The sequence below is a fragment of the Acidithiobacillus marinus genome, from assembly GCF_002847505.1.
GTDB classification, from domain to species: Bacteria; Pseudomonadota; Gammaproteobacteria; order Acidithiobacillales; family Acidithiobacillaceae; genus Acidithiobacillus; species Acidithiobacillus marinus.
Genome location: NZ_MXAV01000017.1, coordinates 1 through 57,671 on the forward strand (window position 1 = coordinate 1; position 57,671 = coordinate 57,671).

Annotated in this window: 52 protein-coding genes, 4 tRNA genes and 1 pseudogene (1 of these 57 running past the window's edge); 35 read left to right on the forward strand and 22 right to left on the reverse strand. The window is 53.4% G+C overall.

Annotation, left to right across the window (positions count from 1 at the left end):
- The 8 genes and pseudogenes from B1757_RS04830 to B1757_RS04865 all read left to right on the forward strand — a co-directional run.
- Window positions 1-507 (forward strand): cytochrome b/b6 domain-containing protein (locus tag B1757_RS04830; protein ID WP_101537244.1); only part of this gene is annotated, 507 nt, incomplete at its 5' end.
- An 89-nt stretch (window positions 508-596) separates the two neighbouring features.
- Window positions 597-908, forward strand: coding sequence for a PepSY domain-containing protein (locus tag B1757_RS04835; protein WP_101537245.1), 312 nt, complete (start codon window positions 597-599; stop codon window positions 906-908).
- A gap of 80 nt (window positions 909-988) precedes the next feature.
- Entirely contained in the window at window positions 989-1,651 is a 663-nt protein-coding gene (locus B1757_RS04840; RefSeq protein WP_101537246.1) for a response regulator transcription factor, read from the forward strand.
- Entirely contained in the window at window positions 1,648-2,976 is a 1,329-nt protein-coding gene (locus B1757_RS04845; protein ID WP_101537247.1) for a sensor histidine kinase, read from the forward strand. Before B1757_RS04840 ends, B1757_RS04845 begins: the two co-directional genes overlap by 4 nt.
- Before the next feature lie 99 nt (window positions 2,977-3,075).
- Window positions 3,076-4,425, forward strand: coding sequence for a TolC family protein (locus tag B1757_RS04850; protein WP_101537248.1), 1,350 nt, complete (start codon window positions 3,076-3,078; stop codon window positions 4,423-4,425).
- Window positions 4,422-5,459, forward strand: a complete 1,038-nt coding sequence (locus tag B1757_RS04855) for an efflux RND transporter periplasmic adaptor subunit (RefSeq protein WP_101537249.1) — start codon at window positions 4,422-4,424, stop codon at window positions 5,457-5,459. The genes B1757_RS04850 and B1757_RS04855 overlap by 4 nt, the downstream gene beginning before the upstream one ends.
- Entirely contained in the window at window positions 5,459-8,518 is a 3,060-nt protein-coding gene (locus B1757_RS04860) for an efflux RND transporter permease subunit (protein WP_101537250.1), read from the forward strand. Before B1757_RS04855 ends, B1757_RS04860 begins: the two co-directional genes overlap by 1 nt.
- Window positions 8,519-8,532: 14 nt before the next feature.
- Window positions 8,533-8,829 (forward strand): annotated as a pseudogene (locus B1757_RS04865) (integrase core domain-containing protein); the annotation flags it as partial.
- 10 nt (window positions 8,830-8,839) lie between these two features.
- On the opposite strand, the gene B1757_RS04870 reads toward B1757_RS04865, so the two are convergent.
- The 3 genes from B1757_RS04870 to B1757_RS04880 form a co-directional block, all read right to left on the reverse strand.
- Window positions 8,840-9,268 (reverse strand): LexA family protein, encoded by a 429-nt coding sequence (locus B1757_RS04870; RefSeq protein WP_101537251.1) that lies wholly within the window; start codon window positions 9,266-9,268, stop codon window positions 8,840-8,842.
- Window positions 9,269-9,581: 313 nt separating this feature from the next.
- Window positions 9,582-10,661 (reverse strand): site-specific integrase, encoded by a 1,080-nt coding sequence (locus B1757_RS04875; RefSeq protein ID WP_253253711.1) that lies wholly within the window; start codon window positions 10,659-10,661, stop codon window positions 9,582-9,584.
- 110 nt (window positions 10,662-10,771) lie between these two features.
- Window positions 10,772-10,848, reverse strand: a tRNA-Arg gene (locus tag B1757_RS04880).
- Between the two features lie 300 nt (window positions 10,849-11,148).
- Between B1757_RS04880 and B1757_RS04885 the strand changes: the two genes are divergently transcribed.
- Complete coding sequence (locus tag B1757_RS04885) at window positions 11,149-11,304, forward strand: DUF4926 domain-containing protein (RefSeq protein WP_253253712.1); 156 nt, start codon at window positions 11,149-11,151, stop codon at window positions 11,302-11,304.
- A 79-nt stretch (window positions 11,305-11,383) separates the two neighbouring features.
- Here the strand turns inward: B1757_RS04885 and B1757_RS04890 are convergent, their stop codons facing one another.
- Both B1757_RS04890 and B1757_RS04895 read right to left on the reverse strand, forming a co-directional pair.
- The gene (locus B1757_RS04890) at window positions 11,384-12,577 is read right to left on the reverse strand and encodes a WD40/YVTN/BNR-like repeat-containing protein (protein ID WP_101537253.1); all 1,194 of its coding nucleotides are present in this window, start codon (window positions 12,575-12,577) and stop codon (window positions 11,384-11,386) included.
- Window positions 12,578-12,686: 109 nt separating this feature from the next.
- Window positions 12,687-12,762, reverse strand: a tRNA-Thr gene (locus tag B1757_RS04895).
- 161 nt (window positions 12,763-12,923) lie between these two features.
- Between B1757_RS04895 and B1757_RS04900 the strand changes: the two genes are divergently transcribed.
- Both B1757_RS04900 and B1757_RS15040 read left to right on the forward strand, forming a co-directional pair.
- Window positions 12,924-13,496, forward strand: a complete 573-nt coding sequence (locus tag B1757_RS04900; RefSeq protein ID WP_101537254.1) for a hypothetical protein — start codon at window positions 12,924-12,926, stop codon at window positions 13,494-13,496.
- A 154-nt stretch (window positions 13,497-13,650) separates the two neighbouring features.
- Complete coding sequence (locus B1757_RS15040) at window positions 13,651-14,124, forward strand: hypothetical protein (protein ID WP_143484223.1); 474 nt, start codon at window positions 13,651-13,653, stop codon at window positions 14,122-14,124.
- A gap of 32 nt (window positions 14,125-14,156) precedes the next feature.
- On the opposite strand, the gene B1757_RS04910 is transcribed toward B1757_RS15040, so the two are convergent.
- Complete coding sequence (locus tag B1757_RS04910; protein WP_101537256.1) at window positions 14,157-15,371, reverse strand: class I SAM-dependent rRNA methyltransferase; 1,215 nt, start codon at window positions 15,369-15,371, stop codon at window positions 14,157-14,159.
- 159 nt (window positions 15,372-15,530) lie between these two features.
- Here B1757_RS04910 and mtnA point away from each other — a divergent pair, with 159 nt between their 5' ends.
- From mtnA to B1757_RS05020, 22 genes are all read left to right on the forward strand, one after another.
- Entirely contained in the window at window positions 15,531-16,571 is a 1,041-nt protein-coding gene (mtnA, locus tag B1757_RS04915; RefSeq protein ID WP_101537257.1) for an S-methyl-5-thioribose-1-phosphate isomerase, read from the forward strand.
- 68 nt (window positions 16,572-16,639) lie between these two features.
- Window positions 16,640-19,177 (forward strand): DNA gyrase subunit A, encoded by a 2,538-nt coding sequence (gene gyrA / locus B1757_RS04920; protein WP_101537258.1) that lies wholly within the window; start codon window positions 16,640-16,642, stop codon window positions 19,175-19,177.
- Between the two features lie 3 nt (window positions 19,178-19,180).
- The gene (serC, locus tag B1757_RS04925; protein ID WP_101537259.1) at window positions 19,181-20,269 is read left to right on the forward strand and encodes a 3-phosphoserine/phosphohydroxythreonine transaminase; all 1,089 of its coding nucleotides are present in this window, start codon (window positions 19,181-19,183) and stop codon (window positions 20,267-20,269) included.
- Between the two features lie 11 nt (window positions 20,270-20,280).
- Window positions 20,281-21,363, forward strand: coding sequence for a prephenate dehydratase (gene pheA / locus B1757_RS04930; RefSeq protein WP_101537260.1), 1,083 nt, complete (start codon window positions 20,281-20,283; stop codon window positions 21,361-21,363).
- A complete protein-coding gene (gene hisC / locus B1757_RS04935) occupies window positions 21,363-22,460 on the forward strand; it encodes a histidinol-phosphate transaminase (RefSeq protein ID WP_101537261.1) in 1,098 nt (365 codons plus the stop codon). The genes pheA and hisC overlap by 1 nt, the downstream gene beginning before the upstream one ends.
- A 4-nt stretch (window positions 22,461-22,464) precedes the next feature.
- Entirely contained in the window at window positions 22,465-23,481 is a 1,017-nt protein-coding gene (gene aroF, locus B1757_RS04940) for a 3-deoxy-7-phosphoheptulonate synthase (RefSeq protein WP_101537262.1), read from the forward strand.
- A gap of 1 nt (window position 23,482) precedes the next feature.
- Window positions 23,483-24,361, forward strand: coding sequence for a prephenate dehydrogenase (locus B1757_RS04945; RefSeq protein ID WP_101537263.1), 879 nt, complete (start codon window positions 23,483-23,485; stop codon window positions 24,359-24,361).
- Window positions 24,362-25,666 (forward strand): 3-phosphoshikimate 1-carboxyvinyltransferase, encoded by a 1,305-nt coding sequence (aroA, locus tag B1757_RS04950; RefSeq protein WP_101537264.1) that lies wholly within the window; start codon window positions 24,362-24,364, stop codon window positions 25,664-25,666.
- Window positions 25,663-26,343 (forward strand): (d)CMP kinase, encoded by a 681-nt coding sequence (gene cmk / locus B1757_RS04955; protein WP_101537265.1) that lies wholly within the window; start codon window positions 25,663-25,665, stop codon window positions 26,341-26,343. Before aroA ends, cmk begins: the two co-directional genes overlap by 4 nt.
- A 78-nt stretch (window positions 26,344-26,421) precedes the next feature.
- A complete protein-coding gene (gene rpsA / locus B1757_RS04960) occupies window positions 26,422-28,134 on the forward strand; it encodes a 30S ribosomal protein S1 (protein ID WP_101537266.1) in 1,713 nt (570 codons plus the stop codon).
- Between the two features lie 107 nt (window positions 28,135-28,241).
- Window positions 28,242-28,544: an integration host factor subunit beta gene (locus tag B1757_RS04965; protein ID WP_101537267.1), complete on the forward strand. Its 303-nt coding sequence runs from the start codon at window positions 28,242-28,244 to the stop codon at window positions 28,542-28,544.
- Entirely contained in the window at window positions 28,545-29,708 is a 1,164-nt protein-coding gene (locus B1757_RS04970; protein WP_101537268.1) for a tetratricopeptide repeat protein, read from the forward strand.
- Window positions 29,705-30,394 carry an orotidine-5'-phosphate decarboxylase gene (gene pyrF, locus B1757_RS04975; RefSeq protein ID WP_101537269.1) on the forward strand — a complete coding sequence of 230 codons (690 nt, stop codon included), beginning with the start codon at window positions 29,705-29,707 and terminating at the stop codon, window positions 30,392-30,394. Before B1757_RS04970 ends, pyrF begins: the two co-directional genes overlap by 4 nt.
- Before the next feature lie 185 nt (window positions 30,395-30,579).
- The gene (gene pyrE, locus B1757_RS04980) at window positions 30,580-31,167 is read left to right on the forward strand and encodes an orotate phosphoribosyltransferase (protein WP_172437608.1); all 588 of its coding nucleotides are present in this window, start codon (window positions 30,580-30,582) and stop codon (window positions 31,165-31,167) included.
- 73 nt (window positions 31,168-31,240) lie between these two features.
- Complete coding sequence (gene tig / locus B1757_RS04985) at window positions 31,241-32,524, forward strand: trigger factor (RefSeq protein WP_253253713.1); 1,284 nt, start codon at window positions 31,241-31,243, stop codon at window positions 32,522-32,524.
- 47 nt (window positions 32,525-32,571) lie between these two features.
- Complete coding sequence (gene clpP / locus B1757_RS04990; RefSeq protein ID WP_438263616.1) at window positions 32,572-33,219, forward strand: ATP-dependent Clp endopeptidase proteolytic subunit ClpP; 648 nt, start codon at window positions 32,572-32,574, stop codon at window positions 33,217-33,219.
- 19 nt (window positions 33,220-33,238) lie between these two features.
- The gene (gene clpX, locus B1757_RS04995; RefSeq protein WP_101537273.1) at window positions 33,239-34,513 is read left to right on the forward strand and encodes an ATP-dependent Clp protease ATP-binding subunit ClpX; all 1,275 of its coding nucleotides are present in this window, start codon (window positions 33,239-33,241) and stop codon (window positions 34,511-34,513) included.
- A gap of 87 nt (window positions 34,514-34,600) precedes the next feature.
- Window positions 34,601-37,036, forward strand: coding sequence for an endopeptidase La (lon, locus tag B1757_RS05000; RefSeq protein ID WP_253253714.1), 2,436 nt, complete (start codon window positions 34,601-34,603; stop codon window positions 37,034-37,036).
- 236 nt (window positions 37,037-37,272) lie between these two features.
- A complete protein-coding gene (locus tag B1757_RS05005; protein ID WP_101537274.1) occupies window positions 37,273-37,545 on the forward strand; it encodes an HU family DNA-binding protein in 273 nt (90 codons plus the stop codon).
- Window positions 37,546-37,557: 12 nt separating this feature from the next.
- A tRNA-Val gene (locus B1757_RS05010) sits at window positions 37,558-37,633 on the forward strand.
- A 10-nt stretch (window positions 37,634-37,643) separates the two neighbouring features.
- Window positions 37,644-37,720, forward strand: a tRNA-Asp gene (locus tag B1757_RS05015).
- A 142-nt stretch (window positions 37,721-37,862) separates the two neighbouring features.
- Complete coding sequence (locus B1757_RS05020; RefSeq protein ID WP_101537275.1) at window positions 37,863-39,428, forward strand: peptidylprolyl isomerase; 1,566 nt, start codon at window positions 37,863-37,865, stop codon at window positions 39,426-39,428.
- Window positions 39,429-39,488: 60 nt separating this feature from the next.
- Here the strand turns inward: B1757_RS05020 and B1757_RS05025 are convergent, their stop codons facing one another.
- Window positions 39,489-40,487: a L,D-transpeptidase family protein gene (locus B1757_RS05025; protein WP_172437609.1), complete on the reverse strand. Its 999-nt coding sequence runs from the start codon at window positions 40,485-40,487 to the stop codon at window positions 39,489-39,491.
- A 722-nt stretch (window positions 40,488-41,209) separates the two neighbouring features.
- On the opposite strand from B1757_RS05025, the gene srmL reads away from it, so the two are divergent.
- Together srmL and B1757_RS05035 are read left to right on the forward strand one after the other, a co-directional pair.
- Complete coding sequence (gene srmL / locus B1757_RS05030; protein WP_054645043.1) at window positions 41,210-42,334, forward strand: PheS-related mystery ligase SrmL; 1,125 nt, start codon at window positions 41,210-41,212, stop codon at window positions 42,332-42,334.
- 178 nt (window positions 42,335-42,512) lie between these two features.
- Complete coding sequence (locus tag B1757_RS05035) at window positions 42,513-43,814, forward strand: ISL3 family transposase (protein ID WP_101537277.1); 1,302 nt, start codon at window positions 42,513-42,515, stop codon at window positions 43,812-43,814.
- Window positions 43,815-43,870: 56 nt separating this feature from the next.
- Here the strand turns inward: B1757_RS05035 and B1757_RS05040 are convergent, their stop codons facing one another.
- From B1757_RS05040 to B1757_RS05110, 15 genes are all read right to left on the reverse strand, one after another.
- Entirely contained in the window at window positions 43,871-44,827 is a 957-nt protein-coding gene (locus B1757_RS05040) for a sulfotransferase family protein (RefSeq protein WP_101537278.1), read from the reverse strand.
- Between the two features lie 11 nt (window positions 44,828-44,838).
- The gene (locus B1757_RS05045) at window positions 44,839-45,654 is read right to left on the reverse strand and encodes an SPOR domain-containing protein (RefSeq protein ID WP_101537279.1); all 816 of its coding nucleotides are present in this window, start codon (window positions 45,652-45,654) and stop codon (window positions 44,839-44,841) included.
- Entirely contained in the window at window positions 45,651-46,799 is a 1,149-nt protein-coding gene (dapE, locus tag B1757_RS05050) for a succinyl-diaminopimelate desuccinylase (protein ID WP_101537280.1), read from the reverse strand. The genes B1757_RS05045 and dapE overlap by 4 nt, the downstream gene beginning before the upstream one ends.
- A gap of 14 nt (window positions 46,800-46,813) precedes the next feature.
- Window positions 46,814-47,638, reverse strand: a complete 825-nt coding sequence (dapD, locus tag B1757_RS05055) for a 2,3,4,5-tetrahydropyridine-2,6-dicarboxylate N-succinyltransferase (RefSeq protein WP_101537281.1) — start codon at window positions 47,636-47,638, stop codon at window positions 46,814-46,816.
- A gap of 21 nt (window positions 47,639-47,659) precedes the next feature.
- On the reverse strand, window positions 47,660-48,877 hold the full coding sequence (gene dapC, locus B1757_RS05060) for a succinyldiaminopimelate transaminase (RefSeq protein WP_101537282.1): 1,218 nt from the start codon (window positions 48,875-48,877) through the stop codon (window positions 47,660-47,662).
- A gap of 48 nt (window positions 48,878-48,925) precedes the next feature.
- Window positions 48,926-49,408, reverse strand: a complete 483-nt coding sequence (locus B1757_RS05065) for a GNAT family N-acetyltransferase (RefSeq protein ID WP_101537283.1) — start codon at window positions 49,406-49,408, stop codon at window positions 48,926-48,928.
- A gap of 4 nt (window positions 49,409-49,412) precedes the next feature.
- The gene (locus tag B1757_RS05070; RefSeq protein WP_101537284.1) at window positions 49,413-50,396 is read right to left on the reverse strand and encodes an arginine N-succinyltransferase; all 984 of its coding nucleotides are present in this window, start codon (window positions 50,394-50,396) and stop codon (window positions 49,413-49,415) included.
- A gap of 26 nt (window positions 50,397-50,422) precedes the next feature.
- Entirely contained in the window at window positions 50,423-51,757 is a 1,335-nt protein-coding gene (gene astB, locus B1757_RS05075; protein WP_101537285.1) for an N-succinylarginine dihydrolase, read from the reverse strand.
- A 12-nt stretch (window positions 51,758-51,769) separates the two neighbouring features.
- A complete protein-coding gene (locus B1757_RS05080; protein WP_101537286.1) occupies window positions 51,770-52,168 on the reverse strand; it encodes an ExbD/TolR family protein in 399 nt (132 codons plus the stop codon).
- 30 nt (window positions 52,169-52,198) lie between these two features.
- Window positions 52,199-52,846, reverse strand: coding sequence for a MotA/TolQ/ExbB proton channel family protein (locus B1757_RS05085; protein ID WP_101537287.1), 648 nt, complete (start codon window positions 52,844-52,846; stop codon window positions 52,199-52,201).
- Window positions 52,847-52,882: 36 nt separating this feature from the next.
- The gene (locus B1757_RS16005; RefSeq protein WP_368233165.1) at window positions 52,883-53,467 is read right to left on the reverse strand and encodes an energy transducer TonB; all 585 of its coding nucleotides are present in this window, start codon (window positions 53,465-53,467) and stop codon (window positions 52,883-52,885) included.
- 185 nt (window positions 53,468-53,652) lie between these two features.
- Window positions 53,653-53,925 carry an ACT domain-containing protein gene (locus B1757_RS05095; RefSeq protein ID WP_101537288.1) on the reverse strand — a complete coding sequence of 91 codons (273 nt, stop codon included), beginning with the start codon at window positions 53,923-53,925 and terminating at the stop codon, window positions 53,653-53,655.
- Window positions 53,913-54,980 carry a malate dehydrogenase gene (locus B1757_RS05100; protein WP_101537289.1) on the reverse strand — a complete coding sequence of 356 codons (1,068 nt, stop codon included), beginning with the start codon at window positions 54,978-54,980 and terminating at the stop codon, window positions 53,913-53,915. The genes B1757_RS05095 and B1757_RS05100 overlap by 13 nt, the downstream gene beginning before the upstream one ends.
- A 19-nt stretch (window positions 54,981-54,999) precedes the next feature.
- Window positions 55,000-55,632, reverse strand: a complete 633-nt coding sequence (locus B1757_RS05105; protein ID WP_101537290.1) for a MarC family protein — start codon at window positions 55,630-55,632, stop codon at window positions 55,000-55,002.
- 77 nt (window positions 55,633-55,709) lie between these two features.
- A protein-coding gene (locus B1757_RS05110; protein WP_101537291.1) for a TonB-dependent receptor crosses the window boundary here: on the reverse strand, window positions 55,710-57,671 show its 3' portion. The gene runs 501 nt beyond the window's last position; 1,962 of the gene's 2,463 nt are visible here — the last part of the coding sequence; its start codon lies beyond the right edge, outside the window — the gene reads right to left on this strand; its stop codon occupies window positions 55,710-55,712.

Consider the following 57,671-nt stretch of genomic DNA (forward strand, 5'->3'; position numbering starts at 1 on the left):
CCCTGGTTGATGAGTGAACTGGACATGAAAGCCATCTGGAAACATGTGGGCATATCCGCATTTCGACACTTTCTGTTTGTATCCCATATGTGGTTGGGTATCGCCAGCACCATCGTGATTGTCCTGTTCTGGCTGATGGTGGCACAGAATGCCCAGTTGCGTGCTCATTTGTTTCCTTATCATGGTGTCTATTTTTCACGCATTGTGAAAGATATTCGGGGCGCCGCCCGGGGTATTTTCCCTCCCGCCGGTATGCGTGGAGGGTTGCCAGGCCTGGTACATGGCCTGGGCCTTTTGGCGATTTCGGCCATGGGCGTTTCAGGTGTGGTGATGTTTGTCATGATCTATGCAGCAGGGGGTGTTAAACCAGGCAGTGCTTACGCTATCCCTCATGCTGTTCATTCCCTGGTTGCCAATCTGGTATGGGCATACTGGTGGGGTCACATCGCCATGGCTTTGTTGCATGCCTTGCGTACCCCACGGATATTGCGGATATTCATTCCCTAATTCTGCGCTAACCCTGGGTAGATACCATGCATAAACGGATGGGGCAAAAGTTCCATTCGTTTCTCAACACATGCAACAGGAGTGATGTCATGAGCGTATCTAAAAGGATGGTCGGTGGAATTCTGGGAGGGGTTTTGTTTTTGTCTGCTTTCGGGGCTTACGCTTTTGCCGGTCAGCAGATGGCGGGCGAGGCAAAAATCAGTATCGAACAGGCGCGTTCAACGGTTTTGCGCGTTTATCCGGGAAAAATTACGGATCAGGAGTTGGAAAAAGAGAAAGGCGGCAGTGGGTTGCGCTATTCTTTTGTGATCAGAAACGGGCATGTCAGCCATGAAGTGGGCATAGATGCCCTAACCGGGGCCATCCTGGAGAACTCCCTGGAAGGCGACCATGCTGATTGATCAAGGGGTTACCCTGGTCTGATGAACCCGCTCCACGGAGCGGATAATTGTTTGCTTCGCAGGGAGTTTATCACTACACAATGCGTATTCTTCTGGTGGAAGATGATCAAATGATTGCTGAGGCCATTTCAGTCGCTCTCAAAGACGCCGCCTATGCGGTGGATTGGGTGGGTGATGGTGAAACAGCATTACGGGCTATCGCCAATCAGGAACACCAGGTCATTCTTCTGGATTTGGGATTGCCAAAAGTGGATGGTTGCACTGTGCTGCAACATGTCAGAGCCGCTGGGAACACCATACCTGCCATTATTATTTCTGCCAGGGATGGATTGTCGGATCGTATCGAGGGGCTGGATCTGGGAGCCGATGATTACCTGGTCAAGCCATTTGCCATGGATGAGTTGCTGGCTCGTCTGCGGGCTATTATTCGCCGTCAGTGCGGGCAGGGTTCCCCTATGCTGGAAAACGGTACTCTAAAGTTGGATTTAAGTACGCATATTGCACAGGTTGACGAAATATCTGTGCTATTGACCCATCGGGAATTTGCCTTGTTACAGGCTTTATTATTACGCCCCGGCGCAGTACTCAGTCGGGCCCAACTGGAAGAGCGTTTGTACGGCTGGAATGAGAGCATCGAAAGTAACAGCATTGATTTTCTGATCCATGGACTGCGCAAGAAACTGGGTGCTGAAATCATCAAGAATGTGCGTGGTGCTGGCTGGATGGTTCCGCGTCCATCATGAAGCATTCTTTGCAAAGGCGTTTGTATATTGGCTTGAGCGTGGCCATCGTCGGCATGGGGTTATTAGCCGGTCTTGCGTCCTTCTTTCTGGCCCTCAATGAAGCCCAGGTATATCAGGATGCTTCCTTACAGCAGATTGCGGCGCTGGTGCCTCCACATCTCTGGCAACGAGCGGATCACTATGACCAGAGTCCGGTGGATGAAGACCCGGATGCTCGAATCATCGTTGAGCTCTTATGTCCTTTGCATTGCCATGGGAGCGAAGCACCCTTGAAACTTCCCCCGCAGCTGTCAGCGGGTTTCCACACAGTGGTGGTGAATGGCCAGGATTGGCGCATTTTTGTAAGGCGGCAAGGGCCGGATAATGCCTTGGCGGTGGCGCAGTCCACCGATGTGCGTAGTGATGCCGCATTTGCCAGCGCCCGCTGGACTTTTTTACCTTTGTTGTTTCTGGTGCCTTTATTGATGTTTTTTTCGCGGATGATCGTCCGGCGGTCTCTGGCATCGATCCAGAATCTGGCTCTGGCCCTGGATCGGCAAAACTCTGACCGTCCTGAGTCACTCAGCATGGAAGATGTGCCGACAGAAATCGCACCCTTTATACAAGCCATCAATCGCCTACTGGAAAGGATTCGCGTGTTGCTGGAGCAGGAGCGTCGCTTTATCGCCGATGCTGCCCATGAATTGCGCACGCCGTTAACCGCTTTGTCGCTTCAGGTGCAGAATCTGGGTCGTGCCGATTCTCTCAGTGAATACCAACAACGCTTGCTCCCGCTGCAAAAAGGTCTGGAGCGCTTTGCCCATCTACTTGAACAATTGCTGGGCTTGGCCCGGCAGCAGGCGACTGTTACGAGTTCCGAGCGGGTAAATCTGGTGGATACTGCCCGGCAGGTACTGGAGGATCTGTATCCGCTGGCAGATCGCAAAAAAATCGATTTTGGCCTGGACGCCCCATCTCCAATATGGGTGCAGGGCAGTCCTGCCGCTTTTCACAGCTTGTTACGCAACGCCGTAGATAATGCCTTACGCTACAGTCCTGAGCACTCAGAAGTGACGATAAGTGTCCGGAGTGAGGGCAGTGATGCACTCCTGGAAGTGATGGACAGCGGTCCAGGTATTCCCATGGCGGAGTCAGAACGTATATGGGAGCCTTTTTACCGTATTCCCGGTACAGAAGAAGAGGGCAGTGGATTGGGTTTAAGTATTGTCCTCGCCATCGCCGATCAACTGGGTGGACAAGTTTCCCTGCGTCCTCGACCCGATCGCTCCGGGTTGCTTTTCAGTTATCGACAAAAACAAGTCAGCTCAGAGAATGATGGAGTCTGAGCCGCTAAGTCTCGCCTAATACAATCATGAGATACTGATAAACGAGGGGTTTGCTGAACCTCAACGTGGTTTATTCATTTTTCAGGGAGTACATGGTTCATGAGGTTCAGATGTTGGCAGATCATCATGGGTGGTGGGCTGTTGCTGCTGGCCGGTTGTGCGCAGTATCAGGCAGCCCCCTTGGCTGACCATCTTGCCTCTGTCCAGGAAGTAGATCGGGAAATGGCGGCGGCTTTGACGCGGCTCCATCCCCATGCCCAGGATGTGAATCTGCAAGGGCCTTTTTCCGGTAGGACCCTGGGGGTGATCACGGTCTTGCTCAACCCACATTTGCGGGCCATGCGCGCCCAGCTCGGGGTTGCCAAAGCCCAGGTGTTTGCGGCGGGCCTACTGCCGGACCCGCAGTTGTCCCTCAGTGCGGATTTCCCCAGTAATGTGGGAGCCGGGTATTACCAGGGCTATAGCATGGGGCTGAGCTGGAGTCTCGCCAGCCTCTTTACTCGTTCTGCTAATCTGGATATTGCCCGTGCCCAGGAAAAGTCGGTGCACTATCAGGTGGCCTGGCAGGAGTGGATGCAGGCCGGTAATACCCGGGTTCTTACCCGCCAGCTCTATTATTTGCAGGAACAGGAAGCTGTTGCGGCGGCGGCGGCGAAAACCGCCGGGAAATGGTATCAGGCCTCTGCCGAGAACCTGCGCTTGGGTGACAGCACCATTACCACCAGCACCTTGCGGCAAATTGCCTGGCTGGATAGTCAGGATCGGGCCCTGGCTTTACGTCGTCAGGTAACGGCCACCCGGCAGAAGCTCGATGCCTCCATCGGCTTGCCACCCGGGATGATGATTCAGGTCCGGCCGCCGCAACTCTGGAAGCAATTGCCCGATGCCGCACGCTTGCTGGCCTTGGCCGGGCGCCATCGGCTCGATCTGCTGGCGCTGCGGGCCGGTTATCAGGCCCAGGAGGCGCGGGTGCGGCGGGCCATTCTTGGTCAATATCCCGGTTTCACTATCGGTTTCGGCAAGGCCGCCGATACTTCCAATGTGCAAACATACAGCCCCAGTCTGACCCTGGATATTCCCCTCTGGAATCGCAATCGCGGGGCCATTGCCCAAGCCGAGGCTTCCCGCACCCATCTGCGGGAAGCCTACCGTGCCCGGCTCTTTCAAACCCGCGCCGATATTTTTCGCCTGGTGCAGGATCTCCGTCGCTTGTCGCAAGAAATCCAGCCACTTCGGCAACAGGTGCCAAAACTGGAGCAAGCCGAAAGCCGCTTGCGTAGGGCGGCCAGTGAACATGATGTGACCTTGCTGGATTACGAAACCGTACGTAGCCAGTCCCTGGCCAAGCGTTTGCAGTTGCTGGCTTTGCAGGAATCCTTTGCCACCCAACAGGCAGCACTGGAACTGGCCGTGGGTTTACCCGTTGCAGATTGGGGGAAGCAGAAATGAAAAAATGGTTTCCAGCTTGGCAGATGCTGGTTTGGGGATGTTTTCTGTATGGGTTATTCGGGGGAATGGCTATAGCCGAAGTTTCCGCTTTGGTGAAAACTACGCCGGTACGGATGATGTACATGGCGGATCAATTACGGGTCTATGGGACGGTGGAGTTTGCGCCGGAGGACGGCCGAACCATCGTGCTGCCCGCCGAAGCCCTGGTCAGTCAGGTACTGGTGGCTGCCGGACAGCGAGTCCGACAGGGACAGCCCTTGCTACAGGTGCAACCCTCGGTCAGCGATCAGCTGCAGCTCAAACAAGCGGAAATCGCGCTGAAATTCGCCCGGGCCGAGCAGCGGCGGGTGACCAGTCTGCGGCAGCGGCAGCTGGCGACCAATAGCCAGGTGCAAAGTGCCGATCAAGCCCTGGCCCAGGCCCATGCGGCACTGCAGGACATCCGGTTGCGCCTGCAGTCCTTAGAAAAAGGCCAGGTGAGCTCTCCCATCAGCGGGGTGGTAACCGTTGTGCATGTCCATCAAGGTGACCTGATCGCCGCTGGTCAGCCTTTGCTCAGCCTGAGTACGGGAAGCGGCCTGCGCGTCTTGTTGGGCGTGGAGCCCGGTGATCTGCCGCGCATTCGGGTAGGTGATTCAGTGCTGCTGCGCCCGGTATATGGGGGGACCGAGGTTCAGGGGAAAATCACTCAGATTTACAGCCAGATCGACCCACAAACCCGTCTTGCGCAAGTGGTGGTACCTTTGCCCGCCCGGCCGGATTTGTTGCCAGGAGCCATGCTCCGGGCGGAGATCGTCCTGCATCGTCAGGAGGTGTTGGCCGTCCCCGATTCGGCTGTCCTGCAGCAGAATGGTAAGTCCTACTGTTTTGTGGACGTGGCCGGTAAAGCCCAAAAACGCTGGGTGGAAACCGGCTGGCAACAGGGCGGCTGGATTGCGGTCAAGCAGGGATTGCAGGCCGGGGATGCGGTGATCAGCCTGGGTAACTACGAGCTGAAGCCCGGTATGGCTCTGCGGGTAGAGGGGCAGTCCTGATGGGGGCCTGGCTCTTGCAACATCGTCGCTCCCTGCTTTTTTTGCTCTTTGTGCTGGTGGTGGCCGGACTCCTCTCTGCCACGAAAATGCCGGTGGCGCTTTTCCCCAACGTGGTTTTCCCGCGCATCGTCGTGTCGGCCGACGCCGGCAATATGCCCATTCCCCAAACGGAAATTGCTGTGACCCGACCCTTGGAACAGGCCTTGCGGGCAGTCCCCGGTGTGCAGCACATTCGCGCGACCACAGCCCGTGGGGCCACCGAGGTTTCGGTACAGTTTGCCTGGGGCAGCAACATGACCGAAGCCCTCTTACAGGCGGAGTCCGCCGTCAACAAGGTCTTGCCCACCCTGCCACCCGGCACCCGCTTTAGGGCCCGGCGGATGGATCCGACGGTATTTCCGGTACTGGGGCTGTCTCTGACATCGGACCGCTTGGATGCGGTCGCCCTGCGTCGTTATGCCGAATATGACCTGCGTCCTCTGTTGCTGGCCATTCATGGGGTGGCGCAGGTGGATGTGCAGGGCGGGGCGCGTGAGGAATATCAGGTAGTTGTGGACCCCATGCGTCTGCAGAGTTATGGCTTGACCCTTGCTGCCGTGGAAAAAGCGTTGCGTAACGGGAATATCATTACTGCCGTGGGCCGCTTGCAGCGCCATTATCGGCTCTATCAGATTCTGAGTGAAAGCCCCCTGAAAAATATCCATGATATCAAGCATATAGTCCTCAAGACGGGGACGGCGGGGGTCGTGGACCTGGCCGACGTGGCCCAGATCCGGGTGGGAACCGCACCCCGATGGACCACGGTGACGGCCAATGGCAAAAACGCCGTGCTGGTGAATATCAAGCAGCAGATGGGGGCCAATACGGTGGCCATCGATCATGCCATCCGCAGCTTGCTACGCCAGGATGCCAGCCGTATTCCGCCGGGTGTCAAACTGAGCGTTTGGTATGATCAAAGTCAGTTGATTACGGCGGCAGCCGCCAGTGTGCGCGATGCGATTTTCATTGGCGCCGCTCTGGCGGCGCTGGTGCTCCTGGTATTTTTGCGCAATCTGCGGCTGACTTTCATCGTCGCGCTGGTCTTGCCCAGCGTGCTTTTAGCCAGTGTGCTGGTGCTCTATGTGTTGCATCAGAGCTTCAATATCATGACCCTGGGGGGAATGGCGGCGGCAGTGGGGCTGGTGGTGGATGATGCTGTGGTGATGCTCGAACACATCATGCGTCGTCTCACCCAAAAGCCCGATGAGCTTGCGCCGTTTGAGAGTGAGCCGAGCACGATTCTGCGTTCCGCCCTGGAAATGAGCAAACCCCTGGCTGGGTCATCGGCCGCCACCATCATCATTTTTCTGCCTCTGGCGTTTTTGTCGGGCGTGACCGGCGCTTTTTTTCAGGCCTTGGCCATTTCTATTGCTGCCGCACTTCTGGTGTCCTTTCTGGTGGCGTACCTGGCCGTCCCCCTGCTGGCCGATCTGTTTCTGCGCCCACAGGACGCCGAGAAGGCCGAACATGAGGGGCGTTTTCTGTCCTGGTTCAGTGCCTGGTACGGCCATCATCTGGAAAAACTCCTGCAACGTCCCTGGATTTTATTGGGGATCGTGCTGGGTTTTTTGCTGGTGGGCGGCTGGTCCTATACCCAGGTGGGGAGTGGTTTCATGCCCGCCATGGATGAGGGCGGTTTCGTGTTGGATTACACTGCGGCTTCGGGTACCTCCCTGGTGGAAACCGATCGCTTGCTGGACCAGGTACAGCAGATTCTGGCGAAGAATCGGGATGTGGCCAGCTATTCGAGGCGCACCGGACTGCAGTTGGGCGGCGGTATCACTGAAGCCAATACCGGGGATTTTTTCATCCGTCTCAAGACCCGGCGACAACATTCCATCTGGCAGGTGATGCAGAGTGTTCGTCAGCAGATCCATGATCAGGTTCCGGGATTGCGGCTGGAAACTGGACAACTGATGGAAGACCTCATCGGCGATTTGACGGCGGTGCCCCAGCCCATCGAAATCAAGATGTTCGGTGCCAACGAGCAGACTCTGCAAAAACTGGCCCGTCAGGTAGCCGCTGAAATTGGCCAGGTGCCGGGGGTGGTGGAGGTCTTCAATGGCATCACCATTGCCGGTGATGCGGTGGATATTCATGTGGACCCCGTAAAAGCGGCCCTTGCAGGAATGACCCCGGCAGAGGTGACCAGCCAGTTGCAAAGCTTGATGGAAGGGCGGGTCGTCAGCCGGATTCCCCATGGTCAGGAGATGATCGGCGTGCGCATTCGCGCTCCCCGTGCCCAATGGGATGCCATCCGACGTCTGCGCCAACTCCCCATCATTGCGCCCGATGGCCACTATCTGGCCCTGGGGCAGGTTGCAGAAATCCGCCGACAATCAGGGCAGGCCGAACTCCATTCGGAAAACCTCAAGCCCATGATCGCGGTGACGGCCCGGATCGAAGGTCGAGCCATGAGCAAGGTGATGGGCGAGGTCAAGGGTCGGCTGGCCCATCTGCAGCTTCCTCAGGGCGTCTACCTGCAATATGGTGGATTGTACCGCGAACAACAGCAGTCCATGCGCGAACTGGCTCTGGTACTCCTGGCGGCCATTCTGCTGGTAACGGTGTTGCTGCTTTTCCTCTATGAGCGTTTTACGGTGGTGCTGAGCATTCTGGCGACGTCTCTTCTGGCCCTGGGCAGCGTCTTTGTCGGCCTGTGGTTGACGGGTACGGAGCGCAACATCACGGCGATGATCGGGATGACCATGATTGTCGGTATCGTGACGGAAACAGCCATCTTCTTTTTTGCGGAGGCCCGTTCTGCCGAACGCCACGAACTGGTGCGGGCAGGAAAGGCGCGACTGCGCCCGGTGCTGATGACGGCCATCATCGCCATTCTGGCCCTCTTGCCCCTGGCGCTGGGCTTGGGGGCTGGGGCGCAGATGCAGGCGCCTTTGGCCATCGCCATCATCTCCGGTTTGCTGGCGGAAATTCCGCTGGTCCTGCTGGTGATGCCGGCGCTGTATGCCTGGCTGGAACGGCTGGTGCAAAAAGGACCAGTACCTATGCAGCACTGATCCATAGTTTTAACCTCAGCATACGCTATGCGGAGCGTCTGGCCGGTGCCGGTGTGGCTGCTTCTGTCGGCAGCACCGGGGACAGTGACGATAATGTCCTGGCGGAAACCATCTATGGACTGTACAAAGCTGAGGTGGTTCATCATCTGGGTCCCTGGAAAAACCGGTCAGCCGTAGAGATCGCCACCCTGGAATGGGTGCATTGGTATAACCATCAGCGACTCTTCGGTCCTCTGGGCTATATCCCTCCCGCAGAAGCTGAGGCAAACTATTATGCGCAGCTCGTGGAGCAGCCCACCAAGGCCACTTGAAGTACAAAAATTACCTTCCACTGAACCCGGGGCGGTTCACTTCTTCGCATTCCTGGAGGATGATCGGCGGGAACTCCGGATTTTCTGCCTGTAAGTGGATGGTTGCCCCCACTCGGCGCAGGCGTTTGACGGTCAGTTCTCCATTGATGGCGGCCACCACGATTTTACCATCACTGGGAGTAATGGCCCGGTCTACAATGATTTCATCGCCATCAAAGATACCGACATCCCGCATCGACCAACCAGAAACGCGCAGAATGAACGTCGCTTCCTGGTGCTGGATGAGATGCACGTTCAAATCCATCTGTTTTTCGATGTAATCATCGGCGGGAGAGGGGAACCTTGCCGCAATCCGGGACAGCATCAAGGGGAAAAATACTCTGCGTTGGGTGCCACCCAAGGGGTGTGGGGCGAAAGCCCGCAAAGAGCAAGATTCCATAATAACCTCAAGGCAGACGTGAACAGTGTATATTTATACAGCAACCATCCCGATGAGCACAATCTCCCGACCCAAAAAAGCATCTACCGCTAGAACCTAACTCGTGTCTTGGTTAAAGAACCCTTTTTTCTAATTTAACCGTATCCTAGATACTTAACTCTGTTCCAGATTTCTCGTATAACGGGTTATGAGGCATCGACAAATTTCTTCCTGAAACCAATGAGCGAAGGCAGACTGAGCCGCTCGCCCTGTATGTATGTCAAATGTGTCGCGGTATTCGCGCAATGTGATGGTTCCGAGTGCCATCAGCCAATCACCCCAACAACTTCACCAGATCCTCAGCCTTCAAATGGGTGTATCTCTTGAGCATCTGTAAGGTCTTGTGACCGGTGATGCTGGATACTTGCATGGGATTTAATCCCTTTTCAAAGAGGCGGCTGGTAGCTTCGTGGCGCAGATCGTGAAAGTGTAGCCCTTTGATGCCCGCGCGTTTGCAGGTTCGGGAAAAGCTCAAATGAATGGCTTCATACGTTGTGTCAAAGACTTTGCCGTTCATACTCCGTGGCAAACTTTTCAATACTTCCATAGCCGTGCTGGATAAGGGGACCGTTCGGGGTTCACCGTTTTTGGTTTCCGGCAGAAAGGCCGTCTGCTTTTTCATATCCACATGCTTCCAGAGCAAGCCCGTGGAAAGAACAGGGCGTTCACCCGTTTCTGGATCCGTTGTTCCTTTGGTTTCGAGTATTTCACCCGCTCGCATGGCCGTCTCGATGGCAAAGCGAACAACCGGAAGCAACCAGGGTGTTTGAGCCTTACGGCACTCATCCAGCAACATAGTTTCTTCGTTGTCTATCAGTCGCCGATCTCGGCCCTGGGGCAGTTTCGGCTTTCTGGCCTTGGCGATTTGAACAGGATTGTTCAGACCCTCCATTCCCCACTCTGATACAGCTACACTAAATAAATGGGAAACGACACCCAGATGCAGGCTGATTGTCTTTGGTGCTTTCCCCTCATTTTCCATTTCCTTGATGACACCAACTATGTCTTTGCTGCGAATACGCGATAATGAAATTTCCGCTACTGCCCTTGTTTGCCATTGTCGGATGAAACCTAACTCACGATTACCGGCTTTTTTACGAGGGATCACTTCGTCGGCATAGCGGGTAAGTGCTTCATGTAATGTGGTTGCATCCGCTTCGGATTGATCACGCCAATGACCGCGCTCCATGTCCGTCTCAACGGACATGGCCCACGATTTAGCCTCTACCTTACTGCGAAAAGTTTTCGATTGTGCAGGGAACCCTTGCTTTCGGATTTTGACCTGCCAACCGGTCAGCGTTTTCTTGTTTGGCGTTTCTGGATATACCGCATAACGTGGGGTGATCGTAGCCACGGGGACACTCCGGGGACAGTGATTTTTGGAGTTACTGTCCCGAAATTGTCCCAAAAAGTCAACTGAAAACAAAAAAGAGCCTGAATCTTCATTCAAGCCCTTGTTTTTATTGGTGCGCTCGGAGAGAGTCGAACTCCCGACCTACTGGTTCGTAGCCAGTTGCTCTATCCAGCTGAGCTACGAGCGCGATGAAAGCGTAATATAGCGATTGTACTGGCCGTGGTCAACTGGCGTGATCGTGATTATGGTGCCTATTTACTGGTCGAGGAACCCTGGTGTTAAGAGTTTCCCTTGGGGGAACAAAGACATTTGTGCTGCGTTACTCCCTCAGTCGTTAAGCACGACGGCTACCGCTTGAAAGGTATGGCTCCGGGAATATCCACGAACACTAGCGGAAGCCCGAATCAGGGCCAATGCAATTGGAGAATGGCAAGCGTTACCAAGTGGATTTTGTCATGCAGCATCAGGGCAAGTCCGCGATGTTATAGTGCTTTTGGAACCCATACCCGAGCAACACCTGCTGCGTGCTCAGGTCGGGAGCATCGTGGAAAAGTTGGACCCAGGTTACATGGAAGTTGAGTTCTTTGTGGTTGACGACTATGTCACCCTGGCGATTGCTGAGGATTTGCGCAGCATAATATAAAGGGTGTTGTTCAGAAGCTTTTCGCAGCTAAGGATACATCATGTCATGATGGCTATCATCTGAAAACTTTCACCAAAGCTCACCTAGAAATCAGCGTCCAGGATCGGCCCGCATTCGTTGTTTTGTACAAGCGCGTCAGATGCTGCCTTGACGAAAACGAGGTGGCTAAAACGTATCCCGTCGTCCGATCAGGAAACGAGATACTATAAGGGGACTGGAGCAGTCCTGGCAGCGCCCCGTACGGTCGGGACGGAGGACTCCAGTGCTTTCCGCCATCAGTGGTGCCAACCACTTGCCATGTACCGGCTTCCCCGCAGGCCCAACACATGCCCGAAGCAAACGCATCATGGTCCGACACGGGATCCATGGGGCCTGGCGATAAGCCGGGTCCGGATACCGCCGCTGCGCTGGGAGCCGGTCCAGCCCCGGCGGTATTGCGGGCCATAACGGCGGTCCAGTGGATACCGCTGACACTCCGGTACAGGGTGTAAGATTCCTGGTTCATTCCCGCACCCCCAGGGAGCATGACCCAGACCGCGCCATCGGGCGCGCTGCGAATCTCGCCACCAATCATGACCCGATGGGTAGGCACGGAGGGGATAATCAACTGGGACGATGTCCATGACTTGCCTCCGTTGCGTGTGCTGTATACCGTGCTCCTTTCTAGCACCCAACCCTTGGCAGCGGTCACAAAACTTACGCTCTCCGCCGGTTGCTTGAGTATAGTCCATGTTTCTCCGCCGTTGCTGGTTTTCAGGAGATCCCGCTTCAGGGTCACGACATACCCCACCTGGGAAGTGGGCCAGGACGCCACATGAATGCCGCGTGCAGGCACTCTGCCAGCAACCGCCCATTGGGCACCACCGTCAATTGTCTTGAGCACGGTCGTCGAATTACCTGCTTGACCCCACGCATAGCCGACTTGGGCACTGACCATCTCAAGGCCCGAGACATCGACTGATCCGTGATATACCCGGCCCCAATCTGTCCCACCATCCAAGGTCTCAAAAATAACACCAGCCCCCGCCACATATCCAGTCGAGGCTTGTGTGAAGTCCACAACCTTGAACACCACGCCCGTGGGCAACGGACCAGATAAAACCCGCTTGGGATGCGGTGCATGGATAAGGGCATGCTCGGGGCTTACGGTAGGGTAGTCATGTGAAAACAAGTTATCCAGACCCCAAATGCACAGCACCACCAGAATGACGGCTGTGACAGCCGCCGCAACAGGACCATATTGCCATGCTGTTTTTGAGGGACTTTTCTTCATGGGCCATCCTGATATCAATCAGCGCCGCTCACACCGGGCACCTGTTGTAATGGGTTGCCCCTGGAAGGGATCTTGTTTCCGAAGAAATTCCGCAACATCTTGTTTGATATGGTGCCGTTGAGGGGAATCGAACCTCTGACCTACTGATTACGAATCAGTTGCTCTACCGACTGAGCTACAACGGCGTGGGCGCGATTGTACCTGTCATAGAGCATTGCGACAAGAATCCGATGTCCCTCTGGTAATCTTTTTCATCCCTTGATTTGCAAATCGTTCAAGGTGATATTTGCAGACCAGATGCGGGAATTATTCCCGAACCGACGGTGCCACGTTGAGGAGATCCGCAGTGCGCCATATTGCTTTCTTCCTGGCTGTTTTTGCAATATTTTTTGCTGAAATGGGCAGCGCTTCAGGCGAGCCCTCATCCATGCCTTTTGTTGCTCCGGGACTCTGGCTGATAGTGAGTGATGTGCATACTGCTTCGGGACAACACAATCAGATGCGCCAGGAGGAGTGCTGGAACCAGCGTGGAGAATCTGCCCAGGCTTCTGTCATTACGGGCCAGAGTGCAGCTACTACCCAAAACCGTGTCACTAACACCACCAAGCAATCCACCGTTCAACTGCACACATTTATTTCACCGGATATACGTATGGATCAGGAGCTGATTTTCAAACGGGAAGATAGAGATTTGCGCCACGCCACTATGACCGGTCATGGCGATATGGTGGCCCCCGGTAATCCCATGATGAATGAAACTTTTACCCAGCATGGTCACTGGCTCGCAGCGGATTGTCCGGCAGTCCTGCCTGCCGCTCAGGTCCGGGTAATGAAGTCAGCCCAACTGCCGGGAATGATTGCTCTGCAGCAATTGGCGGCTCAACTTAAACGGGCGGACCCGCATCCTAATGGTCCTTGAGTATCGCCTGTAGTTACCTATATTTTCAAATGCCGAGGGCGGTAAGATCAGAGTAAGTTCCAGCAGCAGACCAACCACATTTTGGTTTGGCGCTGGTCAGGAAAAATTACCGGGACATTGCGTGGGGATCTCAACATGGAGGGAGCTGCTGTTTATGAAAATTAATTTTCGAATGAAGCGCTTGATATTAGCCGGAATCCTGTTGGGTATGGCTTGCCCGGCTTGGGCCGTTTCCATCATTCCGGGTGAATGGGAGACCATGAGCCACATCGCAACTCCGGCAGGAATGCAGGTGATCAACAGCAAAGTCTGTCACTCCGGTACGGGGGTGACAGAATTGCTGAGCCGTCAGCAAGGAGAACAGTGCGGGCCGTGGCGACAGATCTCAGCTTCTGCCGACAGCACTAGGATAATGGAGACCACCTGTAGCCAAGCGGGTTCAGGTGCAGGAGGGGATCCACTCATGATCCATGTTCGGGCGACCATCCGTGTTGCCCGGGATGGTCGTTCGGCTCAGGGAGAAGTGCTGACGAGCGGCACCGTGAATGGAACGCCGTTTACAGCACCACCCACCCACTTTAGATCCCGTTATCTGGGGGCTTGTCCGGGGCGTGATGGACGCCCATAAGCGCGCTCCAACGCCCTGAGATAAGTCAGAAATTACGCGCTTTCTTCAGGAATCATCTCCCGGCGGTGGACATAAAAGCCTTTCAGATAGCTGCTTTCGGGTACGGCAGGGTGAATGGGGTGATCCATATCCTGGGTACCTTCAGCGATGATGGCGTAATCGCCTCTTTGCGCGCCGAAGGCAATATGATTGAGCAGGGTTTCGCGACTGAGATGGTGGGAACAGGAGGCAGTAAACAGGATGCCGCCCGGCGCCAGCAGACGCATGGCCAGATCATTGAAGCGGCGATAGGCAATGCTACCTTCCTTGAAGTCTTTTTTGGATTTGATCAGGGCCGGGGGATCGAGGACGATCAGGTCAAACTGTTCACCACGATCCCGCAGTCTGGCGAGGCTATCCATGGCATCGTCGTGGATGACCCGGATGGGGGCCACGGCATTACGCTGAGCATTCTCCTCCAGTAGCTTCAGCGCCGGTGCGGAACTGTCTATCGCCGTTACCTCCTGGGCCCCTGCCTTGGCCAAAGGAATGCTGAAAGCCCCCAGATAGGCGAAGCAGTCCAGAACCCTTCGTCCTGCGGCATGGGCCATCAGGCGGCGACGGTTGGCGCGATGATCGTAAAACCAGCCGGTTTTTTGGCCGCCATAGGGGTCCATCTCAAATAAACAATCATTTTCCCAAACGGATAAGCGCTCCGGAACCTGCCCGGTCAAAACCTCGACCCGCTCTTTCAGCCCCTCCAGACGGCGTGCAGCGCCACCTGCTTTCAGCAAAATACCGGAAGGGCGCAATAAGGCTTGCAACGCCGCAGTAATCAGCCCGATATCCTGCTCCATGCCGAGACTGCCAGGTTGCAAGATCAGCGTATCCTCGTAGCGATCAATAATCAGGCCCGGTAAGCCGTCGCCCTCACCATGTACCAAACGATAAAACGGAGCGGAAAATAAGCGCTCGCGCATGCGTAAAGCCTGGAGCAGACGTTCCTGATAAAAATGCTGGTCGATAATCTGATGAGGATTTCGGCTGAGCAGGCGCCCGCAGAGAAGGGTATGAGGATTGATATGGGCCAGACAAATGGCCTTGCCTTGGGCGTCTTCGATTGTGCAGACGCTGCCCGGAGCCACGTCCTGCAAAGGTGTTTTGGCGACGTCAATTTCATTGCTGTAAATCCAGAGATGGCCGGCGCGCAGGCGGCGGTCTTCCTTGGGACGCAGGCGCAGGGTAGGGTAAATAGTGCTTGAAGACATGATCAAAACCTGTAGGAAAAAGGAGTTTGCCGGTTATTCCCCAGACCGACAGGGAAGAGGCGAGAGGGTACATTTTACAGATATTTCGTTGATCCGTATATTGAGTGCGCCATGTATTTTATCCGCTGCCACGCTAGTCAGCCACTCAGGAGATGATCTGTGCCTATTGTCGATAATATTCGTGCCATTCGTTGGGAAGATAACCGGCTGTGTTTGCTCGATCAGCGCCTTCTGCCGCAACAGGAAATCTGGTTGAAACTCCGGGATTATCGTGAGGTTGCCGTCGCTATTACCCAGATGGTGGTGCGGGGCGCTCCCGCTATCGGTGTGACAGCAGCCTATGCCATGGCTCTGGCAATGCATGACATGCGCGAATTTGCGGACTGGCAGTCACGTTTGGCAGGAGCGGCCGCCGAGATCAAGGCGGCTCGACCGACAGCCGTCAATCTGGCCTGGGCGACGGATCGGCAGTTAACGCTGGCGCAAAAAGAGACTTCTTCTGCTGAGGCTGCCGCCACTATTCTGTTGCAGGCTGCCCATGATCTGCTAGAGCAGGACATTGCCGATAATCAGCAGATGGGTCGTCATGGTGCAGCTTTGTTACCCGAGCAGGGCGGCATTTTAACCCATTGCAACACCGGAAGCCTCGCGACCGGTGGTTACGGGACCGCTCTGGGGGTTATTCGTGCGGGCATTTCTGCCGGTAAACAGCTCCAGGTGTATGCGGATGAAACCCGCCCCTGGCTTCAGGGTGCGCGCCTCACTGCCTGGGAATTGCAAAAAGATGGTATTCCCTTTTATCTCAATGCAGACAGTGCGGCGGCTTATCTGATGCAACAGGGGCTCATCCAGGCGGTGATTGTCGGTGCTGATCGCATTGCCGCCAATGGCGATGCGGCCAACAAGATCGGCACCTACAGTTTGGCGGTTCTGGCCCAGTATCATCGCATCCCTTTTTATGTGGCAGCACCCCTGAGCACCGTGGATTTTGCCATGCCAGCTGGCGCTGGCATCATCATCGAAGAGCGTCCGGAAAGCGAGGTGCGGCAATGTGCAGGCCATGATGTGGCTCCGGCCGGAGTTCAGGTACGTAATCCGGCATTTGATGTGACGCCTGGGGCCTTGATTACGGCAATTATTACGGAAAGAGGCGTGGCCCGGCCGGACTATCTGCACAGCCTCGCAGCGCTGCGGGTCTGAAGCATGCAGAATGTTTCCGCTTGTGGCATAATGCTGCGTTAAAATAATCAAGGATATCCGGTCTCCACATGATAGATTTCGCCAAAGAAACCATTCCCGTCAGCCTCGAAAAGGAAATGCGCCAGTCCTATCTGGATTACGCCATGAGCGTGATTGTCGGACGGGCCCTTCCGGACGCCCGTGATGGCCTGAAGCCCGTGCATCGCCGCGTACTTTTTGCCATGCACGAGATGAACAATGACTGGAACAAGCCTTACAAGAAATCGGCGCGTGTGGTGGGTGACGTCATCGGTAAATATCATCCCCATGGGGATACGGCCGTATATGACACCATGGTTCGCATGGCCCAGGATTTTTCCATGCGCTATCCCCTCATTGACGGGCAGGGCAACTTTGGTTCAGTGGACGGCGACAGCCCCGCCGCCATGCGTTACACCGAAGTGCGTATGGCCCGTATCGCCCATGAAATGCTCGCCGATCTGGAAAAGGAAACGGTGGATTTCGGGCCGAACTATGATGAAAAAGAATGGGAGCCTCTGGTCATGCCAGCGCGCATTCCCAATCTGCTCATCAATGGATCTGCGGGTATCGCGGTGGGCATGGCTACCAATATTCCCCCGCACAATCTCACGGAAATCATCAACGCCTGTCTGGCGCTGGTAGATGATCCACAGATCGCCGATGAAGCGCTTTTCGAGCTGGTGCCAGCCCCGGATTTTCCGACAGCCGGTTACATTCTTGGGCGGGCGGGGAGCATTGAGGCATATCGCAGTGGCCGTGGCCGGGTAGTCATGCGCGCCCGCACGGAATTTGAGACGGACAAAAAAACCAACCGACAGAGCATTATTGTCACGGAATTGCCCTATCAAGTGAACAAGGCGCGGCTGATTGAACGCATTGCCGAAATGGTCAAGGAAAAGCGTCTGGAAGGCATCAGTGACCTACGCGATGAATCGGACAAATCCGGCATGCGCATTGCCATCGAACTCAAACGGGACGCCAATGCCGATGTGGTGCTGAATAACTTATTCCAGCACACCGCCATGCAAAGTGTGTTCAATATCAATATGGTCGCCTTGTTGGATGGTGCCCCCCGGACCCTGGGCTTGCGCGACCTGCTGCAGGCTTTCCTGCAACACCGTCGTGAAGTAGTGACTCGGCGCAGTATTTTTGAGCTGAAAAAAGCCCGTGACCGCGCCCACATTCTGGAAGGACTGGCGGTAGCACTGGTCAATCTGGATCCTCTCATCAGTCTGATTCGCGCTGCGGCAAACCCGGCGGAAGCCAAGGCGAAAATGCTGGCACGAGTCTGGGAACCGGGCATGGTGGCCGCCCTGCTGGTGGAGCGGGGCGAGCCTTCGGAGGGTATGCAGGCCGATGGTTATCATCTTTCCGAAGCCCAGGCTCAGGCCATTCTCGACCTGCGTTTGCACCGTCTGACAGGGCTGGAGCAGGATAAAATTCGTGACGAATATCTGGGTCTGCTGAACCGGATCAAGGAGTTGCTGGAAATTCTCGGTTCCAACCAGCGCTTGATGGAAGTGGTTCGGGAAGAGCTAGTGGCCATTCTCGATCAGTATGGGGATGAGCGCCGCAGTGAAATCCTGGTGGATACGGGCGATATCTCCAATGAAGATCTGATTGCCGAAGAAGAAATGGTGGTGACCTTTACCCACGCGGGTTATATCAAGGCGCAACCGGTCACGGTATTTAATGCTCAGCGCCGGGGTGGCAAGGGCAAAATGGCGACGGCGACCAAGGAAGAAGACTTCGTGGAGCGCATGTTCTGCGCCTCTACCCATGCTTACTGCCTGTTTTTCAGTAATCTCGGCAAGGTCTTCTGGCAAAAGGTCTATCAATTACCCCAGGCCGGGCGAGGGGCCAAGGGCAAGCCCATTGTCAATTTATTATCACTGGCGCCTACAGAACGCATAACGGCAGTACTGCCGGTGCGGGATTTTACCGAAGGGCAGTTTGTCTGCATGGTCACCGCCCAGGGCGTCGTCAAAAAAACCCCGGTCATGGATTATTCCCGGCCGCGCAGTCAGGGCATCAATGCCATCAATCTGGATGATGGCGACCGTCTGGTCAGCGTCTGTCTCTCCGATGGACAGCGCGAGGTCATGTTGTTTACCCGGCATGGCATGGCGGTGCGATTCAACGAAGAAAAAGTCCGGGCCATGGGTCGTAATGCCCGGGGGGTGCGCGGTATCACTCTGGAAGAAACGGATCGGGTCATTTCCGCGCAGTTGGTGGATCCTGATCAAGTGGTGCTGACCGCCACCACCCATGGCTATGGCAAACTGACGACGGTGGAGGAATACCGGCGCACCAATCGCGGCGGGAAAGGCGTCATCGCCATCCAGACCAATGCGCGCAACGGGCAGGTGGTCGGTGCCCTGGCCGTCAGCGAAATGGACGAGCTAATGCTGGTTTCTGACCGTGGTACCTTGATCCGCATTGCGGTGGACAGCATCCGCCGGACTGGCCGTAATGCGCAAGGTGTGCGTCTGATTAATCTCGGCGAGGGAGAGCAACTTGCCGGGATGGCCCTCATCGCTGAATCTGATGAAGAGGAGGGGGAGCAGGCACTGCCCCAGGAATAGTCTATGAATGAGCCGGTATATAATTTCGGGGCTGGTCCTGCCATGCTGCCAGCTGCAGTACTGGAGCAGGTACAGGGAGAACTGCTGGATTGGCAGGGCCGAGGTATTTCCGTGATGGAAATGAGCCATCGCAGCGCAGACTACATGCAAATTATTGCGGAAGCCGAGCAGGATCTGCGGGATCTTATGCATATTCCGGCGAATTATAAGGTGCTGTTTTTGCAGGGCGGGGCGACCCTCCAGTTTGCCATGGTCCCCCTCAATCTGTTGCGCGGGCATGCCCGGGCCAGTTATGTGCAGACGGGTATCTGGTCGGAAAAAGCCCTGCAGGAAGCCCGGCGCTTTGCTGAAGTGGAAATCGCTGCCAGCAATGCCGACCGCCAGGCTCGCCTGGTGCCCCCCCAGTCAGAGTGGCGGGTGAGCCAGGATACGGCTTATGTGCATATTGCCGGTAATGAAACCATTGGCGGTGTGGAGTTTGATTTTATTCCGGATCTGGGCGATGTACCGCTGGTCAGCGACGCTTCTTCGCATATTCTGTCGCGGCCAGTGGATGTCAGCCGTTTTGGTCTGATTTATGCCGGTGCCCAGAAAAATATCGGTCCGGCGGGTTTGACCCTGGTGATTGTCCGCGAAGATCTGCTCGGCCATGCCCCGACCAATACCCCCACCATGCTGGATTATGCCGTGCAAGCCAAAGAGGGGTCCATGCACAATACGCCGCCGACTTTCGCCATTTATGTGGCGGGTCTAGTATTCAAATGGTTAAAAAACAATGGTGGCCTGCAGGCCATGGCTGAGCGTAATCAGCGCAAGGCGGCCTTGCTCTATCAGGCCATTGATGCCTCCGGGGGTTTTTATAGCAACCCGGTGGAAGCGCGGAATCGTTCGTGGATGAATGTGCCTTTTTTCCTCAAGGAAGCAGGCATGAATGGGGCATTTTTGCAGGAAGCCGAAGCACGGCACTTGCTCCAGCTGAAAGGACACCGGCTGTTGGGCGGTATGCGCGCGTCCATTTACAATGCCATGCCCGAAGCGGGCGTGCAGGCGTTAGTGGATTTCATGCGGGATTTTGCCCGCCAGCACGGCTAGGAGCGCAGATTTTGCAAAAACCCATACGCAGCCTGGCAGCATTGCGTACCGCCATCGATCAGGTCGACAGCAAGATTCTGGCGCTCCTGAGCGAACGGGGGCAGCTGGCTCATGAAGTGGGTGAATTGAAACGAGCGGATGGAGAGACGCATTTTTATCACCCTGATCGGGAATCAGAGATCCTGCGGCGTATCATGCAGGAAAATCCTGGGCCTTTTACGGATGCCCAGGTGGCTAGCATTTACCGGGAAATCATCTCGGCGGGTCTGGCGCTGGAAGAAGCTCTGCAAGTGGCCTATCTGGGGCCAGCGGGAACTTTTTCCCAGATGGCGGCGCAAAAACATTTCGGTCACTCAGCCCAGTTTCAGCCCGCCAGCAGCATTTCAGAAATTTTTCGTCTGGTCGATAGCGGCCAAACCCAATTTGGCGTGGTTCCTGTCGAGAACAGTACCGAAGGTTCCGTCAATCTGACCCTGGATTTGTTGCTGGATTATCCGCTGCAGATTTGCGGCGAAGTCCAGCTGCGGATTGTGCATAATCTGGTGGCGAAGATCCCCATGGCGCAAATTAGCCGGGTGTATGTGCACTATCAGACCCGGGCCCAGTGTCGCCAGTGGTTGGCAGCATCGCTCCCTCATGTGGAACTGGTGGATGTTCCCAGTAACGGGGTGGCGGCCGAACGAGCCAGCAGCGATCCCGAAGGGGCGGCCATTTCGACGACCGCCGCCGCTGAAGCCTATGCCCTCGACATTCTGCAAGCGGGGATCGAAGACAACCCCGAAAACACCACCCGTTTTCTGGTGATTGGCAAGATCGCCACGCGCCCTACCGGTCAGGACAAAACCAGTCTGGTGGTGGCCGGCATCAATCGTCCCGGCAGCCTGCATGCCCTCTTGTCGCCCCTCGCAGACGCCAATGTCAGCCTGACCCGCATTGAATCGCGGCCTGCCCGGTCGGCGGTCTGGGAATATGTGTTCTATCTGGATTTGTTGGGGCACTGTCAGGATCCCGTCTTATCTCCGGTGCTGAACGCGCTGGCAGAGCAGGCTTCTTTTTATCGTTGTCTGGGCAGTTATCCCAAGGCGGTATATTAATGACCTTGAATTTTCTTGAATATGCAGCTCCGGGTGTGGCTGATTTACGTCCTTATCAACCCGGCAAACCCCTCGCTGAACTGGAACGGGAGCTGGGCATTCGCGATGCCATCAAGCTGGCTTCCAATGAAAACCCGCTGGGTCCCAGCCCTCTGGCTCTGGAAGCCGTGCGCGGAGCTCTGCCAGATTTGGCCCGCTATCCCGAAGGTGGAGCGCCCGAATTGCGGGCAAGACTGGCTCAACAGCATGATCTGGAACCGGGGCAATTCATTTTTGGGAATGGCTCTGATCAGGTCATTGAAATGGCGGTGCGTGCCTTTGCGGGTCCGGGTAGCGAAGTGATTGTTTCTCAGTATGCTTTTGCCGCCTATGCCATTGCCGCCCAGGCGAGCGGTGCTCTGGTCAGGACGGCCGCTGCCCGCAATTTTGGTCATGATCTGGATGCCATGGCCGCCTTGCTCAGTGAGCGGACGCGCTTGGTCTTCATAGCTAATCCCAATAACCCCACAGGCACCAGCTTGTCAGGCAATGCGCTGGAAACCTTTATCGACAGTGTCCCGGCCCATGCCCTGGTGGTACTGGATGAGGCCTACTTGGAGTTGATGGACGACCCGAACTATCCCGATGGCCGCCAATGGCTGGGGCGCTTCAGCAATTTGTTGGTGACCCGGACTTTTTCCAAGGCTTATGGGTTGGCTGGCCTGCGCTGTGGGTACGGCATGGGCCATCCAGACCTGATTGCAGTCCTGGAAAGGGTACGCCAGCCCTTCAATATCAATACGCTGGCGCAGGTGGCGGCGCATGCGGCACTGCTGGATCACGCGCATCTGGAAGCGACGCGCCGCAATAATCGCCAGGAAAGGCAAGTGCTGGCGGAGGGGTTGCGTAAATTTGGATTGACAATTCTTCCCCCTGCAGGCAATTTTACGGCCTTCGCCGTACCGGGGGGAGGGCAACGCGTTTACACAGCGCTTTTGCAGCGGGGTGTGATCGTGCGCCCTCTCAGTCCTTACGGCATGCCGGATCATCTGCGGGTGAGTGTGGGCCTGCCGGTGGAAAATCAACGTTTTCTGAAAATGCTGGGCGAGGTCCTGTAATCCCATGATCGTCATCGTCAAACCACAAGTGAGCGCAGAGCAGATGGAACAACTGCTGGAGCGCATTCGTCAGTATGGTCTGCAGCCTATGGTCAGCACCGGTTCGGAACGCACCGTGGTGGGCCTGCTGGGTGACGAACGCTTGTTGCCGGAAGGTGCGCTGGAATCCTTGCCCGCTGTGGAACAGGTTATGCCCATTCTGAAGCCCTATAAACTGGTCAGCCGTGAATTCAAGTCCACCGATACCATTGTCGAGGTCCGGGGGATTCCCTTTGGGGGCAAGCAGATTCAGGTGATTGCCGGTCCTTGTTCGGTGGAAACCCCCGAGCAAATGCGCAGTGCCGCCGAGGCCGTGAAGGCTGCCGGTTGTCGCTTGATGCGCGGCGGTGCCTTCAAACCCCGCACCAGTCCCTACACCTTTCAGGGGGTCGGTGACGAAGGTCTGGATTATTTCCGTACGGCGGCGGATGCAGTCGGTCTGCCGATTGTCACTGAACTGATGGATGTGCGGAAAATTGATCTGTTCCTGGAAAAAGGGGTGGATATCATTCAGATCGGCACCCGCAATATGCAGAACTTCGATCTGCTCAAAGAGGTGGGGCGTTTGGATGTGCCTGTCATTCTTAAGCGCGGTCTCAGTGCGACCGTCAAGGAATGGCTGATGGCAGCGGAATATATCGCCGCTCATGGAAATCACAAAATCATTTTTGCCGAACGGGGCATTCGTACCTTCGAGACTTCCTACCGGAATGTCCTGGATGTCACCGCCATCCCGGTACTCAAAAAAGAAACCCATCTGCCGGTGATTGTTGATCCCAGCCATGCGGGAGGAAAAGCCTGGCTGGTTCCTGCCCTTTCCAAGGCGGCCATTGCTGCCGGCGCCGATGGATTGCTGGTGGAATCCCATCCCTGTCCCGAAGAGGCTTGGTGTGATGCTGATCAGGCCCTCAGTCCTCAGCAGTTGCTGGCACTGATGGATGATTTGCACAAAGTCGCAGCAGCCATAGGCCGCGAACTGTAAAATGCCGGAGATTCCCTTTCAGCGGGTGGCGATAGTAGGCCTCGGGCTGATGGGTGGCAGTGTTGCCAAGGCATTGCGTGCGGCAGGATATGCGGGGCGCATTCGTGCCGCTCTGGCTGACGCTGCTGCAGTAGGAGCATTGCAGGAGAGTGCCGAAACCTGGCAGGTTGAATTGAGCCCGGTGTTGCCGGATGTGCTGGCCGATGCCGATTTGATCCTGTTGGCTACCCCGCCCAGGGTTATGCTGGGCCAACTTGAAGACATTGCGCGCTGGGCTGATGCAGCGGCGTTGGTTACGGACATTGCCAGTACCAAAAATACTATTGCTGGGCGCGCGACGGCATTGCTGGGTGCCCGTTTTGTGGGGGGACACCCGGTTGTCGGTAGTGAAATGACCGGTTTCCATGCGGCTCGTGAAGACTTGTATCGGGGAGCGCAAGTGGTGCTGACGCCTTTGCCGAGCCAGACCGATGCCCAGGCGGTGGAGAAGTTACGCCAGTTCTGGGTGGCTCTGGGTGCCGAAGTTCGGGAAATGTCGCCCGAAGCCCATGACGAAGCCTTGGCTGCCACCAGCCATGCCCCGCATTTGCTGGCTTATCTGTATATGGCCGGTCTCGAAGAGCGGCTGCCCGGGCTGGAAGATCTTGCTGGTGGTGGGCTGCGCGATTTTTCGCGGATTGTGGACTCCAATCCTGCGCTGTGGTCTGAAATTCTTCTGGAAAACCAACAGGCAGTGCGCCAACAATTGCAACAGGTCCAGCACAATCTGCAGCTCGCTGAGCAGCTGCTTGCCGTTGAGGATGCTGCTGGGCTGCAGTCCTGGCTGTCCCTTGGCAAGACCGTCCGTCAACAATTTCATTTTCCTCCGGTATCTGCCTGAATGACTATCCGCTATCTTGTGCGCCCCGGCTCGGCACTCAAAGGCCGCTTTCCTGTTCCCGGTGATAAATCCATTTCTCACCGCTCAGTCATCCTGGGTGCTCTGGCCGAAGGCGTTACGGAGATTAGCGGTTTGCTGGAAGGCGATGATGTGCTGGCCACCATTGCCGCCTTTCGGGCCATGGGCGTGGTCATCGCTGGACCGGATCATGGGCATTTGCGGATTGAAGGAGTCGGCCTGCGGGGCCTTAAAGCGCCGCAAACCCCTCTGGATTGTGGAAATTCCGGTACAGCGATGCGCCTCATGGCAGGTGTTCTGGCCGGACAGACTTTTGCCAGCACCCTGGTCGGTGATGCCAGTCTGCACAAGCGGCCCATGGGCCGGGTTTTACAACCCCTCACCGCCATGGGCGCGGAAATTCACGCGCAGGACGGCAAAGCGCCCCTGCAAATTCAGGGTAAGCCTCTCACGGGTATCCATTACGACATGCCGGTAGCCAGTGCCCAGGTGAAGTCCGCCGTTTTGCTGGCAGGCCTGTATGCGCAGGGTGAAACCTGTGTCACTGAACCGGCCCCCACCCGGGATCATAGTGAGCGCATGTTGAATGGATTTGGCTACATGGTTTCCCGGCAGGGCTCCAGCGCTTGTCTGCAAGGGGGTGGACGGCTCAGCGGGCAAAGTATGCAGGTGCCCGGCGATATTTCATCGGCGGCTTTTTTTCTGCTGGGGGCCACTATCGCCCCGGGCTCGGATCTGCTGCTGGAAGGCGTGGGAATTAATCCTACCCGTACCGGAATCATCGAGATTCTCACCCGCATGGGTGCGCGTATTGATCTGACCGCCCTGCGTGAAATAGGGGGTGAACCGGTGGCAGATATCCGGGTGCGTTATGCACCCCTGCAGGGTATTGATGTACCGCCGCATCTGGTGCCGCTGGCTATTGATGAATTCCCGGCCTTTTTTGTGGCGGCAGCCTGTGCCAAAACCCCCAGTACCCTCACCGGCGCCGAGGAGTTGCGAGTCAAGGAAAGTGACCGGATTACCGTGATGGCAGAAGGCCTGCGTGCCCTGGGTGTAGGGGTGGAAGAGCGCCCGGATGGGGCGGTGATTACGCCTGCTCCCATCAAGGGCGGGCAGGTGGATAGTCATGGTGATCACCGCATTGCCATGGCTTTTGCCATGGCTGGACTGGTAGCCTCGGGCAGCATTGAAATTCTCGATTGTGCCAATGTGGCGACTTCTTTCCCCAGCTTTCCGGCGCTGGCCCAAGCGGCGGGTTTAAGCCTGGAGCAGTTGAGCGCATGAGCAGGATTCCGGTGGTGACGCTGGATGGGCCAGGTGGGGTCGGTAAAGGCACCTTGGGGCGTTTGCTGGCCCAGGACATGGGCTGGCATTTGCTGGATAGTGGCGCCATATACCGCGCCCTGGCATTGGCTGCAGAGCGGGCCGGTATTCAACGGGATGATGAGGCTGGTCTGGTTCGCTTGGCCCTGGATTTGCCCTTGAGTTTTCGGGGGGATGGTGAGCAGACCCGGGTTCTGCTTGATCATGAGCTGGTGGATGAGGCGATCCGCACCCCGCAAATCAGTGCCCTGACCTCGCAAATTGCCGCTATTCCTGAGGTGCGCACGGCTTTGCTGCAACGCCAAAGAGATTTTATCCAGGACCCCGGCCTGGTCGCCGATGGCCGGGATATGGGTACGGTGGTTTTCCCGAAAGCGACATTGAAGGTTTTTCTGACAGCCAGCGCCGAAGAGCGTGGCAAAAGGCGACTCAATCAGTTGATGGAACAGGGGATTAGTGCTAACCTCGCCAGCGTTGTGGCGGAAATTGCCGAACGGGATGCCCGGGATCAACAACGCAGTGTCGCGCCGCTCCGGCCTGCTGCGGATGCTCATATTCTGGATACCAGTGCGCAAACAGTCGTCGAAACATACAGGGTCTTGCAGGCGTGGGTACAAACTGCGCTGCGGGAGAATTGAAACCGCCATTAATTTGGCATTGAGCAGTAATCAAAGGGACACTGCGGTGCTCCCGGTAAATGAGGCTTATTGAAATTTATGACCACCCCTAACGCTGAAATGCTTGTTGAACCCAGTTTTGCCGAGATGTTTGAGGAAAGCCAAAGTACTCAGGGCCTGAAGCCCGGTGAGTTGCTTACCGGCATCGTGACCCGAGTGGATAATGATTTTGTCATTGTCGATGTGGGTTTGAAATCTGAAGGTCCCATCCCCGCCGAGCAGTTTCGTAATGCTGAGGGTGAAATCGAGGTCAAGGTCGGAGACTCGGTTGAAGTCTGTCTGGAGCTGGTGGAAGACGGCATGGGTGAAACCCGCTTGTCCCGGGAAAAAGCCCGGCGTGCCAAGACCTGGGTCGATCTGGAAAAATCCTTCAATGATAATGCCGTGGTGCATGGCTTCCTGACCGGCAAGGTCAAGGGTGGTTTCACGGTCAGCATTGATGGGGTCCGGGCTTTCCTGCCAGGTTCACTGGTGGATGTGCGTCCGGTGCGCGATGTGGCCTATCTTGAAGGCAAAGACCTCGAGATGAAAATCATCAAACTGGATCGCAAGCGCAACAATGTGGTGGTATCGCGCCGCGCGGTCGTGGAGCAGGAACAAAGCGCAGAGCGCGGTGTATTGCTGGAAAGTATTCAGGAAGGGGCCATTCTTGATGGTGTGGTCAAGAACCTGACTGATTACGGCGCATTTATTGATCTGGGTGGCATTGATGGCCTGCTGCATATCACGGATATGGGCTGGCGCCGTGTCAAGCATCCCAGCGAAGTGGTCACCGTTGGTGCCGAGGTGCGCGTGCTGGTGCTCAAATTCGACCGCGAAAGAGGCCGTATTTCTCTGGGCATGAAGCAGCTGGGAGAAGATCCGTGGCGCGATATCGCCCGTCGTTATCCTGAATCGACCCGTATTTTCGGCAAGGTCACCAATGTCACCGATTATGGTGCATTCGTAGAAATCGAAGAGGGTGTGGAAGGTCTGGTCCATGTTTCCGAAATCGACTGGACCAACAAGAACATCAATCCCGCCAAGGCCCTGCATGTTGGTCAGGAAGTCGAGGTGATGATTCTGGATATTGATGAAGAGCGTCGGCGCATTTCTCTGGGCATCAAGCAGTGTCTGCCCAACCCCTGGGATGATTTTGCCCAGAACTTCCAGAAGGGTGACCGCGTTTCTGGCCAGATCAAGAGCATTACCGACTTCGGGGTTTTTGTCGGCCTGGATGGTGGTATTGACGGACTGATTCATCTTTCCGACCTGGCCTGGGATCGCACCGGTGAAGAAGCGGTGCGCGACTTCAAGAAGGGCGATACTCTGGAAGCCGTGGTTCTGAGTATTGATCCGGAACGTGAACGTATCAGCCTCGGTATCAAGCAGATGGAAACCGATCCTTTCATTCAGTTTGTGGTCGCCAATGAGAAGGGCGCTCTGGTAGAAGGTGAAGTCATTTCTGTCGATGGTCGTGGTGCGGAAATCCGCCTGGGTGAAGGTGTCGAAGGTCATCTTCCCCAGCGTGAGCTGAGCAAGGGCCAAACCCTGGCAACCGGTGACAAGATTGAAGTGGCCATTGCTGCTGTCGACCGGAAAAACCGCACTTTGACTTTAAGCACCAAGGCGCGCGATGTAAGCGCTGCGCCTTCGGCTGAAGAGCAGGCAGCGGCAACTCAGCAGTATGCGCGGAGTGCGGCGACGGGCACCACGAGTCTGGGTGATCTGATCAAAGAGCAGCTCAAGCGTAAGCAAGAAGAGGAAAGTTAAGTCCAGCACCACTCCCGGAGTGTGCCTATGGCACCCCCGGGAGTCACTTTTTTATAGTCTTCAGTTTCCCAATCAGTACCCTATTTATTTTAAAGAAGCTAAAAATCATGACTAAATCCGAATTGATCAAAAATATCAGCGCCCAGTATCCGCATCTGAGTGTGCGCGATATCGAAATGGCTGCCCGTCATATGCTGGATTACCTCAGTGATGCCTTGGCTGAAGGTGAGCGCATTGAGATTCGTGGCTTTGGTAGCTTTTCCCTGCACGTTCGTCCTGCCAAGCAGGGTCGTAACCCCAAGACTGGTGAATCAGTGATGGTACCGGAAAAGCGGGTTCCTCATTTCAAGCCGGGTAAGGAACTGCGTGAGCAGGTGGATTATCCGGAGAATGCGTCTGGCAAGGCCTGATTGACCATAGCCGGCGTGGATTCTGCGGTTGTCCTCGTTCTGGGGATTGCCATTACTATCGGCGCTCTCCTGGGTTTTTGGTTGGGTCGAGGCCGGAAAAGTATTACCAGCAAAACCATCCCCCAAGTTTATATTCAGGGGCTGAACTATTTACTGAGTGAGCGTCAGGATCAGGCTGTAGAGGTTTTCCTGGACGCCTTGCGTCAGCACCCGGAAAGTGTGGATATTCTCCTCGCGCTGGGGCGGCAATTCCGCAGACGCGGCGAACTGGAAAGAGCCTTGCGCGTACATCAGTATCTGCTGGAACAACCCGCTTTGACTCTGGAATTGCGGCGGAGCGTCCTTTTTGAAATTGCTCGTGATTATCTGAAAGCCGGAATCCTGGATCGGGCGGAAAGTATTCTCAAGGAATTGCTGGAAAGTCAGCCTGATCATGCCGAGGGTTTGGCTACTTTGGCTGAGCTGTACGAACTGGGCAGTGAATGGGCTTCATCCATCGAGATTCGCCAGCGTTTGTTGCAGTCCGGGCTTCCCCGGCAGCGAGAAGTAATCGCTCTGCTATACGGAGAGCTGGCTGAAGAGTCCTTGCGTCAGGGAGAGCGTGAACAGGCCCAGCAATTTCTGCGGGCTGCGCGTCGGGAGGCTCCTGAGAATCCAAGGGTTCTCCTGATTGCCGGGCGCCTGGCATTCATGGCGGAAGACTGGCAAAAAGCCCTCCGGTACTGGGAGAAATTGCTGGATCACCGTGCTGGTTCGGCGATTTTGCTGGTGCTCGACGCTTTCCTGCAGGCACTGCAGCATCTGGCAAAACCGCAGCGCCAGGAATATATGCAGCGTTTGGAGGCTTACTGCCATTCGCCGCTGGCTATCAAGCGCCTGGCAGAAGCCTTGCAGTTGCAGGAAGGACAGCAGATAGCCGCCCGTTTTTTACGCAGTATTTTGTTCAAAAACCCCGATCTCCGGGTGTTTCAGCTGTTGTTGCGTATGGATGCCCAGGCGCCAGAAGCAGAGCTGATGGAGAAAATGGCCTTGGCCGTGCGGCAATGGCAGATTGACCCTGAACTCTTCCATTGCCATGTTTGTGGCTATCAAAGTACACAGTACTATTGGCGCTGCCCTAGTTGCCGTCAGTGGGGTACGTTCTCAGGAGAAAAAAAACCATGAAATCGCCTCTGATTGTGGCCCTGGATTATGCCGATCCGAGTGCGGCGCTGGACTTGGCTGCTTTATTGGATCCATCACAATGCCGGGTCAAAATAGGCAAGGAGCTTTTTACCGTCGCAGGCCCGCTGCTGGTGGAACAACTGCAGGACAAGGGCTTTGAAGTGTTTCTGGATCTCAAGTTTCACGATATTCCCCAGACCGTCGCCAAGGCCTGTCATGCTGCCGCGCAACTGGGGGTTTGGATGCTTAATGTTCATGCCAGTGGTGGTCAGGCCATGCTGGAAGCCGCGCGCAAGGCCGTAGACGCCTCTCCGCATCGTCCCCTGTTGATTGCGGTGACGGTGTTAACGAGCTTGGATGCTCCTGCGCTACAGCAGGTAGGTGTGTTTGATCCGGTATCTGTGCAAGTGGAAAGATTGGCGGCGCTCAGTGCAGCAGCGGGTCTGGACGGGCTGGTATGTTCTGCACAGGAAGCCGCGCAAATGAAGCTTGCACATCCGGAGCTTTGTTTGGTGACACCGGGTATTCGTCCGCCGGAGCATATTGCGGATGATCAAAAACGTACCATGACTCCGGCAGCAGCACTGGCCGCCGGCGCGGATTATCTGGTCGTTGGCCGGCCCATCACTGCGGCTGCAGATCCAGCGCAGGCCTTGGCGGCTATGCTGGCTGCTTGCGCAGCTTAGTGTGAGGATGGGGCGTATTTTCATTTTATGAAATCCGACTAATATGCTTAAGACATGGCTTGATGACCGCGTGCGATGCTTTTGAGTGTTTCGAGAATGCGGGCTTGAAAACCCCGGCGATAGATAACAGATTATTTATAGCGTATTGCCTTGCCGTAAGAGGAACAGATGGAGAGAAAGCTTCAGTGACAGCCGATGATGTAGTGAATGTCTACAAAAATGATGGTGCATTGCTTCAGGGACATTTTTTATTGTCTTCGGGCTTGCATAGTGATACCTATTTGCAGTCTGCAAAAGTGCTGCAAAATCCAGAGCATGCAGCAGCACTTTGTGCAGCCATGGTGGCCGGTATCCCCGCAGACCTGCGTCAGCAGATTCAGTGTGTGGTCGGGCCGGCCATGGGGGCGGTGCTGGTTTCCTATGAATGTGGCCGAGCACTGGGCTTGCGGAGTCTTTTTACCGAACGCGAAAATGGAGAGATGGTTTTGCGACGGGGCTTTGCCTTGTCACCCGGTGAGGCCGTATTGGTGGTCGAAGATATCACTACCACGGGCGGTTCGACGCGGGAGTGTATTGCTGCAGTAGAAGCGGCGGGTGGAAAAGTAGTGGCCAGCTCCGCCATTATTGACCGCAGTGCTGGATTCCAGGATTTTGATGGTGTCCCTTTTTATCCGCTCTTGCGTTTGCCGGTGCGGACCTGGTCCGCAGAAGCCTGCCCGCTTTGTGCAGCAGGGGATGTGCCGGTCAAACCGGGGAGTCGGGGGCTGCGCTGACCTTGAGGGGCGGCGAGCATGTGTTTATGATGGGTGTTCAGGCTTAGACAAAATGAAAAACAAGGATCAGTTCATGCAAATTTCCACACCGGAGGCCGCGCCTCTGGAAAGACACATTCATGTGACCATTCCTGCCAGTGAGGTAGAAAGTGGCGTCACGCAACGTTTACGTAACAAGGCACGCTCGGCGCGCTTTCCGGGTTTCCGTCCGGGTAAGGCGCCGCTCGCCATTGTCGAACGGCACTACGGATCAGATGCTCTCATGGAGACTTTTGATCAACTGATCAATGAGCATTACGCCCAAGCCGTGCGCGAACAGTCCTTGCGTCCTGTGGGCCGCCCCGACGTGCAGGTTGAGAAGGGCGGGCGCGGAGAGGATTTCGTGTTTACGGCGGTGGTAGAAGTCTACCCCGAGTTCGAGCCGCAGGTCCCCGAGGCGGCCGTCATTCGCAAGACGGCGGAGGTGAGTGAGGCGGATGTGGATGCAACCATCGACATCATGCGCCAGCAACGGCGTGTTTACGTCAAGGCCGAGCGTGCCGCACAAAATGAGGATCGGGTCACTGTGGATTTTCAGGGCCTGATGGACGGAGAGCCCATGCCCGGTGGGGATGTGGTGGATTACCAGGTGGTTCTGGGTGGCGGGCGCTTGCTGCCAGACATCGAACAAGGTCTCGTAGGTATGTCCGATGGAGAAGAAAAATCCGTTTCTGTGCAGTTTCCTGAAGATTATCATGTGGCTGAGCTGGCCGGGAAAAATGCCGAGTTTCATCTTCAGGTCAAGGAGGTGGCTGCTCCTCAGCTGCCCGAACTGGATGCCGAATTTGCCCTGGCCCTGGGCATTGAAGATGGCGATGTGGCAGCCCTGCGTCAGGAGGTCAAGGAAAATCTTGAGCGCGAAGCCCAGCGCCTCAGTCATGCCCAAGTCAAGGCGCAGATTCTGGATCTCGTTGCCGACAGTAACCAGCCGGACCTGCCCAAGCAGATGTTGGCCCAGGAACTGGAACAGTTAAAGAAAGACCCCAATGCGGGCAATCATAACGATCTGGATAGTATTGCTCGGCGTCGTGTGGTCCTAGGGTTGGTCCTGAGTGAGATTGTGCGCCGGGAAAAACTCCAGGCCAGTTCCGGCGAAGTGACCCAGGTCATTCGGGATATGGCAGAACAGTATGAAGATCCGGACCAGTTTGTCGCCTGGTATCGCAGCAAGCCGGAGCAACTGGAGCAGGCTGAAGCCATGGTTCTTGAGGACAAGGTGGTGGCATGGCTTCTGGAGCGTGTTAAAGTGACTGAAGAGCCGGTGAGTTTCAATCAGTTGATTGGCCGTGCCCCGGCGCCACAAACCCTGTCCGAATAACGGGTTGCGGACACATCCCGGATGTGTCCCTCAATGGAGGAGCAGCAATGATGTGGAAACAAACAGGAGACACCATGACGCCCGCCCCGCAAGGTTTAGGCTATGTGCCGATTGTGGTTGAGCAAACCGGCCGTGGTGAGCGTTCCTATGATATTTATTCCCGGCTGCTGAAAGAAAGGGTAATTTTCATGGTCGGCCAGGTAGAAGATATGATGGCCAACCTGGTGGTTGCCCAGTTGCTATTCCTGGAAGCCGAGAATCCCGACAAGGATATCGCTTTGTATATCAATAGTCCGGGCGGTTCGGTAACCGCAGGTATGGCTATTTATGATACCATGCAGTTCATTCGACCCCAGGTCAGTACGGTCTGTATTGGTCAGGCTGCGAGTATGGGCGCGGTATTGCTGGCTGCAGGGGCAGAGGGCAAGCGCTACGCCTTACCTAATGCCCGAATCATGTTGCATCAGCCCTCTGGCGGTTTTCAGGGGCAAGCCCATGATATCGAAATTCATACCAAGGAGATTCTGCGCATTCGTGAACGACTCAATGATATTCTGGTCCATCATACCGGACAGAGTCGCGAGCGCATTGAACAGGATCTCGACCGGGACTTTTTCATGTCGGCCGAAGAGGCCCAAACTTATCATCTCGTGGATGCCGTGATTACTCATCGCGGTGATGACGAGACCGCCTGAAACAGGCAGGAGAACAGCTATGGCTGGAAAGCATGAGGGAAATGGTGAAAAGACTTTGTATTGTTCTTTTTGCGGCAAGAGTCAGCACGAAGTCCGCAAGCTGATTGCCGGTCCATCGGTATTTATCTGCGATGAATGTATTGAGCTGTGCAATGATATCGTTAAGGACGAAATTCTTGACGATATGCACGGAGATCAGCCGGACAAGCTGCCTAAGCCCATGGAGATCCGCAAAACGCTGGACGATTATGTGATTGGTCAGGAGAGTGCCAAAAAAGTACTTTCGGTGGCTGTCTATAATCACTACAAGCGTCTGGAGCATGGTGGCAAGGACAACGAAGTAGAGCTCGACAAGAGTAACATTCTACTGATCGGTCCCACCGGTTCGGGTAAGACTTTGCTGGCCCAGACTCTGGCCCGTCTGTTGAACGTCCCTTTTGCCATGGCCGATGCCACGACCCTTACCGAGGCAGGATATGTGGGTGAGGATGTGGAAAACATCATTCAGAAGTTGCTGCAGAAATGCGATTATGATGTGGAGAAGGCGCAAACTGGTATTGTTTATATTGACGAAATCGACAAGATTACCCGTAAGTCAGAAAATCCCTCCATTACCCGGGATGTCTCCGGCGAAGGGGTGCAGCAGGCCTTGTTGAAGTTGATTGAAGGTACGGTGGCCTCGGTTCCTCCCCAGGGCGGACGTAAGCATCCCCAGCAGGAGTTTTTGCAGGTGGACACCCGCCACATTCTGTTCATCTGTGGCGGTGCTTTTGCGGGCCTTGAAAAATCCGTTTCTTCACGATTGGAAAAAGGCGGTATGGGTTTCAACGCTCCCCTGAAAAAACAGGACAAGGACGCGACAGCGGCCATGCTGATGCAGAATCTGGAACCCGAAGATCTGGTGCGCTATGGGTTGATTCCCGAATTTGTCGGCCGCTTGCCCATATTGGCGCTCTTGGAGGAGTTGGATGAGGAAGCCTTGATGTCCATCCTCACCGAACCCAAAAACGCCTTGATCAAGCAATATCAGAAAATGTTTTCATTGGAAGGGGTGACTTTGGAGTTCCGTCCGGAAGCCCTTAAGGCTATTGCTAAAAAAGCACTGGCCAGAAAAACCGGTGCTCGCGGTTTACGGTCCATCCTGGAACAGATTCTGCTGGATACGATGTACGAGTTGCCGTCCATGACAGGTATCAAAAAAGTCGTTGTGGATGCGGCTGTTGTGGACAGTGGCGGGAAGCCGCTGCTGGTGTATGACGATGCCATCAAGGTGGATATATCTCACCCTGCCTAACAAACAGAGAGGGCGCGTTGAAAACCTCAATCAACACCCCCATCTGCTTATCTAATGATGGTTATCATCGAATTTCTGGAGTGAGCCGTGGCGCAAATCGATAAAAGTCTCCTGGTAGAAGAAGAATCTCAGATGGTTCCTGTACTGCCGTTGCGGGATGTGGTGGTTTTTCCTTATATGGTGATTCCGCTTTTTGTGGGGCGTGCAAAATCTATTCACGCGCTGGAAGAAGCGATGTCAGGAGAAAAGCAGATCCTGCTGGTTTCCCAGAAAAATGCGGCGGATGATGATCCGCAGCCTGAAAATATATACCGCATCGGGACCCTGGCAACCATTTTGCAGTTACTCAAATTGCCGGATGGTACGGTAAAAGTGCTGGTAGAAGGCACGGATCGGGCCAAGATCGTTTCCTTCCTGCCAGCCGATGAATATCTGCGTGCCCAGGTTCAGGTGGTCGCCAGTGGGGCTGCCAATGATCGCGAACTCGAAGCCCTGATGCGTTCGGTAAGCGCCCAATTTGAGTCCTATGTAAAACTCAACAAGAAAATCCCGCCCGAAATCCTGTCTACCTTGGCCAGCATGGATGATCCGGCCCGGCTTGCCGATACGGTGGCCGCCCATCTCAGTCTCAAGCTAGAAGAAAAACAGGATATTCTGGAAAAAGCCGATACCCGGGTGCGGTTGGAACATTTGCTCGGCATGATGGAATCCGAAATTGATCTTCTCCAAGTCGAAAAGCGGATTCGTGGGCGAGTGAAACGGCAGATGGAAAAAAGCCAACGCGAGTACTATTTGAATGAGCAAATGAAAGCTATTCAAAAGGAGCTCGGTGATCTGTCTGAAGAAGGCGGCAGCGAGCTGGACGAGCTCGCCCGGAAAATTGAAAAAGCTGGTATGCCCAAGGATGTGCGGGCCAAGGCAGAAGCAGAACTGAAAAAATTGCGCATGATGAGCCCGATGTCGGCTGAAGCGACGGTGGTGCGGAATTATATTGATTGGCTGGTGGGCGTGCCATGGCGTAAGCGCAGCAAAATCACCAAAGATCTCAAGCGTGCCAAAGCGGTACTAGATGCCGATCACTATGGGCTGGAAGACGTTAAGGAACGGATTCTCGAGTATCTTGCCGTTCAGGAGCGGGTGGGCAACAGCCGTGGGCCTATTTTGTGCTTGGTCGGTCCTCCCGGCGTCGGCAAAACCAGTTTAGGTAGATCCATAGCCGAAGCGACCAACCGCAAATTTGTGCGCATGTCGCTGGGTGGTGTGCGCGATGAAGCCGAGATCCGTGGACATCGGCGCACCTATATTGGTGCCTTGCCCGGTAAAATAGTACAAAGTCTTGCCAAGGTGGCCACTCGTAATCCGTTGATGCTGCTGGATGAAGTGGACAAGATGGCGATGGATTTTCGCGGTGATCCCGCATCAGCCCTGTTGGAAGTGCTGGATCCGGAACAGAACGCGACTTTCAATGACCATTATCTGGAGGTGGATTTCAATTTGTCCGAGGTGATGTTCGTGACCACGGCCAACACCTTGAACATACCGGCGCCACTGATGGATCGTATGGAAGTTATTCGCATTTCCGGATATACGGAAGACGAGAAAATTCATATCGCCAGCAAATACCTGCTCCCCAAGCAAATTGAAAAGGCGGGTTTGAAGCCGGGAGAGATGCAGGTTTCGCAAACCGTCATCCGGGATATCATCCGTTACTATACGCGTGAAGCGGGCGTGCGGAATCTTGAAAGGGAACTGGCTCGGATTTGTCGAAAGGTTGTCAAGGAATTGTTGCTGGATAAAAAACGCAGCAAAATTCAGGTATCTGATCGCAATCTGGACAAATATCTGGGTGTCCGGCGTTTTGATTTTGGCAAAGCCGAAAAAGAAAATCGCATTGGTGAGGTCACTGGTCTGGCCTGGACCGAGGTGGGCGGAGAATTGCTGAGTATTGAAGCGGTGGTGGTGCCGGGTCGTGGCAAGCTGCTGATTACCGGTAAGCTCGGCGATGTCATGCAGGAGTCCATTCAGGCTGCCATGAGTGTGGTACGCGCCAGATCACGCGCTTTGGGTATTCCCGCTGATTTTTATCAGAATCGTGATGTGCATATTCACGTTCCGGAAGGTGCAACGCCCAAGGATGGACCCAGTGCCGGTATTGGCATGGCTACGGCGCTGGTTTCCGCATTGACCAGCATTCCGGTAAGGGCCACGGTGGCCATGACCGGAGAAATCACTTTGCGTGGTGAGGTTCTGCCTATTGGTGGTTTAAAAGAGAAATTGCTGGCGGCCCATCGTGGCGGCATCAGTACGGTGATGATTCCGGCAGAAAATGAAAAAGATCTGCAGGAAATTCCCAAAAATGTGCGAGATGCCCTGACGATCAAACCGGTACGCTGGATTGATGAAGTTCTGGCCATTGCTCTGGAGACTTCGCCTACGCCATTGCCCGATGATGGTGAAGGGATGCCTGGAGTGGTTCCGCCCGGAGTGGGGGATAATTCTGAAGACAAGGCGACAGCACATTAGATCTTGGTTGTTGGCCTCTGATACATAATTATGTATCAGAGGCTGCTTTTTAATGTTAAACCGTCGCTAAATAACGACGAATATTGTTCAGGAAATCGCGTTTAACAATCGAGATATGTTGTGATTTTTTCCGTGTTCTTGACAAGTGTTTTTTTACCCTGCTATAACCTTGCAGGTGCACAGCAGATAAGTGGTTTCACCCATACTGACTAGGTCTATAACAGGAGAAAGAAATTATGAACAAATCTGAATTGATCGAAAAAATCGCCGAAGAAGCAGGTGTAACCCGGGCTGCCGCAGGCCATACCCTGGATGCCGCCATCAAGGTGGTCACTGAAGCCTTGAAAGCGGGCGATCAGGTCACGCTGGTAGGTTTTGGATCCTTTCTGGTTGCTGAACGTGAAGCACGTAAGGGTCGTAATCCTGCTACGGGTGCAGAAATCATGATTGCTGCCAGTCGCACACCCAAATTTAAAGCTGGTAAAGCACTGCGTGATGCAGTAAACTAGCGCGTCTGGTTAGGGCGGTTAGCTCAGTTGGTAGAGCGTCGGCTTTACACGCCGAATGTCGGGGGTTCGAGCCCCTCACCGCCCACCACCAATTTATTGGGGTGGTAGTTCAGTTGGTTAGAATGCCGGCCTGTCACGCCGGAGGTCGCGGGTTCGAGCCCCGTCCGCCCCGCCAAATGAAAAAAGGCGCCCTCGCAAGTGGGTGCTTTTTTTATGTGTCAGTTCTGCAGTGAGATGATATTTCTGCGGGTGTTTTGAAGCAGAATCCGGTCTGATAAAACTTTTATCCGCCACTCCGTTTTGTGAGGATTGTAATCATGATGGATGTATTCCGTAATATGGGACAATCATTTGTCGCCAAAATAATCATGGCACTTATTGCATTGTCTTTTGTCCTCTGGGGGGTAAGCGGATATTTTATGTCAGGCAGCTCCGGCCCCGCTGCAGTAGCTTCCGTCAATGGTCATAAAATCACCGCTGCGGTCTTCCAAAAACGGTTACAAGAAACCCAGGAGCGATATCAGCAGGTTTTTGGTGCGACCACGGCGGCTAAAATGGCCAAACAAAGCAGTTTTGCCAATGAAGTACTGAATGGCATGATTGGTAATCTATTACTCGGAGGTGAAGCTGCCCATATGGGCTTGCAAGTGCCGAATGCTGCATTGGCTAAAAAAATTGAAGCGATCCCTGCCTTCCAGGTGAAGGGTGATTTTTCCAAGGCAAAATATCAGGAAGTTCTCACAGATCATGGTATGACCCCTGCGCAATTTGAAGCTTTGTTACGAGAGAGCCTGCGTGTTGAGCAACTTCAGGTGATACCACAAATCATTGCTCATGCTTCCGATCAGGCAGCAAAAGACGTGTGGGGTTGGTCCCAGGAATATCGGGATATCAGTACGGTCACGATAAATGCGAATGATTTTACATCACAGGCCAAGCCCGATAATGCAGCGGTGAAAGCGTTTTACGACAAACATTTATCAGAGTTTAAACTGCCAGCTCAGGTTGAGGTGCAATATGTGGTGCTTGGGCCACAAAGTTTTGCAGGTAATGGAGCATCTACACAGAGCGGTACTGCGGGGACAGCTTCGGAAAAAACGGCTTCTGGAGCGATTGATCAAGCTGCTGAAAATGCTTTTCAGGCGCAGGTTGAAAACTTCAAGGATCGCCTTTTCAGTAGTGCAAATGGCCTGCAGCCCGTCGCCAAAGCGTATCATCTGCAAATACTAAACAGTGGCTTGTTGACCGAGGGTAAAGTACTGTCCAGCGGTCCATTTAGCGATCCCAAAGCGCTGGAACTTGCCTTTAGTAAAGCCGTCCTGGCCGGTAAAAACAGTACGGCCCTGACCTTGAAAAATGGGAATTTACTCGCCGTGCATTTGTTGCATTATCATCCGGGTACGGTACAGGATCTGCAGGCTGTCCAGGAAAAGATTGTTCAGCGACTGACTGATGTAAAGTCCTTGCAGTTGGCCAAATCAGAGGCGGAAACGCTGCTGGCTCAGGCGCGCAAAGAGGGTAAAGTAGGAGCCTTGAGTGATGGTAGCCACTATCCGATCAAAGTGCATTTGAATGTGACGCGCAAGGATGCCCAAGGCTTGTCACCAGCGTTGCTGACTGAAGCCTTTTCGGCCCCGGCCCCGCTGCAGCGGAAACCTTCACTGGGCATGATTCGTGAAGATAATGGTTATACCCTGTATGCCGTTACCCAGGTCGTAGCGCCTTCTGCCACTGCCGTCAATCCCAAGGTAACCGCAGAAATTCGTGCTTCTCTGGAAGAACAACGGGGCAGGTTGTTGTCGGCAGCCTATTTGAGCGATTTGCGGGAACATGCCCATGTTAAAATCAACGTCGCGCAATTGGCGCAGGCGGCGCAACAATGATGCCACAGCAGCGGCTTTTGCCAGGTTGAGTGACGCTAACAAGCGATATGACGTGAAAGCTCAGGATGTAGGACGTTTAACCGCTGTCTCTACCAACTGTAAATGCACGCTGCGCGGAGAGGATTTGCTGGGTATTTCCTGATAAGTCAGATGCAACTGTTGGCTTTTTTGGGGCGCATCCAGATAGGCGCTACCCGGTGGATCCCAAGGGCCAACGGCGCTATGGCTGACGGTAACGGGAGTTCCGTAATGAATAAGTGCGTATATTTTATGGGCGGCACTCTTGGGGAGTTCCACACATCCTGCACTTTGCGGAAAGCCATAACTGGCCCGGGGGTAAAAATGCACCGCCCGCCCTCGATCAAAATAATTGACCCAGCGAATATCCGGATCATCATAATGCTGATACTGCACCCAGTGATGATGATAACGCGCGTAATGCACTGACTGGAGGGCGTAGCCAGCCGACTTGGCCGCTTCATAAAGACGCACCTGTGCCTTGGGAACAGGAATGGGAAAGCGGCCGATCATGGCAGTATGGGTATCCCGTGCGTAAACCGGCCAGGTCCCGTCAGGCGTTGCATGCATGACCCCGGTATTGGCCTTGCTCTGAAAAATCCAGCCATGGCCACCCATGAATAGATGAATTTCTTCCGGTCTTGGAAATTTGGTCACCAATATCCAGGTCCAGGGGTCAGGGTCGTTTTTCTTGGCATGGACAAGGGCTTTTTCGATGGTCGGGGGCAAGCCACGGATGCCCATGTCTCCTGGCTCAACCGGCAGGTGATGAACGGCTTCAAACTGATATAAGGCTCCCAGTACCAGCGGATTCCAAGGGTCTTGCCAAGAGTCGGAAGCCGCTAAGGTCTGGAGCGCTCTGGGAATTTTAAATCGCCATTGATAACTGCCATGAATATGGCCATGCAGACCGAGATAATCTACCGGGATAAGAGGAAGGTACCGCAGCTTTATAAGAATTTTTCGGATTTCCCGAGCGTGCAGCAACTCTTGGGTGGAACTGGATAGTGTTGCGGCAGTGGGCGCGGTTGGTATCAGCATGTGGATCCTTTATCCGTCAAGTTTGCGGTTATTTCTGTACGATGATGCCCCGATTTTTCACTTAGGCCTCTCTTGATTCATAGAAGTTCCGATTTTATTGGGTATCCGGATTTCCTGGTTGTTATGCGCGATTGGAAGATAAACGACAAGTGAAACTCACAACGGATTAACTGGTAGATAGCTTGCTCAGTATGTTCACTTGATCGAAATTGAGGGTATCCTGATAAGCGGTGGATCCGATCCGACGAGCAGGGGCCGAGCCGCCATCCTCTCGACGGCATCATCTGAGAGTCGCGGTAAGACAGGGATCTCTGGGAGAATCACATGCTCGAGGGCGATGCGGGGCAGTGGCCTGTCCTGATGATCCGTGGCAGCGCACGTCGCTGGGCGACAGCTTGGCTATGCCGCTCGCCTTGCTGGAGACCCGCTGGTGAGCACTGTGGCACGTGCCCTTCTGCCTGGGGCAGGCTTTGACAAGGCAGAAACGCCCATGCTAGGCTCGCGACCATGATTTCATATTTGGCAGTTCGCCTCACTCCGCGATTTATGCACCCCCGGGATCCTTACGGCATCGGCGGGCGGTGAATTGTACACCTCTGAAAGCGGAACCCCCGGGCCAGATCCCGGGGGTTTTTGCTTTCAGGCGGCCTCCCATTCATCGAGAGTTTGATGAGTAACGCCTGATTTTTCCGCCGGTACCTACATCCTGGAGAAATCAGAAAATGTCTACGTTGTTATCCTCCGAAGCACTATGCTCCGCCCTCAACCTTGCGGACCTGACCAATCCGCGCCAGGGTACGCATGCCATGCAGTTGCTGCTGCAGGAAATCAGACAAGCACTCACCAAGCAATGGCGCTGCAGGCAGCTCATGATTCGCAGCGGCTCTGTTGTGCCAATTACTAACAACTACGACCGTTTGGGCTATCCACCGGAAGGTGCAGCGCGGGACGCTCGCTACACACGCTACGTCGCCGATGGTTATATCCTGCGCACCCAGACGTCGGCGGCCATTCCCGATCTGCTGGACGGACTGAGCTTGGACCCACCCGATGACTTGTTGCTGCTCTTACCGGGACTAGTCTATCGGCGCGACAGCATCGACCGCTTGCACTGTGGCGAACCGCACCAGTTGGACCTCTGGCGCCTAGTGGACGCTGCCCAAGGATCGGAGATGTCGGTATCCGAGTTACAGCAAATGGTTTCGGTGGTCATGGCCGCCGCCGTGCCCGGCCTGGAGTGGCGCACCCTAGCGTCGCCTCACCCTTACACCGAGCAAGGGATACAAATCGACGTTCGCTGGCGGGATGAATGGATTGAGGTTGGTGAGTGCGGCCTAGCGGCACGCGGGATACTGAACCAAGCGGGCCTTACTGGCCATACTGGTTTGGCCATGGGCCTGGGGCTCGATCGGTTGCTGATGCTGCGCAAGCGGATCCCCGATATTCGGCTCCTGCGAAGTGAAGACCCGCGCGTGCGCACGCAGATGAATGACCTAGATACCTACAGGCCGGTATCTGCGATGCCTGCCATTCGTCGGGACCTATCTCTCTGCGTCGATACTTGGATTAACGAAGAACTTATCGGCGACATGGTCCGCGAACGGTTGCCCGAAGCGGAGAGCATTGAAGCTCTGCTGATCAAGGCGGAAACGGCTTTCGAGGATCTACCGGCGTCGGCCCATCAACGCATGGGAATGAAGCCAGGGCAGAAGAATATCCTGCTGCAACTGACCCTTCGACACTTGGAGCGGACTCTGACCGACGAGGATGCCAACCTTATCCGCAACCAGGTCTATCGCCTGCTCCACCAAGGTGAACGCCAAGAACTGGCGCAGGATGGCAGTTGAAAGCAACCGCACCCGGGCATTTCCCTGGGTGCGGCTTCCGATCAGCCCCACCGCATAGTGGGGCAGCACTCGACACTGTCCAGCACCGCCTTGAGGGAACGCCTACTCCAAGCGGTGCAGTGTGTCTCAGTTAGAGAACCACGATCACCGATTGTCAATGTCGACAAGGAAAGTTTGCATGACCAGCCTGCCCGATAACATCCTTCATCTTCCTGAGTACCATATCCTGGATATTAAGGATAAAGAGCACGACCTCCACTTCCGGTTGGAAGCCCCCCACCCTGTAGCCTGCGAGGAATGTGGCGTAGAGGGGGAGTTTGTCCGATTCGGTAAGCGCGATGTTGCTTACCGAGACCTTCCCATCCATGGCAAGCGGGTCACCTTGTGGGTGGTTCGCCGGCGTTATACCTGCCGTGCCTGCGGGAAGACATTCCGTCCGACACTTCCAGAGATGGAGGATACCCACCGCATGACGCGGAGGCTTTACAGCTATGTCGAGAAAGAGGCTTTCAACCACCCTTACGCCTACGTGGCCGATAGCACGGGCCTTGACGAGAAGACCGTTCGCGAGATCTTCAAGAAGAAGGCCGAGTTTCTGGGCCGCTGGCATCGCTTCGAGACGCCCCGCTGTTTGGGTATCGACGAGCTGTACCTAAACCGTCGATACCGCTGCATCCTGACCAACCTGGAGGAGCGCACCCTGTTGGACCTGCTACCCGGTCGTCAGCAGGAAGCGGTGACGAAGCGGCTCATGAGCATGGCCGAGCGCAATCAGGTCGAGATCGTCAGCATGGACATGTGGAAGCCCTACCGCCGTGCCGTCCAGGCGGTGCTGCCACAGGCTCGCATCGTGGTCGATAAGTTCCATGTTGTGCGTATGGCCAACGAAGCCCTGGAGAAGGTCCGCAAGGGGCTCAGAAAGGAGCTGACGGCCAACCAACGCCGAACCCTCAAGGGTGACCGGAAGATCCTGCTGAAGCGGGCTCACGACGTCTCCGACCGCGAACGTCTCATCATGGAAACCTGGACGGGGGCCTTCCCTCAGCTCCTGGCAGCCTACGAGCACAAGGAGCGGTTCTACCACATCTGGGACTGTGCCACCCGGCGAGATGCTGAGAAGGCGCTGGCTGCATGGATTGACGACATCCCACAGGGGCAGAAGGAGGTCTGGAAGGATCTCGTCAGCGCCGTCAGTGGCTGGCGTGAGGAGGTGCTGACCTACTTCGAGACTGACATCCCGATCACCAACGCCTTCACCGAGTCGATCAACCGGCTGGCCAAGGACAAGAACCGCGATGGCCGAGGCTATTCTTTCGAGGTGATGCGAGCCCGGATGCTCTACACCACCAAGCACAAGAAGAAGTCGCCGCAGACCAAGGAGTCCCCATTCTTGGGCAGGGCAACCATAGCCTACAGCATGGGCCTGCCCGAGCAAGAGAAGAACTTCGGCGTCGATCTATCAACCTTCTGGAGAGATTAAGGTCTGGGCGGGGCGTAGGTGCCCCCTCAACCAGTTAATCCGGATACCCATTTTATTTATGGTTGTGGCGTTGTTTTCACTGTTGGGGAGTTGCCAGATTCCCAATGGGGATCTTTCATCCAGGATTTTCTGAGTTCTGGAAGGGGCCTGCCCAGTAATTGCTCCAGTTGCTGAAGCTCCGGTTCGTAAAAAGCCTGTAAAAACTGGCGCGCTTCCGAGTCCATGGGGGGTTTGGGGCTTTCCATCAGAAAGAAGTGACGCCAGATATAATCCCCCCAACGACGCGGGAAAAATTGTTCACCAATACGGCGGCTGAGAGGATGACTGGCAAGTCGGCGGGCCCAGTTTCCGCGCGGTAGGCGGTAGGCATTGTGGACAGATTTCAGATCCATGGAATGGACGGCCTGTGCGTCAATTCCCAAAAACCGGGTGATCTCCAAGAGTGTCTGTGCGGGCTTTTTATGGAGGTCCTCAAGTAAGCAGACAAGCACGTTCTGGGTTCCAAAGCGCTGCTGGTATCGAGCAATCTGCCCGGAATACTGGCCGAGCTCCAGATACAACTGGGAGATACCCCAACCCTTGTCAGGACGAGACCAGTCTTTTTTTAATGCTTGTAAAAAGGGCAGGTTGATCACACCTTCATTATGATCCATGAGATATTGGGCGTAGGCTCTTTGCACTGGATCCCGTAGGATAACGATTATTCGGGCGTCAGGCCGGACTTGATAAATACGTTCAGCAGCTTCGGGACACCAGAGATAGGAAGGGCTGGCATCGCCTACACAAGAAAAATGTTCAGATCTCCGGTACAAATGCTGATATTCCCGGAGGCTGGATACGCGCTGGATAAGATGATCCTGTTCGCGCGCTGGTTTGACCTGGGAAAAATAATGGGGTTCTTTCATCTCCGGCAGGAATATCTGAGGATGCTGTTTCAAATAGGCATAAAGAGAGGTCGTACCACTTTTCACCGCACCGACAATATAAAAATTCGGCCAGATGAAATCACACATGTGCAAGCGTCCTACTGTTCCACCGGATAAAAATCATGGAATCCCATTTTTTTCATGGCAGCGACCGCCTTGACAGCCGCAATGTGATCGGGGAGCGGGCCGACCTGCACTTTGTAATAGGTCTGGCCTTTGACCAGCCCGGGGACGATCAATACATCCTGGAAACCTGCTGCATGGAGCCGGTTGCGTTCAACCGTAGCGTGATTCAGGGACTGGAAAGCGCCGGTTTGTAAATAGGTTTGGGTCAGCTGTGTCTGGCTGCGCGGAGTCGGTGTCCTGGACGGCGGGACAGAAGTGGTCGACCCGGTGACGATGCTGGAGGAAGGGGCCAGAGCGACGATTTCTACGGGTGCGGTGCCTTGCTTGGTCATACCCAGCGCTGCAGCGGCACCGTAAGAGAGGTCCATGCTGCGGCCATCCACGAAAGGACCGCGATCATTGACCAGCACGACGATGCTGCGACCATTGCTGAGATTGGTCACCCGGGCGCAGGTAGGCAGGGGCAGGTCACGGCTGGCAGCCGTATAAGCCCGTGGTCGAAACGGCGTGCCCATGGATGTTGTGGATCCGGACTCCCAGCCATACCAGGAAGCCAGTCCCCGGACATGATAGCCAGCAGCACTTTGCAATGGATGATAAGAGCGCCCATGAATCTGATATGGCCGATTGTAGGCGGCCCGCAAATTGGGCGCAGCAGCATTGCAGCTGGCCGCAGCGGAAGGTGATACCGCAGCAGAAGGGGCTTGGTTGACTCCCGCACAGCCGCCCATCAACAGCGTGCCAGCACTCAGGAGAGCAGAACAGATGCTTTTGCCGGATTTGTTCATTCAGCGCTACCTGAGCCAAGCAAATTCCGCATGATTCCCGCGTAAATCCGGGATAGGTCTTCCAGATCACTGACCGCCACACATTCATTGAGCTTGTGAATGGTGCTGTTGACGGGACCCAGTTCGACCACTTGCCCCCCTAGTTGGGCGATAAAACGGCCGTCGGAAGTGCCACCGCCGGTGGATAGTTTGGCTGCATGCCCAAGGGCTGTTTTTAATGCCTGTTGAGTGGCCGCGACCAACGTACCCGGAGCCGTAAAAAAGGGAGGGCCGGACAGCTGCCAGTCAATCTGATAATGGATCTGCGCGGCATCCAAAATCTGATGAACACCAGTCTGCAAGGATTCAGGCGTCGATTCTGTAGAAAAACGAAAGTTGAAGTCAGCGCTGAGCTGCCCCGGGATCACATTATTCGCCCCGGTGCCCGCATGGATATTGGAAAATTGCAGGCGGGTCGGCGGAAAAAATTCATTGCCGGCATCCCAGGATTGCTCGACTAGGTCTGCCAGGGGACGAAAGGCCCGATGTATAGGATTGTCGGCCTTGTCAGGGTAAGCCACATGCCCCTGGATACCCTGTACGGTCAGATGCCCATTGAGGGAGCCACGCCGCCCGTTTTTAATGACATCACCTAGCTGTTCCTCGGAAGAGGGCTCCCCGACGACGCACCAGTCAATGTTTGCGTCCTGTTCCCGGAGCCAGTCCACGACATGACGGGTACCATGGGTGGCTATGCCTTCTTCGTCAGAGGTGATCAGAAATGCCAGCCGTCCGCCATGTCTGGGGTTGTCGGCAACAAAAGCCTCAGCAGCCACGATCATGGCTGCAAGACTGCCTTTCATGTCGGCAGCTCCACGCCCGTAGAGCATGCCATCGCGAATACTCGGGCTGAATGGATGGCTGTGCCATGCTTCGAGAGGGCCGGTGGGAACCACATCCGTATGGCCTGCAAAGCAGAGGCAGGGACCGGACTGTCCACGCTCGGCCCAGAAATTCTGTACACCACCCGCCGGCAATCGCGTTACCCGAAAGTCTAATGCTTCTAGGCGGGCGATCATCAGATCCTGGCAGCCGGCATCTTCGGGGGTGACGGAAGGCCTGGAGATCAGGTCCTCGGCCAGAGTCAACACAGGGCTTTTCATCATGGATAAAACTTCCTTCAGATATCCCGCAGGATTTCGTTAATCCCCACTTTGCTCAGGGTTTTGGCATCTACCTGTTTGACAATGACTGCGCAGTAAAGACTGTAGCTGCCGTCTTTAGCCGGTAGGTTGCCGGAAACCACGACAGAGCCGGCGGGTACCCGACCATAACTGATTTCGCCGGTGGCACGGTTGAAAATTTTGGTACTGGCGCCAATGAACACGCCCATGGAAATGACCGATCCTTCTTCAACAATGACGCCTTCGACGACTTCGGAACGCGCACCAATAAAGCAGTGATCTTCAATAATGGTAGGATTGGCCTGCAGGGGTTCCAAAACGCCACCAATGCCGACGCCACCAGAAAGATGCACGTTTTTACCAATCTGGGCGCAGGAGCCGACCGTAGCCCAAGTGTCCACCATGGTGCCTTCGTCCACGTAAGCACCGATGTTGACGAAGGAGGGCATCAACACACAGTTGCGGCCGATAAAAGCACCGCGACGGGCCGTAGCGGGCGGAACCACGCGAAAGCCGCCGGTGCGGAAATCATTACTGTTATAGTCGGCAAATTTGCCAGGCACCTTGTCATAAAAATTGGTCTCGGCACCGGGAATGCGGCTATTGTCGTGCAACCGGAAGGACAGGAGCACGGCTTTTTTGATCCATTGATGGGTGACCCATTGCCCGTCCCGTTTTTCGGCGACCCGGAGGACGCCTTTGTCCAGGCCCTCAATGGTCTGATGGACCGCATCGCGTACGTCGGCCGGGGCTTGTTTGGGGGATATTTCCGCACGATTTTCCCATGCGGCATCAATAATGGTTTCAAGACTCTGGCTCACGGCAACTCCTTCATAAGTGATTCAAATGGAAAATGAGGATAGGGGATGGTTTTCCAGAAAATGACGGATTCTCTGCAGTCCTTCCACACAATCTTCATGACTGCCCACGAGGGCAATCCGCACCCGCTCCTGACCCGGATGGCAACCCTGGGCGTCCCGGGATAAATAGGCACCAGGCAGACAGCGCACATGTTCTGCGGCGTAGAGGGCTTTTACAAAAGCTTCGCCATTACCGACCTGCGGCCACAGGTAAAATCCGCCAGCAGGGATATCGAAGGGCAAGAGCTCCCCGAGAATAGTCTGGGCAGCGGCAAATTTTTCGGTATAGCTGGCACGGGTCTGGACGACATGGGTTTCATCCTGCCAGGCACTGATGGAGGCCGCCTGAATAAAAGGCGGCATGGCGGCACCCAGATAAGTCCGATACAGCACAAAGGCTTTGAGGATGTCCGGATCTCCGGCCACAAAACCACTTCGCGCTCCCGGAATACTGGATCGTTTGGAAAGACTGTGAAAAGCCAGCACATTACTGAGGCTGCCGGTTTGGGCAGCTGCCTCCAGAATTCCGGCAGGGGCCTCATTTCCGATATATAACTCGCTGTAGCACTCGTCCGCTGCCAAAACAAATCCATGTTGACGGGATTTATCGATCAGCCAGCGCAAGGTTTCGAGGGGGAGCGTGGCTCCCGTGGGATTATGGGGCGAGTTGATATAGAGCAGCGCACATCGTGACCAGACGGCTTCGTCAATTTCCTGGAAATTCGGCTGACCGCTTTCCCCGCAGTTCAGATAATAGGGTTCTGCCCCGGCCAGCAAAGCCGCACCTTCATAAATCTGATAAAAGGGATTGGGCAGCAACACCAGCGCTTGCGGCTTGGCACAGGCAGACAGTACGGCTTGGGCGATACTGAATAATGCCTCACGACTGCCGTTGGCCGGTATGACCTGGGTTTCAGGATTCAGGAAACCTGCAGATAGGTGAAAGCGTTGGGTTGCCCACTGAGCAATGGCCTGACGCAGGCGTAAATCCCCCAGCACCTTGGGATACTCGGTGAATCCATGTAGATGGGCGGTAATGGCTTCGCTGACGATCGCCGGCGCGGGGTGGCGGGGTTCGCCGATGGAAAAATCAATGAGCGTCTGTTCTGGCGGGGTGATGCCCGCAAGCAGATTACGCAGGCGCTCAAAAGGATAAGCCTGCAGGGTATCCAGCAACGGATTCATGATCGTGGTCGTCATGGGATTTGATTCTGGGGCATGGATGGCGGTGATGACAAGTCCATGCGCTCAAACGAGATATTTATGCCAAAATTGGGCGACACCACCATCCTCATTGATAGTGTAAGGCTGGAATCCGAAAGATCGATAGGATTTTTGCGCTGGAATATTACCTTCTAAAACTTCAAGGGTTAATTTACAAAATTTTTGCTCACGCGCATGATCCTCAATAAAGCTGAAGAGGGTGCGCGCAATACCTTGGCGGCGAAATTCCGGAACCACATAAACATCATGAATATTCAACAAGGCTGCACCATTGAAAGTAGAAAATCCCTCTATACAAACAGCAATGCCGACTATTTCTTTTCCAGCGACTGCCAAGAAAATATGAACCCACGAACGAATCGCAAGGTTTTCTAACAAATTTTCATAGACATCCTGGCGTAGGGGGGCTCCTTGTCCCATGTCATCCTGAGCATATTGATCAATAAGTTTACGAATGACTAAACAATGTTGTGGGTTATGGTAATCTGCAAGACAAACTTTAATCATGATTTTACCTCTGATGAGCTACATTCCTGGGAACTGCTCGGACAAGATCGCCTGGATCTAATTCTAAAGCAGCAAGTGTCTGTGGGTGAACATATAGGTGTCCAGAGCGATGTGCGGCTGGATACAAACCGGCGCGAAATCCGCTTACCTTAATATTGGATATCATCCATATTTCAGATATTTTATTTTTTTCGCGGTTGGGGATTGCAGAAAAAAGGCTGCTGTTTTTAATGGTAAAGACGTTTTTTAATGCGGACTTAAGGGTGGGTCCTCCATCTAATATATCTATACATGATGTATGTAAAAACCCCTCTTTTTCCAGCATTCTTTTGGCATTTTCTGTGTCTTTATGCACCGAGCCTATTTTTTGTTTCACATCATTATCAATAAGATAAAAAGGAATTTCATGCTCGGCAAGATAACTTTCAACAAATATTTCTGGATAAGTCCCACGGTATTGATCTATGATTGAGAAATTTCCATCATAAAAAGAACTGCTAATATTGTCCCAAAAAGGACTTCTATAATTGTTATCTACCCAACCTCTAAGCTCAGCATGAATGTGATCAGCAATGGGGTGCGAAAAGTTGGCAAGATATAAGAAACGGCATTTTGAAAGTAATTTACCAAACCCATAATTGCGATAATTTTCATGAATAAGCAGTGATCCTAACTTTAGTGGGCTAACTGCCGATGTTGAAAATCGCAAGCATTTACTTTTTTGATCAATAATGTAATGTGGAGCACATGATTTTTCACGCTCAAGACCGCTGATGCCAGCTATTGAATCTTTTTCAGGGTCATAAAGGACCATTAAAGATCTTTGCCAATCAGATAATATCTGACATTTTTCGCTTGTAATGGATTGCTCTATTTTTTCTGCAAGTATATTTTTTTTTCTAGAAAGACTGGTGAGCTCAGTTTTTGATTGTTGTAAGAATAATAATAGCGCATCTAGATCATTTTCTTTAACGGGGCGTATATACATGGTATGTGCTGAACTAAGGACAAGTATTAAAAATCATAAAGAGCATTTGTTTGCAGTATGGGGCCGAGGGAATATAGTGCTTCTTGCGTTTCTTTCAGTAATAGTGGATCAGCAAGATCATCTGCATGAAGTCGATCACGATAGTATTGATTTACCCATGATCTTAATTTTTGATCAAGTTGCTCACTAAAAACTATCCCTGGGTGCACTGTTTCTAAGGCTTCGGAAGTTAAGGGTATTCTTAGTCTTAAGCAGGCCGGTCCTCCTCCATTGCGCATGGATTGACTCAAGTCAATCGTCTTTATTTCCGAAAAAGGATAGTTTTCATCTAAGCAAAGTTCATGGAGATAATCCCAGACTTTAATATTTTCGCGGCATTCATTTGGAACAAGTAGAATAACTTTATTTTGTGCTGTAGTAATGATTTGACTATTGAAAATATAACTTTTAATGGCCTCTGCCAATGGAATGCGCCGTGCTGGAACTTCAATCCAATGTAGATTTTCATCGTGTGCGTTAAAAATAGAAATGAGCTTTTGCCTTAGTTTGTCCTGATCCAGGAAAGCCTGCTCATGGCAAAACATGATATTTTTATGGGTGACAGACACTACATCGTTGTGAAACGCACCCTGATCAATCGCCTCTGGATTTTGCTGCACGAAAAAGCATAAGTCTGGATTTAAACCATGTGATCTGGCAATAGCCTGAGAAGCCTCAAGAGTTTGTCGAGCAGGAAATTTTTGCGGCTGCCTTGCTAACCGATTGAAAGAAGAACGTCCATAAATAAAAAGAGAGATTCCAGGAGCATTGTTTTCGAGCGATAACCGACAATGGTTTGCAGCACCTTCATCTCCAAATCGCGAGTGATTTGGCAGGCTTGAATGATGAATAAAAAAATCTTCGTTAGAAAAAAACAGTTTTAGAAATCGTGTGGTATCGGTAGTCTCTAAGGATCGATGAAATGTGCTATTAAGATTAGCTGGTGTAAAATGGGTTTTTCCATCTAGGGTATCTGCTGATGATGAAATGCATGCTGCGTTAGCAGCCCACATGGCTGATGATGAATATATTTGACTAAGCAATTCAGGTGAAGTGCGCGCGCAACCTTCAATAATTTTAGCATTACTTCCTGTAAAACCAAGCGTTCTGAGTACATGAAGTTTTGGTGCTGATGATGGAGGAAAAATACATTGAGGCAAGCCCAGATCGAACAAGTAGCGCATCTTGTCCAGACCTTGTAATGCTGCTGCTTTAGGGTTGGCTACTTGCAAAGCGTTTTGCTTAGAGGCGAGATTGCCATGGCTGAGCCCAGCATAGTGATGACTGGGCCCAACTAAACCGTCCATGTTCATTTCGATCATGAGTATGTAAGATTAAGTTGCTTTGGTAGCAATGCCAATTTGCGTAACCCCGGCCTTTTGACATGTGTCCATCACATGCACGAATTGCTGAAATGGTACCACCTTATCTGCTGCAATTGTTACTTGGGTGTGTTCTACATCACCATCAGTACTCAGAAAACTCTGCAGTTGATCCAGAGTCATTTCTTTGCCTTTGACCACAACCTTACCCGTTTTTTCTATATTTATCACAAAATGCGGGTGAGGTAGTTCTTTGGCAGTGCTGGAGGTCGGCAACTGTAATTTAAGACCTTTATCAGTGATCATTTGTAAAGTGATCATGATAAAAAAGACCAGTAAAAAAAGCATAACATCGATCATTGGGATAATTTCGACGCGGCCTTTTTTACTATTTCTTCGACGTGGAATCATGATTAGCTCCTGAATATCTTCTATGGTCTATCAGCTTTTGGCTTTGACCCCATCTAACCGATTGATGAGTAATAATTTTATAGACTCAAGCTGTTGAATGGTTTTGTCAATGGCATTGTTAAAAGCATTGAATGTAATGAGTCCAACCATGGCTATAAATAAGCCGGAGGCGGTAGCAATAAGGGCATCAGCCACGCCACCAGTAACCTGGGTGGGCGCATGACCAGGCGCTGCTAGAATCGAAAAGGCATGAAACATACCCAAAATCGTGCCAAAAAGACCCAACAATGGAGCCAATGTCACCGTTGTATCAAGAATCCACAATCGCTTATCCAGGAAAGGTGTTGTCAAAAAGATAGCCTCGTCGAGCCGGTTGTCAAAGGCTTCACCTCTTGCGCTACCATAATGTTGTACTAGATCCATATGACGATAAGCGGCTGTAATGATTTGTTCTTCTGGCTGACCCTTGGCTTCTTGCATCAATTGTTCAAGTTTTTCGCTGGTGAGGGCGCCCACTTCTGAGAGCTGGTGAATGATACTTTTTCCCTTGCGTAAGGCCGAACGCATAAACCAGGCGCGATCAAATATAACTGCCAACTCTATTAAAAAAAGGATGGCGAGGACATAAAGAACCCCATCTGAATAGTTGGCAAGGTGAATGATATATTGGAATGACATGGAATTAAGTTCCTCTTGATTGCTGGATTAGTAAATTTAGGAAATGTCTATTGGGACAGTAAATGACAAAGTGTGCGGAGGCATATGGCTGGTAAATGCCGGAAAATCACTATCTGCAACAGCCGCGAGTGCTGCTTTGCGAAGCAGAGGATTCTGAGAACCACCAACCACTTTAACATCTCGCGCCTTGCCACCCGACGGATCCAGCTTAAAGCTCACAATAACAGTGCCTTGTAATCCTAGCTGTTTGATAATAGCCGAGATATGTACGTGGTTTCTCACTCGTGATCTAGCCCCGGAGCCATAAGCGCCTACGCCACTATATACTGGCGCTGGTGGTGGCGGTGGCGGTGGCGTCTTCACCGGGGGCGGCGGCACCTTGACCACCTGCTTAGGAGGCGGTGGGGGCGTCGGCGGAGTTGGCGGTTTAACGGGCAAAGGAGCCGGATGATGCACAACCGGAACCGGCAACTTTACCGGTTTTGGCGGGTGTGGCACAGGCTTCACTTTCGGTTTAGGCGGTGGGGGAGGCGGTGGTATGTGCACAATCTGTACACTGATGACTTTAGGTGGTTTTTTGGGTTTTACTTGCTCGTGAGAGAGCAAGATGAGACCTGCCACCAGGGCTATTTCTACAGCCAGGGCGCTGATTATGGCATACCGAAAACTTTTGGATTGACCCTGATAGCTCCAGCGGGAAGGTTTGTCAGGAACCTGGGGGGGGTAGCATCACCCACTTAATCACCTCTATTGTTTTGTTTAGTATATGAAAATAATGAAAAGTCTAAATGTGAGAACTTTGTCAATTAACCAGAATCGCCGGATTCTAACACACAGTCAAGCCTTGAAAGCAAACGCAGGATGATTTTTTTTCGGCTGTCCTCACCGAAGAAGCGTATAACCAAGCGAGTACAGGGTTTGCCATTGCATGGAATGGATTCTTCGTGGAGATGTATGCTGCTCATGGATATGCCACGATTGGAGAATACAGCAGAAATCTGGAACAAGGTTCCCGGTTGATCGCGAACGATCAATACCAACACCTGTTCCGGGACAGCTTCGGTTTCTAGACTTTCCATGTGTGCATTTTCTCCTGTATGGATCGTGCGCTTTCCAGGAACAAATGGTTTTCACCGTCAGAAAGAGAGACCGGATAGATGGCATCCCATCCTTTAGGGCTAATGATCACCGGAGCACCAATAGGTGCTTTTACATCAAGGAATTCCTTGTTTAAGGATACTTGAGCAGCAATAACGGTATCTTTACCACTAAGCATCGATTTGATGAGATCCACAGTAGCGTTAGCCGTTGCAATATCTGTTTTTGTACCAGAAAACAAGGTGAGAAATGGACCCACCATGGTACGGATATCGGGTGGGAAAGTATCAAAAAGCTGGAAAGCTTCAGCCATACCGTTTTTTTGGGCGATTTTGATGACCTCATTACGCATAAGACTTAAATTCGCTGGAAAATCCGTACTTCTGATGCTGCTACGAACCGTGCGAATGGCACGCCGGGTTTCATTGTCGGAGAAACCCTGAATGGTGACACCACTCCATACAGGAACGATGCCGTCACCATGCTCACCTAAAACCATAGCATGAACGGCTTCACGCGACACATTTATAGACCGAGCTACCTCACGACGAAAGCGGAGGCTGTCCTGATATGCACCCATCCCAACAACTCTATGCCTGTTATAATGCTGCGAAAAAATTTCCACAATCAATTCGACTGGATTAGTCACAACAATAACTACCTCGTGACCATGGCTATATTTTGCGAGTGCTTCGGCGTAGGGAATGGCGATTTGCTGGTTATAAAGTGCTAGTTCATCGCGACTTGGCGGCGGAGAATCAGGCGCATTATGGGCTTGAATGGTCGATCCGGCAGCCATGATAATAATATCTGCGACCACTTCTTCGGGATGAAATGCAATATCAATAATAGGGCAACGTTCAGCAAAAGCATCTTTCAGATCCTGTCGAAAGCCATACAATGCCTGCCCGCTGGAGCCTTTATTTCGTCCGACTAATTGTAATCGATCAGTAGGTAAAAGAATTCGCTCCAATAATATGCGATTGGCAATATGTTTACCCGTACTGCCATTGGCGCCAATGATGGAAATATCCATGAATTAATAATCCTTTCCGTCAACTGAGCCCAGGTAGTAAACGAATCAAGCCCTGGCATATGAAACGTATGGCGATTGCTCCAAGAATGAGGCCAGCTATTTTCGTAATAATCTCAATACCAATTTCTCCCAAAAAACGAGCAATATGATGAGCATTAGCCATGGCAATATAGGCTGCAAATGAGGCAATGATCACATCCACCAGAATCAATCCATAGCTCAAAGTTGAATGAGCAGTTTGACCATAAATAATCACTGTACCAATAGCGCCAGGGCCTGCAAGCAGCGGGATTCCCAAGGGGGTGACCAAGCGGCCACTGTTGTAGGGTTGTGAAGCTCCTTTGGCAAAAACCATGCTAATATTGTCTGTAGTTAACATTTGTATGGACATGAGCAAAAGCAGTAGCCCACCACTGACTTTAAATTCGGCAATACCAATGTAAAAATATGAAAGAATATCATTACCGAATAGGGTGCTTATGATCAGTACCAAAACCACAACCAAAGAAATATGTTTGGCTGTCGATTTTTGTTGTTCCTTGTTTTGGTCTTTGGTGAGCGCCACAAATATAGGAACAATACCAATGGGATCCATCAGCACAAACAAAGTCACTAATGTTTGTATAAATATTTCTATATTACTGGAGTTCACATCTATATCTCGGGGTTTTGAGGACTAAAAGTTGACCCAGGTAAAACCTGGGCCAAAGTCAATATTAGGATGCCGTATTATGAGAAGCGTCCGGAAAGGCCTAACTCAATAAATCTCGGCATGCCGGGGTAGGCCTCGGCATAGGGGTTTCCAACCCCCGCAAAAGCATATTCCTTGTACGACTGATAGTAGTGGAGGTAGTAGTGATTGTCCAAAAGATTGTCAATGTTCAAACTAACAGTCACTGACGATAAATGATCCTTGTGGATAGGCACTTTATAACTGGCCTGTAGATTGGTAAGGAAATACGGAGCAAGCTTGACTCCGGGATTGGGTGTAGTTGCATCTTGCAACAGAGGATTCGATTCAGTCGGTGGAAGGTCATAAGTGGTTACTTGCGGCCCTGTGTACGACTCAATCAAAGCCGCGTGGAAGTTGTGCTGATGATAACCTACGCGCAACCCCGCCAGCCAGTTGGGCACAGAAGCGAGCGGGTCTCCTGCAAATACATAACCATATTGCCCTTCAAATGGGGTCACATTGGCCGAGAAACTGTTCATGTATTGGGCATTGGTGTAGGAAACATGGCCTGATACTGTCCACTCAGGGTTGATTTCATATTTACCGGCAAATTCCAAGCCCTTCATTTGCTCTTCACCTACATTGGCATATTTCGATAAGCCAGTAAGGTAGTTGGTGTAAAACGAAAACATCCCATGCATATTTTGCAAGAAACCGTCAAAATTTAAATACAGATGTTTCCCCACATAGCGCAAACCGGCTTCATAAGCGTTGACTGTTTCCGGTCCAGGTGCGAGCGTTGTGCTACCTGATGGACCTAAAAGATAATCAGCTACAGGTGCAAAACGAGCCCCTTTACCATAACTCGCATAGGCAATCACATTGTGGGTAATATCATAGGACAAACCCAAATAGGGCAGGATTTCTTTGTCGTAGTTAGATAACGTATAAGCATTTGGAGGAGAACCATAAAGGTTGGCCGGTACGTAATTGCTGGTGCTTACACCAGTCAGAGTTACCCCCGGTTCAATATGTAGCTTGTTATTGATTAAGTTGATTTTATCGGAAACATAGCCACTATATACGGTGCGTTGCGATTTTCCGGAGGGGTCACCATATGAATTGTATCCGTAAATTTTTGGCATATCGAGGCTGCCGTAGAAATAGGATCCCCCGCCCGGCCCTGCAGTCTGCTGAGCCACCAAACCACCGATAGTAATATCATTGTGGGGAAGGAATATATTGATTTTTGGTGCGATCCCAATGGTATTAGATCCCCCATAATTGATCTGGGCGGCCTCACCTGCGGGATAGCTTCCGAAAACGGCCACAGGATCATAGGTATGAGGGATAACCCCTGGTGAAGCTGTAGTGGGAGCTAAAGCCCCATATCCAGAATATGGGTTATTGAAATTTACCTGATAGGGATAGTCCTTGGCAATGTATTTTGGATCAAGGTAGCCCGCTAAGTAACTATGTTTATGAATAAAAAATGCCTTAGCGCCAATGACTAGGTGACTATTAATGTAAGTGCTGTCCCCAAGAATGGCAGTTAAATACTGGTTTCTTTGGAATGTACTGGACTCAGATAACGGGTAATTATAAAAAATACCGTATTTATCCAGCTGAGCGACTGCATTCGGTGCGCTGATCAGATAACCATGGGCGGTATTGTAAATGACAGTGCCAGTCACTTTAGATAGGCCGTAGTCGTAAGGCTTGATCGCGGTAAAGAGAAAATCCGTATAACGCGCAGGTGTGTTTTGAATATAGCCGTCTGTCTGCGTCTGGCTCAAGCGTGTATATATCCGCAGCCCGTCTGTATCGGGAATTTTTCCAGTGCTCGCATCAAAACCATAAGTATCTGTGGAAAAAGACCCAATTTTTGTGAATATATCCGCATAGCGTTTTTCGGGCGGTGTTTTGGTAGTGTAGGAAACGGTTCCGCCCACGGTCGCAAAACCACCACGATCAGGCGGGGCGACGCCAGGATAGACATGAATGCCCGATATCTGCCC

Coding starts and splice junctions, on each gene's coding strand:
- B1757_RS04835 (WP_101537245.1), top strand. CDS start 597: ATGAGCGTATCTAAAAGGATGGTCGGTGGAATTCTGGGAGGGGTTTTG.
- B1757_RS04840 (WP_101537246.1), top strand. CDS start 989: ATGCGTATTCTTCTGGTGGAAGATGATCAAATGATTGCTGAGGCCATT.
- B1757_RS04845 (WP_101537247.1), top strand. CDS start 1,648: ATGAAGCATTCTTTGCAAAGGCGTTTGTATATTGGCTTGAGCGTGGCC.
- B1757_RS04850 (WP_101537248.1), top strand. CDS start 3,076: ATGAGGTTCAGATGTTGGCAGATCATCATGGGTGGTGGGCTGTTGCTG.
- B1757_RS04855 (WP_101537249.1), top strand. CDS start 4,422: ATGAAAAAATGGTTTCCAGCTTGGCAGATGCTGGTTTGGGGATGTTTT.
- B1757_RS04860 (WP_101537250.1), top strand. CDS start 5,459: ATGGGGGCCTGGCTCTTGCAACATCGTCGCTCCCTGCTTTTTTTGCTC.
- B1757_RS04870 (WP_101537251.1), bottom strand. CDS start 9,268: ATGGAATCTTGCTCTTTGCGGGCTTTCGCCCCACACCCCTTGGGTGGC.
- B1757_RS04890 (WP_101537253.1), bottom strand. CDS start 12,577: ATGAAGAAAAGTCCCTCAAAAACAGCATGGCAATATGGTCCTGTTGCG.
- B1757_RS15040 (WP_143484223.1), top strand. CDS start 13,651: ATGAAAATTAATTTTCGAATGAAGCGCTTGATATTAGCCGGAATCCTG.
- B1757_RS04910 (WP_101537256.1), bottom strand. CDS start 15,371: ATGTCTTCAAGCACTATTTACCCTACCCTGCGCCTGCGTCCCAAGGAA.
- gyrA (WP_101537258.1), top strand. CDS start 16,640: ATGATAGATTTCGCCAAAGAAACCATTCCCGTCAGCCTCGAAAAGGAA.
- serC (WP_101537259.1), top strand. CDS start 19,181: ATGAATGAGCCGGTATATAATTTCGGGGCTGGTCCTGCCATGCTGCCA.
- hisC (WP_101537261.1), top strand. CDS start 21,363: ATGACCTTGAATTTTCTTGAATATGCAGCTCCGGGTGTGGCTGATTTA.
- aroF (WP_101537262.1), top strand. CDS start 22,465: ATGATCGTCATCGTCAAACCACAAGTGAGCGCAGAGCAGATGGAACAA.
- B1757_RS04945 (WP_101537263.1), top strand. CDS start 23,483: ATGCCGGAGATTCCCTTTCAGCGGGTGGCGATAGTAGGCCTCGGGCTG.
- aroA (WP_101537264.1), top strand. CDS start 24,362: ATGACTATCCGCTATCTTGTGCGCCCCGGCTCGGCACTCAAAGGCCGC.
- cmk (WP_101537265.1), top strand. CDS start 25,663: ATGAGCAGGATTCCGGTGGTGACGCTGGATGGGCCAGGTGGGGTCGGT.
- rpsA (WP_101537266.1), top strand. CDS start 26,422: ATGACCACCCCTAACGCTGAAATGCTTGTTGAACCCAGTTTTGCCGAG.
- B1757_RS04965 (WP_101537267.1), top strand. CDS start 28,242: ATGACTAAATCCGAATTGATCAAAAATATCAGCGCCCAGTATCCGCAT.
- pyrF (WP_101537269.1), top strand. CDS start 29,705: ATGAAATCGCCTCTGATTGTGGCCCTGGATTATGCCGATCCGAGTGCG.
- tig (WP_253253713.1), top strand. CDS start 31,241: ATGCAAATTTCCACACCGGAGGCCGCGCCTCTGGAAAGACACATTCAT.
- clpP (WP_438263616.1), top strand. CDS start 32,572: ATGATGTGGAAACAAACAGGAGACACCATGACGCCCGCCCCGCAAGGT.
- clpX (WP_101537273.1), top strand. CDS start 33,239: ATGGCTGGAAAGCATGAGGGAAATGGTGAAAAGACTTTGTATTGTTCT.
- B1757_RS05005 (WP_101537274.1), top strand. CDS start 37,273: ATGAACAAATCTGAATTGATCGAAAAAATCGCCGAAGAAGCAGGTGTA.
- B1757_RS05020 (WP_101537275.1), top strand. CDS start 37,863: ATGATGGATGTATTCCGTAATATGGGACAATCATTTGTCGCCAAAATA.
- B1757_RS05025 (WP_172437609.1), bottom strand. CDS start 40,487: ATGCTGATACCAACCGCGCCCACTGCCGCAACACTATCCAGTTCCACC.
- srmL (WP_054645043.1), top strand. CDS start 41,210: ATGTCTACGTTGTTATCCTCCGAAGCACTATGCTCCGCCCTCAACCTT.
- B1757_RS05035 (WP_101537277.1), top strand. CDS start 42,513: ATGACCAGCCTGCCCGATAACATCCTTCATCTTCCTGAGTACCATATC.
- B1757_RS05040 (WP_101537278.1), bottom strand. CDS start 44,827: ATGTGTGATTTCATCTGGCCGAATTTTTATATTGTCGGTGCGGTGAAA.
- B1757_RS05045 (WP_101537279.1), bottom strand. CDS start 45,654: ATGAACAAATCCGGCAAAAGCATCTGTTCTGCTCTCCTGAGTGCTGGC.
- dapE (WP_101537280.1), bottom strand. CDS start 46,799: ATGATGAAAAGCCCTGTGTTGACTCTGGCCGAGGACCTGATCTCCAGG.
- dapC (WP_101537282.1), bottom strand. CDS start 48,877: ATGACGACCACGATCATGAATCCGTTGCTGGATACCCTGCAGGCTTAT.
- B1757_RS05065 (WP_101537283.1), bottom strand. CDS start 49,408: ATGATTAAAGTTTGTCTTGCAGATTACCATAACCCACAACATTGTTTA.
- B1757_RS05070 (WP_101537284.1), bottom strand. CDS start 50,396: ATGTATATACGCCCCGTTAAAGAAAATGATCTAGATGCGCTATTATTA.
- astB (WP_101537285.1), bottom strand. CDS start 51,757: ATGATCGAAATGAACATGGACGGTTTAGTTGGGCCCAGTCATCACTAT.
- B1757_RS05080 (WP_101537286.1), bottom strand. CDS start 52,168: ATGATTCCACGTCGAAGAAATAGTAAAAAAGGCCGCGTCGAAATTATC.
- B1757_RS05085 (WP_101537287.1), bottom strand. CDS start 52,846: ATGTCATTCCAATATATCATTCACCTTGCCAACTATTCAGATGGGGTT.
- B1757_RS05095 (WP_101537288.1), bottom strand. CDS start 53,925: ATGGAAAGTCTAGAAACCGAAGCTGTCCCGGAACAGGTGTTGGTATTG.
- B1757_RS05100 (WP_101537289.1), bottom strand. CDS start 54,980: ATGGATATTTCCATCATTGGCGCCAATGGCAGTACGGGTAAACATATT.